At 41.5% G+C, this 54033-nt stretch carries 46 protein-coding genes and 1 pseudogene (1 of these 47 cut by a window edge); 41 read left to right on the forward strand and 6 right to left on the reverse strand.

The features are described 5' to 3' along the window. The 6 genes from rpsL to DWW86_RS14340 form a co-directional block, all read left to right on the forward strand. On the forward strand, positions 1 to 87 hold the final stretch of the coding sequence (gene rpsL / locus DWW86_RS14315) for a 30S ribosomal protein S12 (protein WP_005423305.1). 330 nt of this gene lie to the left of the window's left edge; 87 of the gene's 417 nt are visible here — the last part of the coding sequence; its start codon lies off the left edge, out of view; its stop codon occupies positions 85 to 87. Between the two features lie 169 nt (positions 88 to 256). Next, entirely contained in the window at positions 257 to 727 is a 471-nt protein-coding gene (gene rpsG / locus DWW86_RS14320; RefSeq protein ID WP_044925146.1) for a 30S ribosomal protein S7, read from the forward strand. A gap of 18 nt (positions 728 to 745) precedes the next feature. Next, a complete protein-coding gene (gene fusA, locus DWW86_RS14325) occupies positions 746 to 2869 on the forward strand; it encodes an elongation factor G (RefSeq protein ID WP_255367462.1) in 2124 nt (707 codons plus the stop codon). Between the two features lie 117 nt (positions 2870 to 2986). Continuing rightward, entirely contained in the window at positions 2987 to 4180 is a 1194-nt protein-coding gene (tuf, locus tag DWW86_RS14330) for an elongation factor Tu (RefSeq protein ID WP_005423313.1), read from the forward strand. Between the two features lie 348 nt (positions 4181 to 4528). Further along, positions 4529 to 4897 carry a hypothetical protein gene (locus DWW86_RS14335; protein WP_117943776.1) on the forward strand — a complete coding sequence of 123 codons (369 nt, stop codon included), beginning with the start codon at positions 4529 to 4531 and terminating at the stop codon, positions 4895 to 4897. Then, the gene (locus DWW86_RS14340; protein WP_161283414.1) at positions 4891 to 6507 is read left to right on the forward strand and encodes an HD domain-containing protein; all 1617 of its coding nucleotides are present in this window, start codon (positions 4891 to 4893) and stop codon (positions 6505 to 6507) included. The genes DWW86_RS14335 and DWW86_RS14340 overlap by 7 nt, the downstream gene beginning before the upstream one ends. Positions 6508 to 6624: 117 nt before the next feature. Here DWW86_RS14340 and DWW86_RS14345 read toward each other — a convergent pair whose 3' ends face one another. After that, positions 6625 to 7173, reverse strand: coding sequence for a helix-turn-helix domain-containing protein (locus DWW86_RS14345; RefSeq protein WP_117943778.1), 549 nt, complete (start codon positions 7171 to 7173; stop codon positions 6625 to 6627). Positions 7174 to 7384: 211 nt separating this feature from the next. Here DWW86_RS14345 and DWW86_RS14350 point away from each other — a divergent pair, with 211 nt between their 5' ends. The 8 genes from DWW86_RS14350 (at position 7385) to DWW86_RS14385 (ending at position 14881) form a co-directional block, all read left to right on the forward strand. Then, complete coding sequence (locus DWW86_RS14350; RefSeq protein WP_117943779.1) at positions 7385 to 7579, forward strand: DNA-binding protein; 195 nt, start codon at positions 7385 to 7387, stop codon at positions 7577 to 7579. 14 nt (positions 7580 to 7593) lie between these two features. Next, positions 7594 to 8697, forward strand: coding sequence for a site-specific integrase (locus DWW86_RS14355; protein WP_117943780.1), 1104 nt, complete (start codon positions 7594 to 7596; stop codon positions 8695 to 8697). 101 nt (positions 8698 to 8798) lie between these two features. Continuing rightward, the gene (locus tag DWW86_RS14360) at positions 8799 to 9464 is read left to right on the forward strand and encodes a CHC2 zinc finger domain-containing protein (RefSeq protein WP_117943781.1); all 666 of its coding nucleotides are present in this window, start codon (positions 8799 to 8801) and stop codon (positions 9462 to 9464) included. Beyond that, positions 9448 to 10758 carry a virulence-associated E family protein gene (locus DWW86_RS14365; protein ID WP_117943782.1) on the forward strand — a complete coding sequence of 437 codons (1311 nt, stop codon included), beginning with the start codon at positions 9448 to 9450 and terminating at the stop codon, positions 10756 to 10758. Before DWW86_RS14360 ends, DWW86_RS14365 begins: the two co-directional genes overlap by 17 nt. Before the next feature lie 442 nt (positions 10759 to 11200). Then, positions 11201 to 12616 (forward strand): plasmid recombination protein, encoded by a 1416-nt coding sequence (locus DWW86_RS14370; RefSeq protein ID WP_286187737.1) that lies wholly within the window; start codon positions 11201 to 11203, stop codon positions 12614 to 12616. A gap of 4 nt (positions 12617 to 12620) precedes the next feature. After that, positions 12621 to 12995 (forward strand): TnpV protein, encoded by a 375-nt coding sequence (locus DWW86_RS14375; protein WP_075671337.1) that lies wholly within the window; start codon positions 12621 to 12623, stop codon positions 12993 to 12995. Between the two features lie 88 nt (positions 12996 to 13083). Continuing rightward, positions 13084 to 13533, forward strand: a complete 450-nt coding sequence (locus DWW86_RS14380) for a MarR family winged helix-turn-helix transcriptional regulator (protein ID WP_055056235.1) — start codon at positions 13084 to 13086, stop codon at positions 13531 to 13533. Further along, positions 13526 to 14881, forward strand: a complete 1356-nt coding sequence (locus tag DWW86_RS14385; protein WP_330385184.1) for an MATE family efflux transporter — start codon at positions 13526 to 13528, stop codon at positions 14879 to 14881. The genes DWW86_RS14380 and DWW86_RS14385 overlap by 8 nt, the downstream gene beginning before the upstream one ends. Before the next feature lie 94 nt (positions 14882 to 14975). Here DWW86_RS14385 and DWW86_RS14390 read toward each other — a convergent pair. Next, positions 14976 to 15823 (reverse strand): annotated as a pseudogene (locus tag DWW86_RS14390) (recombinase family protein); the annotation flags it as partial. 271 nt (positions 15824 to 16094) lie between these two features. After that, positions 16095 to 16910, reverse strand: a complete 816-nt coding sequence (locus tag DWW86_RS14395) for an alpha/beta fold hydrolase (RefSeq protein WP_117943784.1) — start codon at positions 16908 to 16910, stop codon at positions 16095 to 16097. 540 nt (positions 16911 to 17450) lie between these two features. Here DWW86_RS14395 and DWW86_RS14400 point away from each other — a divergent pair. Beyond that, entirely contained in the window at positions 17451 to 19748 is a 2298-nt protein-coding gene (locus DWW86_RS14400; protein WP_117943785.1) for a glycoside hydrolase family 3 C-terminal domain-containing protein, read from the forward strand. Positions 19749 to 19859: 111 nt separating this feature from the next. On the opposite strand, the gene DWW86_RS14405 is transcribed toward DWW86_RS14400, so the two are convergent. Continuing rightward, positions 19860 to 21227: an MATE family efflux transporter gene (locus tag DWW86_RS14405; RefSeq protein WP_117943786.1), complete on the reverse strand. Its 1368-nt coding sequence runs from the start codon at positions 21225 to 21227 to the stop codon at positions 19860 to 19862. A 21-nt stretch (positions 21228 to 21248) separates the two neighbouring features. Next, positions 21249 to 21704, reverse strand: coding sequence for a MarR family winged helix-turn-helix transcriptional regulator (locus DWW86_RS14410; protein WP_180201242.1), 456 nt, complete (start codon positions 21702 to 21704; stop codon positions 21249 to 21251). Between the two features lie 257 nt (positions 21705 to 21961). On the opposite strand from DWW86_RS14410, the gene DWW86_RS14415 reads away from it, so the two are divergent. Next, positions 21962 to 24439: a glycoside hydrolase family 2 protein gene (locus DWW86_RS14415; protein ID WP_117943788.1), complete on the forward strand. Its 2478-nt coding sequence runs from the start codon at positions 21962 to 21964 to the stop codon at positions 24437 to 24439. A 21-nt stretch (positions 24440 to 24460) separates the two neighbouring features. On the opposite strand, the gene DWW86_RS14420 is transcribed toward DWW86_RS14415, so the two are convergent. After that, a complete protein-coding gene (locus DWW86_RS14420) occupies positions 24461 to 25660 on the reverse strand; it encodes a helix-turn-helix domain-containing protein (RefSeq protein ID WP_117943789.1) in 1200 nt (399 codons plus the stop codon). 225 nt (positions 25661 to 25885) lie between these two features. On the opposite strand from DWW86_RS14420, the gene DWW86_RS14425 reads away from it, so the two are divergent. From DWW86_RS14425 to DWW86_RS14540, 25 genes are all read left to right on the forward strand, one after another. Continuing rightward, complete coding sequence (locus tag DWW86_RS14425; protein WP_117943790.1) at positions 25886 to 28525, forward strand: glycoside hydrolase family 3 protein; 2640 nt, start codon at positions 25886 to 25888, stop codon at positions 28523 to 28525. 77 nt (positions 28526 to 28602) lie between these two features. Next, positions 28603 to 31350: an alpha-L-rhamnosidase gene (locus DWW86_RS14430; protein WP_117943809.1), complete on the forward strand. Its 2748-nt coding sequence runs from the start codon at positions 28603 to 28605 to the stop codon at positions 31348 to 31350. Positions 31351 to 31447: 97 nt separating this feature from the next. Then, a complete protein-coding gene (locus tag DWW86_RS14435; protein ID WP_117943791.1) occupies positions 31448 to 32848 on the forward strand; it encodes an MFS transporter in 1401 nt (466 codons plus the stop codon). 925 nt (positions 32849 to 33773) lie between these two features. Further along, on the forward strand, positions 33774 to 34130 hold the full coding sequence (locus DWW86_RS14440) for a TnpV protein (protein WP_117943792.1): 357 nt from the start codon (positions 33774 to 33776) through the stop codon (positions 34128 to 34130). Between the two features lie 136 nt (positions 34131 to 34266). Then, entirely contained in the window at positions 34267 to 34590 is a 324-nt protein-coding gene (locus tag DWW86_RS14445; protein ID WP_004613237.1) for a hypothetical protein, read from the forward strand. Positions 34591 to 34737: 147 nt separating this feature from the next. Next, entirely contained in the window at positions 34738 to 35343 is a 606-nt protein-coding gene (locus DWW86_RS14450) for a helix-turn-helix domain-containing protein (protein WP_286187738.1), read from the forward strand. Positions 35344 to 36160: 817 nt separating this feature from the next. Beyond that, entirely contained in the window at positions 36161 to 36742 is a 582-nt protein-coding gene (locus DWW86_RS17610; protein ID WP_353652722.1) for an FAD-dependent oxidoreductase, read from the forward strand. Beyond that, a complete protein-coding gene (locus tag DWW86_RS17615; protein WP_353652723.1) occupies positions 36739 to 37296 on the forward strand; it encodes a hypothetical protein in 558 nt (185 codons plus the stop codon). Before DWW86_RS17610 ends, DWW86_RS17615 begins: the two co-directional genes overlap by 4 nt. Beyond that, complete coding sequence (locus tag DWW86_RS14460; protein ID WP_117943794.1) at positions 37286 to 38224, forward strand: glycosyltransferase; 939 nt, start codon at positions 37286 to 37288, stop codon at positions 38222 to 38224. The genes DWW86_RS17615 and DWW86_RS14460 overlap by 11 nt, the downstream gene beginning before the upstream one ends. A gap of 13 nt (positions 38225 to 38237) precedes the next feature. Then, positions 38238 to 39167, forward strand: a complete 930-nt coding sequence (locus DWW86_RS14465) for a sugar nucleotide-binding protein (RefSeq protein WP_117943795.1) — start codon at positions 38238 to 38240, stop codon at positions 39165 to 39167. A gap of 64 nt (positions 39168 to 39231) precedes the next feature. Next, positions 39232 to 41286 carry a hypothetical protein gene (locus DWW86_RS14470; protein ID WP_147338119.1) on the forward strand — a complete coding sequence of 685 codons (2055 nt, stop codon included), beginning with the start codon at positions 39232 to 39234 and terminating at the stop codon, positions 41284 to 41286. Continuing rightward, positions 41283 to 42071, forward strand: coding sequence for a sugar phosphate isomerase/epimerase family protein (locus DWW86_RS14475; RefSeq protein ID WP_117943797.1), 789 nt, complete (start codon positions 41283 to 41285; stop codon positions 42069 to 42071). The genes DWW86_RS14470 and DWW86_RS14475 overlap by 4 nt, the downstream gene beginning before the upstream one ends. Further along, positions 42068 to 42868 (forward strand): glycosyltransferase family 2 protein, encoded by an 801-nt coding sequence (locus DWW86_RS14480; protein ID WP_072522232.1) that lies wholly within the window; start codon positions 42068 to 42070, stop codon positions 42866 to 42868. The genes DWW86_RS14475 and DWW86_RS14480 overlap by 4 nt, the downstream gene beginning before the upstream one ends. A 9-nt stretch (positions 42869 to 42877) precedes the next feature. Next, a complete protein-coding gene (locus DWW86_RS14485) occupies positions 42878 to 43219 on the forward strand; it encodes an EamA family transporter (protein WP_072522231.1) in 342 nt (113 codons plus the stop codon). Beyond that, a complete protein-coding gene (locus DWW86_RS14490) occupies positions 43216 to 43554 on the forward strand; it encodes an EamA family transporter (protein ID WP_181985368.1) in 339 nt (112 codons plus the stop codon). The genes DWW86_RS14485 and DWW86_RS14490 overlap by 4 nt, the downstream gene beginning before the upstream one ends. A gap of 50 nt (positions 43555 to 43604) precedes the next feature. Then, positions 43605 to 44927 (forward strand): Na+/H+ antiporter NhaC family protein, encoded by a 1323-nt coding sequence (locus tag DWW86_RS14495; protein WP_117943798.1) that lies wholly within the window; start codon positions 43605 to 43607, stop codon positions 44925 to 44927. A 135-nt stretch (positions 44928 to 45062) separates the two neighbouring features. Beyond that, positions 45063 to 45704, forward strand: coding sequence for a MerR family transcriptional regulator (locus tag DWW86_RS14500; RefSeq protein ID WP_117943799.1), 642 nt, complete (start codon positions 45063 to 45065; stop codon positions 45702 to 45704). After that, positions 45685 to 45996, forward strand: coding sequence for a YbjQ family protein (locus DWW86_RS14505; RefSeq protein WP_072522228.1), 312 nt, complete (start codon positions 45685 to 45687; stop codon positions 45994 to 45996). The genes DWW86_RS14500 and DWW86_RS14505 overlap by 20 nt, the downstream gene beginning before the upstream one ends. A gap of 243 nt (positions 45997 to 46239) precedes the next feature. Next, a complete protein-coding gene (locus DWW86_RS14510; RefSeq protein ID WP_117943800.1) occupies positions 46240 to 47577 on the forward strand; it encodes an MATE family efflux transporter in 1338 nt (445 codons plus the stop codon). A gap of 4 nt (positions 47578 to 47581) precedes the next feature. Beyond that, positions 47582 to 48667, forward strand: a complete 1086-nt coding sequence (locus DWW86_RS14515) for an endonuclease/exonuclease/phosphatase family protein (protein ID WP_117943801.1) — start codon at positions 47582 to 47584, stop codon at positions 48665 to 48667. Positions 48668 to 48678: 11 nt separating this feature from the next. Continuing rightward, positions 48679 to 49806 carry a CdaR family transcriptional regulator gene (locus tag DWW86_RS14520; RefSeq protein WP_117943802.1) on the forward strand — a complete coding sequence of 376 codons (1128 nt, stop codon included), beginning with the start codon at positions 48679 to 48681 and terminating at the stop codon, positions 49804 to 49806. A 144-nt stretch (positions 49807 to 49950) separates the two neighbouring features. Further along, entirely contained in the window at positions 49951 to 51339 is a 1389-nt protein-coding gene (locus DWW86_RS14525) for a GntP family permease (RefSeq protein ID WP_117943803.1), read from the forward strand. A gap of 39 nt (positions 51340 to 51378) precedes the next feature. Then, complete coding sequence (locus tag DWW86_RS14530; RefSeq protein WP_117943804.1) at positions 51379 to 52518, forward strand: glycerate kinase family protein; 1140 nt, start codon at positions 51379 to 51381, stop codon at positions 52516 to 52518. A gap of 186 nt (positions 52519 to 52704) precedes the next feature. Beyond that, entirely contained in the window at positions 52705 to 53496 is a 792-nt protein-coding gene (gene udp / locus DWW86_RS14535) for a uridine phosphorylase (RefSeq protein ID WP_117943805.1), read from the forward strand. A 41-nt stretch (positions 53497 to 53537) separates the two neighbouring features. After that, positions 53538 to 53957, forward strand: coding sequence for a cytidine deaminase (locus DWW86_RS14540; RefSeq protein WP_117943806.1), 420 nt, complete (start codon positions 53538 to 53540; stop codon positions 53955 to 53957). The last annotated feature ends 76 nt before the right edge of the window (positions 53958 to 54033 follow it).

A 54033-nucleotide genomic window follows, 5' to 3' on the forward strand; every position in this document is an offset into this window, starting at 1 on the left:
ATCAGAGGTACACTGGATACCGCAGGTGTAGCAAACAGAAAACAGGCCCGCTCCAAATATGGTGCTAAGAGACCTAAGAAAAAATAAAGTAGAAAAAAGTAATCAATCGAAGATTCACTTATAACTATAAATATTGTACGGTATTCCATATACCCTGTCGGTTGCGGGTTAAATATAGGACTTTACCAGTGCGAACACCTTAGTTTTAATAGTGAGTACCGATGATTTAATCATTTTGATTAAGGAGGGAAGTAACGTGCCACGTAAAGGACATACTCAGAAAAGAGACGTTCTGGCAGACCCGATGTACAACAACAAAGTGGTTACCAAACTTATCAACAACATCATGTTAGACGGTAAGAAGGGTGTCGCTCAGAAGATTGTATACGGCGCATTCGCCAGAATCGAAGAAAAAGCTGGCAAACCAGCTATCGAAGTTTTTGAAGAGGCTATGAACAACATCATGCCACTTCTCGAAGTAAAAGCAAGACGTATCGGTGGTGCTACTTATCAGGTTCCGATCGAGGTAAGAGCAGACAGACGTCAGGCACTGGCTCTTCGCTGGCTCACCACATATTCTCGTAAAAGAGGCGAGAAGACTATGGAGGAGAGACTTGCAAACGAGCTTCTGGATGCAATGAACAACACAGGCGCATCTGTTAAGAAGAAAGAAGATATGCACAAGATGGCTGAAGCAAATAAAGCATTTGCTCACTATCGTTTCTAATCAAGGAGGAAAATCCAATTGGCTGGAAAAGAAGGTAGAGAATACCCGCTTGAGCGTACCAGAAACATTGGTATCATGGCTCATATCGATGCAGGTAAGACAACTCTTACAGAACGTATCCTTTATTATACAGGTGTCAACTACAAAATCGGTGATACTCATGAAGGTACCGCAACAATGGACTGGATGGAGCAGGAGCAGGAGAGAGGTATCACAATTACTTCCGCCGCTACAACATGTCACTGGACTCTGCAGGATCACTGCAAGAAGAAACCAGGTGCTCTGGAACATCGTATCAACATCATTGATACTCCAGGACACGTAGACTTCACCGTAGAGGTTGAGCGTTCACTCCGTGTACTTGACGGCGCTGTCGGCGTCTTCTGTGCAAAGGGTGGTGTAGAACCTCAGTCAGAAAACGTATGGCGTCAGGCTGACACTTACAATGTACCGCGTATGGCATTCATCAACAAGATGGATATCCTCGGTGCAAACTTCTACAATGCTGTAGATCAGATCAAGACTCGTCTTGGTAAAAACGCTATCTGCTTACAGCTTCCAATCGGAAAAGAAGATGAATTCAAAGGTATCATCGACCTTTTCGAAATGCAGGCTTATATCTACAATGATGAGAAAGGTGAAGACATTTCTATCACAGATATTCCGGAAGATATGCAGGAAGAAGCAGAACTTTATCATACAGAACTCGTAGAAAAAATCTGCGAACTGGATGACGATTTAATGATGGAATATCTGGAAGGTGAAGAACCGTCTAATGAAAAATTAAAAGCAGTTCTTCGTAAAGCTACTTGTGAATGTACAGCTGTACCGGTATGCTGCGGTACTGCATACAGAAACAAGGGTGTTCAGAAACTTCTGGATGCAATCATTGAATACATGCCTGCTCCAACAGACATTCCTCCAATCGAGGGTGTTGACCTGGATGGCAACCCGATCGTGAGACATTCTTCTGATGAAGAGCCGTTCTCCGCTCTGGCATTCAAGATTATGACAGACCCATTTGTTGGTAAACTGGCATACTTCCGTGTATACTCCGGTACTATGAATTCTGGTTCTTATGTACTCAACGCTACTAAGGACAAGAAAGAACGTGTTGGCCGTATCCTTCAGATGCACGCTAATAAACGTATGGAACTGGATAAAGTATATTCAGGAGATATCGCTGCAGCAATCGGTTTCAAATTCACCACAACTGGTGATACAATCTGTGATGACCAGCATCCGGTAATCCTTGAGTCCATGGAATTCCCGGAACCGGTTATCGAGCTTGCAATCGAGCCTAAGACAAAAGCTGGACAGGGTAAACTTGGTGAAGCTCTTGCAAAACTGGCAGAAGAAGACCCGACATTCCGTGCACATACAAATCAGGAAACAGGTCAGACAATCATCGCTGGTATGGGTGAGCTGCATCTGGAAATCATCGTTGACCGTCTGCTTCGTGAATTCAAAGTAGAGGCTAACGTTGGTGCACCTCAGGTTGCATACAAAGAGACTATTACTAAATCAGTAGACGTTGACAGCAAATATGCTAAACAGTCTGGTGGTCGTGGACAGTATGGTCACTGTAAAGTTAAATTCGAGCCTATGGATGCCAACGGAGAAGAACTGTACAAGTTCGAATCCACAGTTGTTGGTGGTGCTATTCCGAAGGAATACATCCCGGCAGTTGGTGAAGGTATTGAAGAAGCTATGAAAGCTGGTATTCTGGGTGGATTCCCGGTAGTCGGCGTTCATGCAAACGTATACGACGGTTCTTATCATGAAGTCGATTCCTCTGAAATGGCATTCCACATTGCAGGTTCCCTTGCATTCAAGGATGCTATGCAGAAAGCAGCTCCGATTCTTCTTGAGCCTATCATGAGAGTCGAAGTTACTACTCCGGAAGATTACATGGGTGATGTTATCGGTGATATCAACTCCCGTCGTGGTCGTATCGAAGGTATGGATGATATCGGCGGCGGTAAGATGATCCGTGGATTCGTTCCGCTTTCTGAAATGTTCGGATATGCAACAGACCTTCGTTCCAGAACTCAGGGACGTGGTAACTACTCCATGTTCTTCGAGAAATACGAACAGGTTCCGAAGTCCGTTCAGGAAAAGATTCTTTCTAAGAAAGACTGATGATATAAAAAAGCTTGCAAATATCCTTGATTTGCAATATAATCAAGGATAGCAAGTCAAAAACTGATAAAAACGCTCTGAAAGAAAGAGCATAGTTTTTAAGGAGGACATTTTAAAATGGCAAAGGCTAAGTTTGAGAGAACAAAACCGCATTGTAACATTGGTACCATCGGACACGTTGACCATGGTAAAACAACTTTAACAGCAGCTATCACAAAAGTTCTGGCTGAAAGAGTTCCAGGAAACACAGTTGAAAACTTCGAAGATATCGATAAAGCTCCAGAAGAAAGAGAGCGTGGTATCACAATTTCTACAGCACATGTTGAGTATCAGACAGAGCATAGACATTATGCACACGTTGACTGCCCAGGACATGCTGACTACGTTAAGAACATGATCACAGGTGCAGCTCAGATGGATGGTGCTATCCTCGTAGTTGCTGCTACAGATGGTGTTATGGCTCAGACAAAAGAGCACGTTCTTCTTGCTCGTCAGGTTGGTGTTCCGTACATCGTTGTATTCATGAACAAATGTGATATGGTAGATGATGACGAACTTCTTGAACTGGTTGAGATGGAAATTCGTGAACTTCTTTCCGAGTATGACTTCCCAGGAGATGACATTCCGGTTATCCAGGGATCTGCTCTTAAAGCTCTTGAAGATCCGGCTGGCCCATGGGGAGACAAGATCATGGAACTCATGAACGCAGTTGATGAGTACATTCCGGACCCACAGCGTGACACAGACAAACCGTTCGTTATGCCTGTAGAGGATGTATTCTCTATCACAGGACGTGGAACAGTTGCTACTGGTAGAGTAGAAGCTGGTGTTCTTCATGTATCTGAAGAAGTTGAAATCGTTGGTATCAAAGAAGAAACACGTAAAGTTGTTGTTACAGGAATCGAAATGTTCCGTAAACTTCTTGACGAAGCTCAGGCTGGTGATAACATCGGTGCTCTTCTTCGTGGTGTTCAGAGAAACGAAATCGAGCGTGGACAGGTTCTTGCTAAACCAGGAACACTTACATGCCATACAAAATTCACAGCTCAGGTTTACGTTCTGACAAAAGACGAAGGTGGCCGTCATACACCATTCTTCAACAACTATCGTCCACAGTTCTACTTCAGAACAACAGACGTAACAGGTGTTTGCAACCTTCCAGAAGGAACAGAAATGTGCATGCCTGGAGATAACATCGAAATGACAATCGAACTGATCCACCCAATCGCTATGAGCCAGGGTCTTACTTTCGCTATCCGTGAAGGTGGACGTACTGTAGGATCAGGACGTGTTGCTACAATCATCGAGTAATCACTGACTACAGATAAAATTATATAAACTGGTATCACAGAATACCATTGTGTCCAAGCGTAAGATGCCCGTAGAACCTAGGTTCTACGGGTTTTTCTCTCGGGGAAAAAGTGGAAAAGTCGAGAAAAAGAATTGCGAACAGTGGAAAAGGTAGCTACAGAAGAAATGTTTCTGTGCGCTGCCTTTGATAACAGATTGATAACAATTTAATATAATAGTAAGTAGGAATAGGCATATAAATCGTTAAAGATGTATACTCTATAAAATATTGTGAACTTTTGATTTTACGGTTGTTCTGTTGCGGTATTGGTGGTAAAATGTAAAAACTAACATAAATGGAGGGTGAATATGTGCATATATATTGGAATTGAAGATTTGGTGGCAAATGCTTTAATTGAACTGGTAGAAAATACTGAAAAACGTGAAGTTATGTTTAAAGAACTTGATGAGTATGGGGCATTAGTCGTAAAGTATTTGAACGATAAAGCAGAGCAGGCTGTTTTGATATTGTCCAAAGAAAGAACGAATGAGTTTTTACATGACTATTCGGAGTATTTTGAGTTATTTACAAGAGGAATTGAAGAGGGTATTAGGTTAAAAGAAGACGTTTCTGTAGAAAAATTATGGGAGCAGTTTAGAGGATATCTTTCTGTGGATGTTATGTTGGCATTTATAGATAAAGTATCTGTTGGTGCACTGGGGGTTTCAGCTTGTTAAATTGTAAACGTTTCAAAGATCCAATATATGGTTACATTGACATAGAACAGAAAATTATTTCTGAAATAGTGGACACAGCGGGATTTCAGAGATTGAGAAATATTATTCAAACTAGTTATGCACCATTATATTCATCTGCTGTTCATAATCGTTTTGTTCACTCTTTGGGAGTGTATCATTTGGGTTGCATTGTTACCCAAACAGTTGATGAAGATAGGGATAGTTTTTCAGAAATAGAGGCTTTTCAAAGGTATTTATATATCTTTCGACTAGCCTGCTTGTTACATGATTTGGGGCATGCACCGTTTTCACATACTGGAGAAGGATATTACTTAGAAAAAGGTGATAGAACTTTATTGCATAATTCTATTATAGAATTAAGTAATGATAGTGATCTACAAGAAGAAATTAAAAATAGAAATTATAACGCAGCACCCCATGAGTTGATGAGTGTAATTGTTTCATTAAAACAATTTGATAATTTATTCCAGAGTGAAGCGGAAAAAAGCTTTTTTGCTAGATGCATTACGGGATATCAATATGTAAAAAAGACAGATGCGTTACATGCCTTTTTGAATTGTATGATATCACTACTTAATTCATCTGTGATAGATGTAGACAAGTTAGATTATTTGATTAGAGATGCTTATATAACAGGATTTGAAACCGTATCAATTGACTATGAGCGCTTATTAAGAAGTATACGAATAAGGAAGTTAGATGATAAATATGAAATCGTATATCTTAAAGGTGCTATAAGTGTCATAGAAAATGTTGTATATGCACATGATGCGGAAAGAAAATGGATTCAAAATCATCCGGTTGTACAGTATGAAGCATATTTGTTACAAAGCGCAATAGAAGCAATTAAAGAAAAATATGGTGATACAAATATATTTTCATATGATGCACTTACCTCTACTGGAGTAAAGGTAAGTGATGAATATAAAGTATCATTGCTATGTGATGCAGACATTATTTTTCTGATGAAAAATTTAGATAACGAATCTATTGACGAATACTATGAGAGAAAGAATAGGCGTCATCCATTATGGAAGTCAGAGTCAGAATATAAAGCGATTTTCAATGTTGGGTTTACGGATAATCTTTTTGAAATAGTTGAAAAATCATTAGAGGAATTATGTAAGTATTTGAACTTTGTCAATAAGTCTCAAGAAATAAATGAAAAAGCACTACAGGCTTGTAAAGATGATTTACAGAAGTATCTGAAATTAGCTGAAAGTGATACGAAAAACAAAAGCAAACATGATGCTGCGATAGAAAAAAAGAAAAAATGTTTGCAATGGCTTAATGTATTGAAGAGTTTTGCAGATAGTCAAAAGATTCCTTTTGATTTTGTTATAATAAGAGCGAACCAATTCACAAGTGGATTTGCAAAAGAAGCATTTGCAAAAATAAAAATAGAATTCGATATGTTAAAAAAGCCTTGTTATTTTGAGAAGGTAACAAATGTCTTACGTGCAGAAAAAAGTGTAAGAGATAAATTTTATTATTTGTATTATAGACGTTCAGAAGATAATCATAGTATTGATTTGAAGGAGTTTGCTATTTTATTGGGACAAACAGCAATGAAGGAGGTTTTTGAGTAAATTCCGATAAGGGCGAAAATATAATAAAGTCAAAAGAGTTGATTAAGGGGAAGTTGTTCCGAATAATCAACTCTTTTTTTGTATATCGACCAGCGGGAGTATATACAAAAAAATAAATCATGTTAAGTCCGTAATTTTGACTGTAATTCCCTCAGTTCCTTTCTTTACTACGGTGTGGCAGCCAATTGTGGTTCCCATTGCACGCAGTTTCCATTCTTCATGGACAGCTTCCAGTTTGTCCAATTCTTCCTGGCGTTTTGTTTCGTCTTCGATAGCCAGAATTTCCTTTTTTTCTTTTTCATAAACATTTTTAAACTGACACCATTTTTTAATAAAATCCTGCAAAGTGTGATTTTTGAAAGTAAATGCAATAGCAGTGGATGATTTATCTTCCGGATTTGGTTCGGATAAAGAAAGGTCAACGGAATCATCAATTGCGAACAAAAGTGACAGTACGTCTCCAACAGTTTCAATATTAAAATCAAGAAAAATGCTGACATTAAGCCCAAGAGCTGAAGCAATTCTTTCAAGCTGTTCTGGCTTTGGATTTCGTAGCCCAAGCTCATATTTGCGGATAGTACCTACGTTTATGCCGGACAGTTCTGCAAGCTGTATCTGATTTAATCCTCTGAATTCACGATATGCACGAATTTTCTTTCCTACCATTTTCATTCACCTCGAATCTTGTTTGTGTATATAGTTTAGCACAAAAGTGAATGAATGAAAAGACAGTAGTTTTCATGTATTTTTAAATTTATTTCGGAACAAAAAAATGAGAAATATAAAATTCGCAAAAGCAGCTTGACAAATTGCCTGATGTGAATTAGTATTAATACACAGAACAAATTCACAAATGTTAATTCAAAGGAGAACAAATATGAATAATAAGTATTATATGAATGCACAAGATGTGCGGGATGTCCTTGGTGTTTCGAGAAGCAAGGCGTATGACATCTTAAGAAAGCTGAATGCAGAGCTTGAAAAAGAAGGTTATGCAGTCGTGCCGGGTAAAATACCGAGGCCGTATTGGAACACAAAGTTTTATGGTTATTCACACATGCAATATGATTAAGGAGGGAGAACAGAATGTCAGTTTACAAAGATGGGAAACAGGGGACATGGTATGCTTCTTTCCGTTATACAGACTGGATGGGACAGCGCAAACAGAAAATGAAACGAGGCTTCAGAACAAAAAAGGAAGCGGTGAAGTTTGAAATGGAATTTATTGCCAGTGTCTCCGGTGATATGGATATGACCTTTGCCAGTTTTATTGAAGTTTATTTTCAGGATAAATCCGGCGAACTGAAACAAAATTCGGTCAGAAATAAGCGTGATATGATGAACGCTCATATTCTTCCCTATTTTGGTGAGAAAAAGATGAATGAAGTTACTCCGGCAGATATTATTGCATGGCAGAATGAAATTCGTACAAAAGGTTATAAACCAACCTATGAGCGGATGATTCAGAATCAGCTTACTGCTCTCTATACACACGCAGTTAAAATCTATAATCTGGCGAACAATCCATGCAAAAAAGTAAAGAAGATGGGAAAACCGGATGCGGAAAAACTGGATTTCTGGACGCAGGAAGAATATGAAACTTTTATCCGAACAGTGGAGGAAGGTTCGGATGATTATATCATGTTTGAAATTCTTTTCTGGACGGGGATAAGAGAAGGAGAACTTCTTGCCTTGAATAAAAGCGATTTTGATTTCAGAAATAATTTGCTCCATATCACAAAAACCTACAATCGGATTGATAAACAGGATGTGATTACAGTTCCGAAGACGGAAAATTCTGTTCGTACAATCAATATTCCCAATTTTCTAAAAGAGAAAGTGCAGAGGTATATTGATATGCATTACGGTATCCCGGACGATGCAAGACTGTTTCCGATTGTTTCCCGGACTTTACAGAAGCGCATGAAAAGATATGCAGAAAAAGCCGGGGTAAAAGAAATCCGGGTTCATGATTTGAGACATTCTCACGCCGCATACCTGATTTTTCAGGGCATACAGCCGTTGATGGTGAAAGAACGTCTGGGGCATAAGGATATTAAGATTACGTTGAACACCTATGGACATTTATATCCGACAGAGCAGAAAGCGCTGGCAGATATGTTGGATGAGAAAAGAAAAATGCCCAGATCAGAAGACCTGAGCAAATTCCCTGATAATCAGAAATTCTGATATACCATAGTCGCAAACAAAGTATATCATGAATAAGTTTGGAAAACAATTCCCCAAAACCTGAACAGGGATTTTGTTCAACTGGGTAGGTGGAGGTGCGAATGAATATTTTTGAACAGGTTAAGGGATATGTGACTGCCGGACAGGCGGCAGAACAGTATGGAATCAAGATAAACAGAAATAAAATGGCTTGTTGTCCGTTTCATAATGACCGACATCCCAGCATGAAAGTAGATAAGACGTATCATTGTTTTGCCTGCAATGCAGGCGGTGATGCTATCGATTTCACAGCGAGAATGTTTGGTCTGTCACAGTTTGAGGCGGCAAAGAAATTAATTGACGATTTTGGATTACCCATACAGATTTACAAAAAGGAAAGTAAAACGATACAGGAATATAGAAAGCCGGAGTTTACACAGGAGCAAAAAGTCATTCGTCTGGAAAAGAAATTCGGGCAATGGTTGGATAAGACGTATCGGCTACTGATTCATTATAGAAGCTGGCTGCGTACATGGAAAGTCGTATACGCACCAAATTCGGAAGATGAGAAATGGCATCCGCTGTTTACAGAAGCTCTTGAAAAAGAAGCAGTAGTTGAATATTACCTTGATATTTTATGGAGTGCGGAAGCAGAGGAACTGAAGGATTTTTTTATGGAAAAACGGGAGGTGATGTCTAATCTTGAGAAAAGACTTAATGAATACGAGCGGACTCTTTACAGGGAGTTTTGCGGAAGCACTGGAGGAAGAGATGCTGACAGTGGATGAGATTAAAGAAAAGCTGATTCGGACGGAAAAAGGAAAAGTAAAACAGACAATTTCTAATTGTATGCTCGTTCTGCGTTATGATCCGATACTCAAAAAATCAATCTGTCGGAATGAGCTTACCTGTAAAACAGATATTATTGGAAATATGCCGTGGAAAAGACGGGGAATCAATCTTACAAATACAGATGAAAATAATGTGAAATATTATCTGGAAAAGAATTATGAGCTGACCAGTGAACGGAATATCCGGACAGCATTGGATATTATTGCAAATGAAAACAGTTATCATCCAATCCGCTCATATCTGGAAAAACTGAAATGGGATGGAGAAGAACGGATTCGATTTGCATTGAACAGGTTTCTGGGAGCAGAGATGAACGAATACACTTATGAGGTATTGAAACTGGTTATGCTTGCGGCAATCCGCAGAATTATGCAGCCGGGCTGTAAATTTGAAATCATGCTATGTCTGGTTGGCGGACAGGGTGCCGGGAAATCAACATTCTTTCGATTTTTGGCACTAAAAGATGAATGGTTTACAGATGATTTAAGGCGGCTGGATGATGATAATGTGTATCGAAAATTACAAGGGCACTGGATTGTTGAAATGGCAGAAATGCTTGCACAGGCGAATGCAAAAAGTATAGAGGAAATCAAATCGTTCCTGAGCAGGCAAAAGGAAACCTATAAAATTCCTTATGAAACACATCCGGAAGACAGACCGAGACAATGTATCTTCTGTGGTACGTCCAACAATCTGAAATTTCTTCCGATGGACAGGACTGGAAACAGACGGTTTGCCCCGGTGCTGATTCATCCCGAAGCTGCAGCAACACATATTTTGGCAAATGAAAAGGAATCCAGAGCTTATTTTGGACAGATGTGGGCGGAGGCGATGGAGATTTACCGGAGCGGTAATTGGGAACTTAAACTCTCGGATGAAATGGAAAAGTACGTGAAAGAACTGCAGAAAGATTTCATGCCGGAGGATACAAAAGCAGGTCAGATAGAAGCTTTTCTTGAAAAATATGAGGGAACGCATGTCTGTACGAAAATGTTATTCTGCGAAGCTCTGGAACATGCAGCGTTTGAAGATATTCCGACATGGGTGTCCAGAGAAATTGGGGAGATTATGGACGGCATGGATGGCTGGACTTCCGGAAAAACACACCGTTTTGAAAAGTACGGGCGGCAGCGTTCATGGGTACGGATTGAAGAATGTCAACAGAGTTTGTCAACGGATAGGGAGGGCTTCCTTGAAATACCGGAGCAAATGGAAATACCCTTTGATTGATGTCAACAAAGAGACAGAGTACAGAAATGCTGTTGACAGTATAAATACTGCAAAATCAAGGGTTTCAGGAAACTGTCAACAATGTCAACGGAGATTTTGAAAAAGACTTAAAAAGTAATGAATGAGAGAAATTAATCAGTTAAAGTTTTTTGACTTCTGTTGACAAAATGCGTTGACAGCGGAAATTAAAGCGGCTGGAACAGCCGAACGCCCGCAGAGCGAAATAGCCCCCGGCACACCGACCGTAGGGAGGCGTACCCCCGGTAGGGCGCAAAGGTACTTTTGATAGACGCAGGCTGTCGAAAGTGCTTTTGCGTTACTTTTGACAAAAGTAACAAAACCGCCGTATCCGGCGAAAGTTTCTTTAATATCGCCATATCTGGCGTAAATAAAAATTATGTGCCATATCTGGCACTCAAACAGAGAAGAGGTGAGAAAACATATGATAAAACGAACAATCAGTGGCATGATCGGAGCCGGCTCACTGGCTCATAACAGACGAGATTTTGTAGCAGAGAATGTAGATCCGGACAGAGTACAATTGAACATTTGCTATAAGAATGAGAATCTGAAAGAAGTTTATAAAGAACTGTTTGACGATGCTGTGGAGAGATACAATATCGGGAAAAGAAAGGACCGGCAGATTGCAAATTATTATGAAAAAATCCGACAGAGCAAACAGGAAAAGTTGTTCCATGAAGTGATATTCCAGATAGGAAATCGTGAGGATATGGCGGTGGGAACGTCAGAAGGAAATCTGGCTGTAAAGGTACTGGACGAATATGTGAAAGACTTCCAGAAGCGGAATCCGACACTTCGGGTCTTTAGCTGCTATCTGCATCAGGATGAAGCTACTCCGCATTTGCATATTGACTTTGTGCCTTATGTGATTAACTGGAAGGGAAAAGGAATGGATACCAGAGTTTCACTGAAGCAGGCATTGAAAAGTCTTGGATTTCAAGGTGGAAATAAGCATGATACAGAACTGAATCAGTGGATAAATCATGAAAAAGAAGTGCTGGCAGAAATCGCAAAGCAACATGGAATTGAATGGGAACAGAAAGGTACACATGAAGAGCATCTGGATGTTTACAATTTCAAGAAGAAAGAGCGTAAGAAGGAAGTGCAGGAACTGGAACAGAAAAAGGAATATCTGACAGCGGAGAATGAAGGATTGACTTCTCAGATTGCGGACGCAAGGGCAGATATTAAATTACTGGAAGAAGAAAAAATTCAGTTCCAGAAAGATAAAGAAACAGCGGAAAGACGTGCTGAGAAAGCAGAAACGGAATTGAAAAAACTGGAGGACAGAAGAGAATTCCTGCAACCGGTGATGGATAATGTCAGTAAGGAAATAAAAGAATATGGAATGATCAAAACATTTTTGCCGGAAGCTACAGCATTGGAACGTGCGGTAACTTATCGGGATAAGAAAATAAAACCCTTGTTCATTGAAATGAAGAATAAAATTGGTGCGATGGCTGCACAGGTTAAAGAACTTACCAGAGAAAGAGATAAGTGGAAAAGTAAGTTTCAGAAGAAAAAGCAGGAGCACGAGAACACTAAAAAGGAACTGGCAGAAGTTCAGAAGGATTATCAGAAATTATCCGGTGAGAAAGAAATTCTGCAGGGAATTGCAGACAGATATAACCGACTTTTACGCATGTTGGGGAAAGATATGGTAGAACGACTGGTGCAGGACGATATCCGGATGCAGGCGGAACTTGAAGCGAAAAAGCAGAAAGAACAAATGCCGAAAAAAATAAGTGATCGCATACCATGGGCGAAAGAACAAAGTGAAGAATACAATGCACAGATAAAAAAGAACAAAGCAAAATACAGAGGAATGGAGTTGTAAGAATATGAAGAAACAGATTTATGATGAAAAGAACGGACTGAGCTACACATTGCATGGAGATTATTATCTGCCGGATCTGGAAATCAATGAGGAAGAACCTACATATGGGAAATATGGAATAATGCGAAAACAGTTTCTGAAGGAACACAGGAGTGCCAGGTATCAGTATCTGGTACTTACCGGGAAATTGACGGAGCATTTGAATCAGGTCGATAAAGAAGCGAGAGAAAAAGTTGAAATGCTGGTGGAACAGATGGCTGAGCAGTGGGGCGTGACAGAAAAACTGAAGATGCAGGATCAGATGGAATGGGTTAGGAAAATGAATAATATTCGTAGCAGAGCAGTAGAGATTATAGATGTAGAATTGATTTGTGTTTAGGAGGACAAAGCGGCAGATATAATGTTAAAAGTAGTTGCGTGCGCACGCATATTGTATTATAATACTGGTGGTTAGGAGGAATATATCTATGAAACTATTAAAATGGCTTTCAGTAACAGACCGATTTTACAAAATCTATTTGGATAAACAGCTTGCCCCCTTTGGAATCAACAACAGCCAATATATGTTTTTGATTAAAATCTGTCGTTCGCCTGGCATTTTACAGGATTCTTTAATGGATATGTTTTATGTTCATCCGAGCAATATTGTACGGACAGTTGCGGCATTAGAAAAGCAGGGAATGATTATGCGTTCCCCAAATGATAAGGATAAGCGGACGTGTAAGCTGTATCCTACGGAACGTGCGCTGTCTGTAATTGATGAGATACAGACGGTATGTGAAAAGACAGAAGCTCTTTTATTGCAAGGCTTCAGGGAATCCGATAAAAACCTCTTTATTGATTTGCTGATTCAGGCAGGTGAAAATATTACAGCGGAACTCCGTATAGAAAGAAAGGGGGATGAATTTAATGACTGAGAATCCCCTAGGATATGAAAAAATTTCAAAACTGTTGAAAGATTTTGCCATTCCCAGTATTATGGCGTCTCTTGTCGGCTCAATCTACAATATTGTGGATCAGATTTTTATTGGTCAAGGGGTCGGTTATCTGGGAAATGCAGCAACCAATGTTGCCTACCCGTTCTCTACCATCTGCCTTGCTATTGCACTGCTGGTTGGAATTGGCAGTGCTTCCCGTGTTTCCCTCTGTCTTGGACGCAAAGAGCCGAAAGCTGCCGCCAAAGCAGCGGGAAATGGTATTGTTCTGATGGGGATTTTCGGAATTATTTATTTATTGGTTGGTGAAGCTTTTCTGTCTTTGCTCCTAAAGGCATTTGGGGCAACGACAGATGTATTTCCATATGCAAAGCAGTATGCTAGCATAACATTGATTGGAATGCCGTTTCTTATTGTAACGAATGGTATGAGCAATTTGATTCGAGCAGATGGAAAACCAAAGTATTCAATGGTTTGCATGGTTATGGGAGCTATTATCAATACCATTCTTGACCCTATTTTTATTTTTGCTTGCGATTGGGGGATTGCCGGCGCAGCTTGGGCAACAGTTATTGGGCAAATTTTTTCCTTCATACTCGCACTCCGTTATCTATGGCGTTTCCAAACAATCCATTTTGAAAAAGAGTCGTTTTTATTGGACATCAAAGAAAGTATGAAAATTTGCAGCATGGGAATCAGCAGCAGCTCAAACCAGATTGCAGTTACCGTGATTCAAATCATTCAGTACAATTCGTTGACTTATTACGGCGCATTAACAAAATATGGAACAGATATTCCCTTAGCTGCTTGCGGAATCGTTATGAAAACAAATGCCATAATCCTTGCGATTGTTGTAGGAATCTCGCAGGGAACACAGCCGATTATCGGCTTCAACTATGGGGCAAGGCAATACCATCGTGTACGGGAGGCTTACCTGCTTGCGGTAAAATGGAACCTTGTTGTTTCCACAATTGCTTTCATCGCATTTCAATTTTTCCCGCAATCTATCATTTCGCTATTCGGAGATGGGAACGAGCTGTATTTTGAATTTGCTGTTTTGTTCATGCGTACCTATCTTTTCATGGTGTTGGTAAATGGTGTGCAGTTGCTTTCTTCCAGTTTTTTTACCGCAATAGGAAAATCGTTAAAAGGTGCTCTGTTGGCATTAACAAGGCAGACCTTTGTGTTGATTCCGCTTACCCTGCTGCTCCCGCTTCGTTTCGGAATTATGGGAGTATTGCTTGCGGGACCTGTTGCTGATTTTTCAGCGTTTATGCTATCTGTTGTACTGGTGGGTATAGAATTAAAAAAACAAAAAAATGACATGTAAACAACAGCCCTATGTGAAAACATTCTTTTTCCGCCGTTAAGTAATCAAGAAGCAAAAACTTAAAAACCGTTGCGATAAATTTTATAAATTCACCACCACAATCTGCGCAAAACATGAGTCCGGTTAACGGATTTGCTTTGCCCTGTGCTATTGGGCGGTGCTTGGTCTCTCTGATTTTCTGAACCACATACCAGGTGTCTTCATCAACAATAGCTTCCTGCGTATCTCTGAATATCATCCAGTCCTCCGGATTAGTATATTGGGAATGCTTGTCTTCGCAAGATAGTAGGATGGACGCTCAACCTTTTCGTTTGTGAGTATTCTGGCAACCTGCATCGGTCCATTCCCTTCAATAATTAACTGGAAAATACGTCTTACCACAGCAGCGGCTTCTTCATCAACAAGCCAGTGGTTGTTATCTTCCGGGTCTTTTTTGTATCCGTAGATGGCATTAGAAGTCAGATGTTTGCCTTCCATACCCTTGTTGCGAAGTACAGACTTGATTTTTCTGCTGGTATCACGCACATACCATTCATTCATAATGTTTAAGAATGGTGCAAATTCATTGGATTCAGAATGTGTGCTGTCAACACCATTGGAAATGGCAATAAAGCGGACGCCTTTTTCTCGGAATAAAACCTCCGTATAAAAGCCTACTTCCAGATAATTTCTGCCGATTCGACTCATATCCTTGACGATAACACATCCGATTTTTCCTTCTTCAATGTCGGCAGTCAACCGCTTCCAATCCGGTCTGTCAAAGTTAGTACCGCTATATCCATCGTCGGTATAGTGTGCAAGGTTCGTAAACCCCTGTTCTTTGGCATACTTTTCAAGCATTTTCTTCTGGTTTACAATGCTGTTGCTGTCCCCATTCAGTTCATTATCTCGTGACAGTCTTTCGTAAAGTGCTGTTATTTTGTTGTTGTCCGGTCTCTTCATAAAATCTCCTTTCCGAGGTAGCAATACCTCTGTGACCGGGCATCTATGGATGAATTTATTCTATCATACAGGGTCACTGCTATATAATCTTGTGATTCGGGAACAGATTTTCTAAAAATGACCATAAAAATGACAGGGCATGTAACCCTGTCATAAAGTTAGAAATTGTTCCTTCACTTATAGGAGAAATTCGAGGGGATAAACGGAACTGTTTTTTTCTAAACAATAGTATGTAAATGTTTACGACAAACTGCGATTTTCCTACGATTCATCATATCTTATTTATCAGTTTTTCTATTAACGAATTCACTTCCTCCGGTGCATCGGTATTTGAATTATGTCCTGCATTTTTAATCCATGCAATAGGAATTCCAGTATTTTTATGCCATGCATTATTGTAACGAATACAAGAACCGGCATGATCTTTTTCTCCACATATCAGTTGAGCCGGACAGTTTATCCTGTATGGAAGATTAGTTTCCATTGCTTCTGCCAATATTCTAAAACCATGACCTGCGATTTTGGCATATCTTTTTTGGTCACCATCGTAGATCATCATAATATCATGCATTAATTTTCTACCATATTCGGATGTAGCCACACCATTTGTTCCCGTTTTCAATAATGATTTCCAAGGATAGTATCTATATACTGGCTCCATTTTTTTCAGAAGCCACAGCTCGATTCCTGTTACATATTTTCTTTGTAAAGGAGCAGAATCAATAGAAATAAATCCTTTCAGCTTGTTGGGAAATAATTCTGCATACGCTTGACCAACATAACCTCCCATGGATTGTCCTATAATCACTGGATACCGAATGTTTTCCAAGCTCAAAATATCATCAAGCCATTTCGCTTTATCCGACAAAGAAAAATTAAATTCAAACGGCCAGGATTTTGCATGACCAGGTGCATCCCATACAAAAACATTATATATGCCTTCAAAGAATTCAATTTGTTTATCAAATAGTCTATGGTCGGCAGTTAAACCTGGAAGGAAAATCAAGGTTGCTTTTTCTGGATCTTGTCCCAGATTTATCCAATAATGAATACATCCACTTTGCGTTTTATATATCTTTTCATTCATTGCAAACACTCTTTCAAATTCAAGTTTTCTTTATTATAGTACTGATTAAAACGTGATACAACATATAAGAAGGACGGGACTAAATAAATGTCCTGTCCATATCATTATGCTATGAATATATCAGTTGTCAGGGCTCCAGCCTATCCGCAAATACAGTTCATAATCACGCTTATCATCAGAAGCTCCATGCGGAAGCGAAACGGCATTTATTATTATGTATATCCGTGTGTGTACCGGGATAAAAAACTGACCTGCCTTGCCTATGCAACGTCGAAAAGTCCGTTAGGGCCATTTACTTATCAGGGGATAATTATTGATAATGCCAAATGCGACCCGAAATCCTGGAATATACACGGAAGCAGAGCCGGGAACCTATGAAATCAAAGTAACCTGTAAAGGAGATGTGGTACTGCATTCCGTGACCATTCAGTAAAGGAAATGCAAACCTATTTTTACAATAAATAACTCAAAACTATAATACGAAAAGAAAAATATATGCTATCTTTATCCAAAAGAGAAAGATTGGCAGGAGGATGAAACATGGAAACAGCAAAAATAAAAGAATTGGTCTCCAGAATGACTCTGGAGGAGAAAGCATCTTTGTGTTCCGGGCTTGATTTCTGGCACACAAAAGGAGTGGAACGTCTCGGAATCCCTTCGGAAATGGTCTCAGACGGACCTCACGGACTCCGCAAGCAGGACGATAAAGCAGACCATTTGGGAATCAACGACAGCATTCAGGCTGTTTGCTTTCCAGCGGGATGTGCAACCGCATCCAGCTTTAACCGTGAGCTGGTGACAAAACTTGGAGAAACACTGGGGGAAGAGTGTCAGGCAGAAAATGTAAGCACAATCTTAGGCCCGGCTATGAACATTAAGCGTTCCCCGCTGTGCGGACGTAATTTTGAATACTATTCAGAGGACCCACTTGTGTCAACGGAAATGGCAGGTGCGCTTGTCCACGGCGTCCAGAGCAAACATATCGGAACAAGTCCGAAGCATTTTATGGCAAATAACCAGGAATATCACCGCTTAACAAGCTCTTCAGAAATGGATGAACGCACCATGCGTGAAATTTACCTTGCTTCTTTTGAAGGAATGGTAAAGAAGGAAAAGCCGTGGACCATTATGAACGCATACAACAAGCTGAACGGCACATACCTTTGTGAAAATAAAGAAATGCTCACAGATGTGCTCCGCAAGGAATGGGGATTTGACGGCTATGTAATGACAGACTGGGGTGCGATGAATGACCGTGTGGAAGCTCTGAAAGCAGGCTGCAATCTGGAAATGCCGTCCTGTGAAGGCGCTACGGATGTGGAAATTGTTGCCGCAGTACAGGACGGAACACTGGATGAATCTGTACTGGACAAGTCCTGTGAAGAATATTTGAATGTTATTTTCAAATATGAGGAAAACAGAGACAAAAACGCGGTATTTCAGCATGAAAAAGACCATGAGACAGCCCGGGAAATCGAAGAGGAGTGTATTGTGCTTCTGAAAAATGAGGATGCGCTTCTCCCGTTGTCCGCAGACAAAAAGGTGGCTTTTATCGGCAAATACGCCGAGGAACCACGCTATCAGGGCGGCGGAAGTTCCCACATCAACAGCTTTAAAACAGAATCTGCAATGGACGCCGTAGAATTTCTCGCAACTGTAAAAAAGGAAAACATCACATTTGCCAAAGGCTTTGATGATGTTGAGGATAAAGTGGATGAAGCATTGGCTGCAAAAGCCGTAGAGGCTGCTGCTAATGCGGATGTGGCGGTAATCTTTGCCGGACTGCCGGACAGCTTTGAATCCGAAGGGTATGACCGGAAGCATCTTGGGATGCCGAACTGCCAGAACGCACTGATTGAAGCGGTGGCGGAAGCACAGCCGAACACCATAGTTGTGCTTCACAACGGCGCTCCGATAGAAATGCCGTGGCTCGGAAAAGTAAAAGCCGTGCTGGAAGCCTACCTGGGCGGACAGGCTGTGGGCGGCGCAGTGGTCAATGTGCTTTACGGAAATGCAAATCCAAGCGGACGATTGGCGGAAACATTCCCACTTCGGATACAGGATACGCCGTGCTATTTGAATTACGGCGGAGAACATGACAAATCGGTTTATTCAGAGGGCGTATTTGTGGGATACCGCTATTACACATCCAAAGAAATGGAAGTCCTGTTCCCGTTCGGATACGGATTGTCTTATACGACCTTTTCTTACGGCAATCTTACGGTGGACAAAAAGGAGTTTAAGGAAAGTGAAAAACTGCTGGTATCCGTAGACGTAACAAATACAGGCGCATGTACAGGAAAGGAAGTCGTACAGCTTTACGTAGCGCCGAAGGGCGGAACAATCATCCGCCCGGTACGGGAGTTAAAAGCATTTGAAAAAACAGAACTTGCACCGGGTGAGACAAAAACCGTCACCTTTGAACTTGACAGCAGAGCCTATGCATACTGGAATACGGAAATCCATGACTGGCATGTGGAGACCGGAGCCTATGAAATCCAGATTTGCCGGAATGCACAGGAAGTGCTTCTGTCAGAGGAAGTACAGGTAGAATCAGAAACCGTCCTGCCGAAAGTGTATACCCTCAATTCCACAATGGGAGAAATCATGGCAGACCCGAAAGGAAAAGCCATATTGGAACAGGCAATGGGTGAAATGGAAGGAATGGACGGCGAGAGTACAGAGGAACAGATGCAGGATGATTCCGGAGTGATCAACGACGAAATGATGGCGGCAATGATGGAAGCCATGCCGCTCAGACAGATGCTGAGTTTTGTACCGGGAGTGACAAAGGAAGCACTGAACCAGCTTGTTGCAGCGCTAAACGCAGCAGAATAAACATACAGATCTACAAAAAAATACCGGAACAGGGGATTCAAGTTTCCTCTGTCCCGGTATTTTTCTAGGACCACCAGGTGTCAGGCATTATTAAATTTCCTAACTCAAAAATTATTTAACAAACAACTCCCGCAGTGCTTTTCGGAATTCGAAGAAGAACAGTACTGCAGTGAATGTGACCGCCAAGAAGTCTGCAATCGGCTCAGCCATATACACAGCCATTGTCTGGTTGCTATGTAAGATTGCCGGCATGATGTAGATCAACGGAATGAGAAGGATGAATTTTCTCATAACTGCAACGATGATCGATGCTTTAGCTCTTCCGATAGATGTAAATGTCATCTGGCAGGCAATCTGGATACCGAACATAAACAGACATGCCAGATAGATGCGCAGCGCTTTTGCAGTAAATGCAAGCAATGTGGCATCGGAGGTGAACATTCCTGCAAATACCTGCGGGAAGATCATGACGCAGAGCCACAGGAAAACGGAGTATGTCAGACTGACCTTCAAAAGAAGTTTAAAGGCAGATTTGACACGATCCACATTTTTGGCTCCGTAGTTGTAGCTGATGATCGGCTGTGAACCTTGTCCGACTCCCTGCAGCGGAAGCATGGCAAACTGCATAACACTTGTCAGGATTGTCATTGCACCAACTGCGATATCTCCACCGTATTTCAAAAGAGAAGAGTTGAAACAAACGGAGATGATACTTTCACTTGCCTGCATCACAAAGATGGAAGAACCGAGAGCGAGTGAAGGCAGGATAATCTTAGACTGAAGTTTCATATTGCAAACTTTCAGTTTCAATGTTGTCTTTTTTCCAAACAGGAACGTCAGAACCCAGATGCAGGAGCAGGCCTGAGAAATAACAGTGGCAAGGGCAGCACCGCGGACTCCGAGTCCAAATCCAAAGATGAAGATCGGATCCAGGATAATATTGGTAACAGCACCGATCAATACGGAGAGCATACCGGTTTTGGCAAATCCCTGAGCTGTGATAAACGCGTTCATTCCAAGTGTGAGTTGTACAAAAAGCGTTCCGATAGCGTAAATGTTCATATAGGAAACAGCATATTCAATCGTGTTCTCACTTGCTCCAAAAGAAAGCAGGAAAGTCCGGTTTCCAATCAGAAGCACGATAGTAAGGATCGCAGATATGATGAGCTGTGTGAGAAAACAGTTGCCGAGGGTTTTCTCAGCAGACTCTGTATCTCTCTGTCCCATGAAAATAGATGCGCGCGGGGCCCCACCGTTTCCGACAAGGGCAGCGAATGCCGCTACGATCATGATCAGTGGCATACAAACACCTACGCCGGTCAGTGCAAGAGCACCTACATTTGGAATGTGACCAATGTAGATACGGTCTACGATATTGTAAAGCATGTTGATCATCTGTGCTGCAACGGTAGGCAGTGCCAGACGCAATAACAATTTACCGATAGGTTCGGTTCCTAAAAAATTCTTGTTCTCGTTCATTTCTCATTCTTCCTTTACAAATTATTTGTCTGAGTTCTGTTGCTGCATTTTGAATGCATTTTTTGCATTTTCCATCAGTTTCCGGTTCAAAAATTCCAGCTGCTCTTCCTCTTCTTTGGAAAAACCATGGAAAAGCTCTGTACGGAATGTCTCCTTTATCGTATCAATCTCATTCGTGATTGGAATTGCATCCGGAAGCAGCTCAAGATGAATCCTTCGCCGGTCATTTTCATCCGGAATCCGTTTCAGTAAAGATTTTTGAATCAGCAGTTCTACAGCCTGAGAGACATTTCCCTTGGAAAGCATCCGTAGTTCTACGATGTCAGCAGCTGTGTCACGACCCGGATTATTATAGAGAAAACTGATGATCGTTGTCTCAATCAATGTCAGCTTATGCCGTCTGCATATTTCTTTCAGCATACATTCGTACAGTTTGTTCAGTTGCCGGAATTGTACAAGAAAATGGGTTGAATTCATTATCCAAAACTCCTTTTGTGTTCAGATACAGAATGATTCGATTGAGTTCAACCAAAATGTATCACAGAACAGTTTTAAATAAAACAGTTCTAAAAAGAACTTTTAATTGTAATCATACGCACAAAAAGAGATTTGTCAAGAATAATTTGAAAAATTGTGTTACAAAATTATAATAATAAATTTATATTTATAATACGGAATACTCTTCAACTGTTAGAATAGTAAAAAAATGAACAAGCTGCATTAGGGAGGTCCGAATGAAAAAAATATCTTTAAACAAGAATTGGCAGTTTGCCAAAGGAACCATAACAATGATGGAGTTAATGATGGGAGACGCAGGAAATATAGAAAATATTGATTTGCCCCATGATGCCATGATTTATCAGGAAAGAACTCCGGCAACTGCGAATGCACATCAGACAGGATTTTATCCGGGCGGTGAATATACATACATGAAAAAGTGGGAGATTCCGGAAGCGTGGAGGGGATATACAGTTGTTTTGGAATTTGAAGGTGTTGCAGATACCTGCCGTATTTATATGAACGGGGATCTTGTAACAGAGCATGTGAATCCATATACAGGTATTTTTGCAGACGTCAGCGGTTATCTGAAGTATGGCCAGGAAAATGAACTGAAAGTAGAAGTATGCAGTATAGAGCAGTCCAGCCGTTGGTATAGTGGTGCGGGGTTATACCGTTCTGTGTATGCATGGGTGGGAAAGACTGTGCATATTCCTGCCCAGGGGGTGCGTGTTACAACAAGAGAAGCTGACTGTGAGGCGGCAGTCGTGGAAGTAGAGGTTCCAATCTGTAATCGGGGAATGGTTTCCGAAACGGTACAGGTGGAAATTACATTGACCGGACCGAATGGGGCAGAAGCAGCCGCAGAGCACATACCGGTAACTGTTTTTGGAGAAAGCACGCAGATGTGCTGTCAGTGTTTGCTTGTAGAGCATCCTGCATTGTGGAGTGATGAAACACCAAATCTATACTCCTGCCGGATTACAATTTCTGAGGATGAAAATCCGATAGACAGTGTAAATATTTCAACAGGAATCCGTACACTTCGGCTGAATGCAAAACATGGTCTGTTGGTGAACGGTAAACCAACGAAACTGAGGGGGACTTGTATTCACCATGATAATGGGATTATCGGAGCGGCAACATTTCCAGATGCGGAGTATCGGCGTTGCCGCCAGATGAAGGAAGCCGGATTTAACGCTCTTCGAAGTGCACATCATCCGATGAGTAAGGCAATGCTGGATGCCTGTGATAAGCTGGGCGTGTTGGTGATGGATGAACTGAGTGATATGTGGACTCGGACAAAGAATCCCCATGACTATGCAAATTATTTTCCGACACATTGGAAGCAGGATGTGTGGGACATGGTGGAAAAAGACTATAATCATCCATGCGTGATTTTGTACTCGACCGGAAATGAGATTCCGGAGGCGGGCACTCAAAAAGGGGCAGAATGGAATCGGAGGATTCATGCAGAAATGAAACGGCTGGATGCCACACGCTATACGACGAACGGAATCAATGGTCTGATGGCAGGAAATGACCGAATGGGCGAAATTATGTGCCAGGCTACAGGGATGACTCCGGAGCAGCTTGAAGCGATGCAGCAGCCGGATGAGCAGAAGCGTGGAGGCGCAGATGAAATCAATGGGATGGCTGAGGTTATGGTGGGACCGCTGGCAGATGCGATTGCCACCAGTCCGATTCTGGAAGAAATGATAGGAGAATTTGCTGCGGCAAATGACATTGCCGGATATAATTATCTGACGGCATTACATGAAGAAGATCACATACGTCATCCGAATCGGGTTGTGCTTGGCACAGAGACTTTTCCGGCGGACATTGTTCATTTGTGGGATATCGTAAAGCGCAATCCACATGTGTTAGGAGACTTTACATGGACCGGATATGATTATCTGGGAGAGGCCGGATGCGGTATATTCCATTATAATGGAGGAGTGAATTTTTCAGCGCATTGGCCGGACAGACTGGCAGGTATCGGTGACATTGATATTCTTGGTGATCGTAAACCAATCAGTTATCTACGGCAGGCAGTATTTGGAATTGGCCATGCACCATCTATCGGTGTACTTCGGATGGATAAGGCAGGAATTGAAGTCGGAAAAACACCGTGGATGTGGAAGGATAACCTTGCAAGCTGGACATGGCCGGGATATGAAGGGGAAACAGCAAGTGTGGATGTTTATGCCAATGCAGATGAGGCAGAACTGTTCTTGAATGGGGAAAGTCTGGGACGAAAGTCGATTGGCGGAGTATATGTTGTGACGTATGAGGTACCTTATCATCCGGGAAAGCTAGAGGCAGTCAGTTATCTGAACGGAGTGGAGGCAGGCCGGGCTGTCTTACAGACAGCAGGGAAAGCGGTGAAGCTTAAGGTTGAAGCCGACCGGAATGAACTTCCTGCTGACGGAGAAAGTCTTACTTTCGTAAAAATCAGACTGGAAGACGCAGCAGGAAATTTCAATCGTCGGGAAAGTGCAGCAGTTACAATTAAAGTAGAGGGATGTGCTGCATTGCAGGGATTCGGAAGTGCAGACCCGAGCTGCGAAGGAAGTTACCAGTCTCATACATGGAATACCTATGACGGCAGTGTAATGGCAGTAATCCGGGCTGCAAAATGTTCGGGGAAGGCAGTCGTAACCATTTCAGCGGTAAATTTTGCAGAAGAAAAACTCGTTCTGAACATCAAATAGAAAGATGCCCCGCCTGGTATATTAGTAGATTTTGTGGGTCTGATTCCGATACTGTGTCGGAGTCAGACCATATTTTTTCTTAAATACAGTCTGAAAGTAAGACTGACTGGAAAAACAAAGATAGTTACTGATTTCGCTTAATGTCTTATCCGAATATGTCAGGAGACTTTTTGCCTCTTCCAGCTTACACCGCATAATGAAGCTGCAGACATCGAAGCCGAGCTCTTTTTTGAACTTGTTTGTCAAATAAGAGCGGCTTCTTCCGATATGCTCAGCTACATCGCCAACCTGAATGGATTCGTTGATGTGGTGAGTAATAAACTGAATACACTCAAATATTTCCAGAGACATTCCCTGAGGAATTTTATTTTGCGAAACCCGTTCCGTAAAATCAATCAGCATAGAATAAGACAAGGTTTCAATGTGGGAAATATTCTGCAGCTTTTCACATTCACGGATATATACATCGGCAAGCTGGTAAGCCTGTTCCATATCCATTCCTCCGGCAATGGCACTTCTTGTAACAATTGCAACAGTTGTAATGAAAACATTCTTTTCCTGCCGGAGGGAGTTGTCAGCCATAAGACCACCCGATAATTCGGAGGGGGTGTTTAACAATGTTTTCATTTTTTCGACGTCTCCATTTTGAATATACTGCAGAAGTTTCTGTTCAAACTGGTAGGTATTATGAAAATGCTGTTCTTCCTTTGCATTCATCACCTGATTGGAATGTACATTGGAAAACTCGCTGATGCTGCTTGTGTTTTCCAGATTAAAATGCTGTCCAACAGAAATATATTCATCGTTGAAACACAGGTGAAGCCAGGCAAGTGTCTGGAGAAACTGGTTAAAGGAAATCTGAGGAATATTGACCAGAAATTGGAGTATATCCGGTTTGTGTTCCTGACTGATTGCCCATTCCTGCATGAAAGTGCGAAGTGTAAGATCTGAAATAGGTGTGCTGAATACAGGGCCAATGATGATTACGCAATCAGCATGCTCCGGCTTTATATAACCATAATAGCCGAAGGACTGCGAGATAAAATAGTCCGGGTTTTTTGTGAAATGTCGGAAACCGGACAGGATGCCTTTAAAAACAGACGGATCTTCCAAAATCGAAGGAAAGGAACAGTCATTGTCGGGTGAAGCGTGGTAATAGCCAATCGGTATGGAGGTTGATGCATAAAATAATTCACAAAATGCCTTTAAATCAGTAATCATGGAAGACTCCTCCAGGTAAAACCGTACTTTTAAACTCTCTTTGAAATGGATGTAATACTAATTATAAGGTGTTCTATTTATAAAAACAAGGACAAAATTGAAATATTGTAATCAATATTGTAATACAAAAATTATATGGTTTGATATTTTATAGATAACTCGTAACTGTGAGGGTACTGAACAGTTACGATAACTCAATGAAAGTATTTAAAAGGAGAACTCAACATGGGAATGGAAGATTTTTGGGAACAGCTTCCGACAGGAAAAGAAGATAAACCATTGCTTTTTGAAATGGGACCGCTGGAGTACGATTTTCATGATATTGACGGATTGTATTTTATGCTGGATCGTCGACTATCCGGCTGTCTGCTTATGATGTGGGCAAAGCCGATGAATCCGGATATTCAGGGAACCGTCACCTTAGATAGCAGGGTGGTATCCGGCTGTATCAACCAATATATGGAAGTTATGGGAAATATGTGGGTGCTTGGAATTCCGCTTCGGGGACTTGTGACAGAGTACGGTCGGGAATATCAACTTCACGTGGAAGGTTTTGTGGACATGGATGGGAATGAGATGAATCCGCAGGATTTTACGGTCAGAGGTGTGGAAAAAGTGAAACCGAAGCCGGAAGATGCAGCACATGAACAGATTGCACTGGAAGCCGCCAGGGAGGGAATCGTTCTTTTGAAAAATGAGGCGGAAGTTCTTCCACTGAAGAAGGGAACGGTATTGAATCTGTTTGGCAGAGGTATTCACGAATTTCGTATCGGAGCAGTGGGGGCAGGCAAAATCAATCCTCGCTACAGTGTTAATTTTGTGGAGGCTGTCAGGGAAGGAGAAGCTTATTCACTGAATGAAGAACTGGTTGAATTTTACGGCTGTGACAGGGATGAGATACCGGAGGACGAGATGTTGATGCGTGCAAAGAAATTGTCCGATACGGCAATCGTGTTCCTGACACGTGCAGCAGGAGAAAACCAGGATGCTTCCACGGCGAAAGGGGAATACTATCTGAGCGAGGCTGAAGAAGCACTTATTGCAAAAGTAACGGATACATTTGCAAAGACAATTGTGGTTTTAAATGTCGGATATCCGATTGATGTGACATTTGCAGAAAAGTATGCAGTTGCAGGACTTATATATTCGGGATTTGGTGGAATGCTTGCAGGACCGGCACTTTCGGATATCCTGAGTGGGGCTGTAAATCCGTCAGGGAAGCTGCCGGATACATGGGCAAAGGATTATTTTGATATTCCGTCGTCGAAAAATTTCTATGACTGTGTAGATAAAACACGTCTGACAGCAGATGAAAATATATATGTGGATACTTGTTACGAGGAAGACATTTATGTGGGATATCGTTATTTTACAACATTCAGGAAAAAAGTGGCGTATCCGTTTGGCTACGGATTAAGTTATACAGAGTTTTGTATCAGGCAGGAGAATATTCGATTTGACGGGGAAGTACTGGAACTGGATGTATATGTGAAGAATGTCGGGGAAAAAGCCGGAAAAGAAGTTGTTCAGGTTTATGTAGGCAAACCGGAATCAGAACTGGAGCAGCCGGAAAAAGAACTGGTATTCTTTGAAAAAACAAAGGAACTGCTTCCGGGAGAGGAACAGAAGATTCCTGTTCATGTTCCGGTGAAAGTATTGACTTCATATTCGGAAGAAAAAGCGGCGTATATTTTATCAAAAGGATATTACCGTATTTATGTGGGAAACAGTATTGAAGCAGCGGAATGCGGCGGATTCGACGAAGAAGAAACAAGAATAATCAAACAGGTAACCAATCTGCTTTGCTGCGATTACAAATTTACAAGATTATCCAAAACAAATCCGGATGATACATGGCCGACAGGAGCGCATTCCGGAGTGGTCAAAAATAAGTTGACATTTTTGCCTTATGAGAAGAGGAAACATTATCCTGCAAAGTTTGATATGGAGAAACCGGAAGAGAAGGTAACATTTGATGCTGTAAGAAAAAATCCGTCACGTGCGGCTGAGTTTGTGGCACAGATGTCACCGGAGGAACTTGCCCGCATCAGCATCTGTGCCTCGGCAGGGTGGGGAATGGAAGGTATCGGTGAGGCAGGTCGTGTATTTCAGACAGAAGGATATGATTTGCCGGACTTTCCGGTGAGCGATGGAAACAGCGGAGTCAATCTGAACATCAAAAATATTGGAATGCCGTCAGGCGTTACAATCTGTGCTTCGTTCAATAAAGAATTATCGGAAGCAATCGGGTGTGTAATCGGGGAAGAAGCGAAGGCATTGGGCATGCCGCTGGTTCTTGCACCAGCATTTAATATTCACAGAAATCCGCTAAATGGACGACAGCCGGAATATTTTTCGGAAGATCCGTATTTGTCCGGTGTCATGGCCGGATTTTATGCAAAAGGATTGGAAGGAGCCGGGATCGGAAGCTGCTATAAACATTTTATCGGGAACAACTGTGAATCTTCCAGAAAGCGAAATCAGAGTCTGATTTCCGAACGTGCAATCCGGGAAATTTATTTCCGAACTTTTGAATATGCGATGGATGTTCATATGCCAGCCAGCTTTATGACGGCGTATAATGCGGTAAACGGCTGCCCGACAGCAGCGGATGAAGAACTTCTACAGGGGCTTCTCAGAGAAGAAAATGGGTTTGCCGGTTTTGTAATGACGGATTGGACAACCTATGACAGTGTAGATGTGGCAGCAATGGTACAGGCGGGAAACTGCTGGATTACGCCGGGCTCTAATGATGATACATATACCGGTCAGATAAAGAAAGGATTGGAGAACGGTACCATAGACATGGCAAGACTTCAGGAGAATGTTACCGCTCTGATTCGTACAATGGCAAAATTTTCGTAACTGTTCAGTACCCTCACAGTTACAAATTTTCATAGAATAGAAAGAATCAGAAAAACAAAAAGAGAGAGGAAATGCATATGATTCGTGATTTGACAATAGAATACAGAAAAAATCCGATAGGAATCGATGAGAAACCACGTTTCTCATGGAAGTTGGAGAGTGAAAAGCAGGATGTTGTGCAGACAAACTACCAGATTCAGGTTGTCAGCGGAGGCCGGCTTATGTGGGACAGCGGCCGGGTGAAAAGCGACCAATCCGTTCTGGTGCCATATAAGGGTGCTGCATTGAAAGAGATGACTGTTTATCAGGTGCAGGTCAGTGTATGGGATAATTACGGAGAGCTGGGACAGGTGACAGGAAACTTTGAAACCGGTTTGATGAGAGAAGAAAACTGGAATGCAAAATGGATTACCCATACACTTCCGGCTGAAGAGACTGCATGTCCGGTATTTGTCCGCAGCTTTTCTCTGGACAGACCAGTGAAGAGAGCAAGGCTGTATGCGACTGCCTGTGGTGTATATGAGGCATTTATTAACGGAAGGAAAACAGGAGACTTGTTCCTGGCTCCGGGCTGGACATCTTATCATCACCGACTGCAGTATCAGACTTATGATATTACGGAACTCCTGGAAAAAGATAATGAGATTACGGTTACTGTAGGAAACGGGTGGTATAAGGGAGAACTCGGGTTTGATGCAAGACCAAATCTTTACGGCGACAGAACGGCTTTGCTGGCAATGGTGCGTATCGAGTACGAAGACGGGGAAATTATCTGCATCGGCACTGATACGGACTGGCATGTGGAAACAGGAGAAATTCTGTTTTCCGAGATTTATCACGGTGAGATACAGGATTATACAAAAGAAAGAAGGCAGGTAGGAAAGGCAGTTCTGTTTGAACATACGGATGATATCGGGCAGATTGTGGCGCAGGAATCCGAGCCGGTCCGGGTAACGAAACGGTTTGATGTAAAGGAAAGGATCGTGACTCCAAAAGGAGAATTGGTGTTTGATTTCGGACAGAATATGGCAGGACTGGTAGAAATACGACTTCCAAAACTTATTGGAGACAGATTAGTTATTCGATATGCAGAAACACTGGATAAAGATGGAAACTTCTATACAGAGAATCTGCGGACGGCAAGATGTACAGATACATTCGTATACGGAGAAAAGCAGGTGGGAATGCTTGTGATGCCGCACTTCACTTTCCACGGATTCCGTTATATTTGTGTGGAAGGCGCAGGAACGGAAACAGAGGCATCGGATTTTACGGCATGTGCAATGCACACAGACATGCAGCCGACAGGAACATTCACATCCGACAACACGTTGGTTAACCAACTGCAGAGTAATATACAGTGGGGACAGAGAGGCAACTTCCTCGATGTTCCGACAGACTGCCCACAGAGAGATGAACGGTTGGGCTGGACCGGAGATGCACAGGTATTCTGTGGCACAGCCTCCTATAATTTCCACACGGCATTATTTTTCCGAAAATGGCTGCGGGATATGGCAGCAGAGACCACTCCGGAGTGGGGCGTACCTCATGTTGTTCCGAATATTCTCGGAAATCAGGCGGGAGCAGCGGCATGGAGCGATGCTGCGACAATCATTCCGTGGACGATTTATAAGGTTTACGGGGATAAAGAGATGCTTGCGGAGCAATTCCCGATGATGAAGAACTGGGTGGATTATATACATGCGAGAGTCTCGAAAAACGGATTGTGGCAGAGTGGATTCCAGTATGGAGACTGGCTGGCGCTGGACATAGAATCCGGAAGCACCGACCGGACAGGCGGAACGGACAAATATCTGGTGGCAAATGCTTATTACGCATATTCGACCAGGATTGTGCGGGATGCTGCGGATGCATTGGGGTATGCAGAGGAAGCAAAAGCATACGGTGACTTATATGAAAAAATAGTAGAAGCCATTCATGTGGAATACGTGACAAGAAGCGGACGAATGGTCAGTGAGACACAGACAGCCTGTGTGCTGATGCTGTACTTTGACTTGATAAAACCGGAATTTCGCAATCGGATTTTGGAGACATTGGAGTTAAATATCGGGGCACACCATAATCATCTGACGACAGGTTTTGTGGGTACACCGTATCTGTGTCATTGTTTGTCAGAAAACGGTCTTCACGGGTTGGCGGATGAAATCTTTATGAAAGAGGATTTTCCGGGCTGGCTCTATGCAGTAAAGAAAGGCGCAACGACAATCTGGGAGCGTTGGAATTCCATTCTGCCAAATGGGGATTTTGACGAATCAGGTATGAACTCCCTGAACCATTATGCGTACGGTTCGATTGGAAGCTGGTTGTACGAAAAAGTTGCAGGAATACGCTGTATGGAACCGGGATATAAGAAAATACGGATTCAGCCGACGCTGACAAAGGGAATGACAGAGGTGTCCGCAGCTTATGAATCCATATATGGAACAATCGTAAGTGCATGGAGCTGTAGAGAAGGAAAAATCTGTGTGGATGTGCAGATTCCGGTGAATACAACGGCTGTTATCCAGCTTCCGGAGAAAGAAGCGGAATTTACGGTTGGTTCCGGCAGATATCATTACGAGTACAAAACGGATACAAATCTGAAATTCGAGAAATATTCGTTGGAGTCAACACTCGGAGAGTTGGTCGCCGAAGAACTTGGCCGCAATATGTTTGAAGAAATGATGCCGGGAATGCTGGAAGACCCGCTGATTCAGTTTGCATTGTCCATGACCATATCCGATCTGCTTGTGCAAGATGCGCAGGCAAAGCCAATGTATCTGGCAGTCATTGATGCGCTGAACGCTACAAATTCAAAATTATAAAAATTAAGCTAAAATTAAAATACAGACAAATAGGAATGTGATATTTTAAGCTTACAAGATATCAAGGAAATGTGATACGAAATGAAGGAGGGACACAATGAGTAAAAAACCATTAGGAAAGGACAAATTTGGCGTTCAGAAAGTAATGCGCGTGAAGGATTACTTCGGAGATGCTACGGGACAGTTCGCATTGAATGCGATGTCCACACTGGTAGGACAGCTTACATACTTCTATACGGATAAGGTTGGCATGGCTGCTGGGGCGATTGCAACAATGTTTATTGTCTGTAAGATTATTGACGCATTTACAGACCTGATTATGGGAAATATCATTGACCATACAAAACCGGGAAAAGAAAAATATCGTCCGTGGCTTTTGAAAGCGGGAATTCCGGCAGGTATTGTAATGGTTCTGATGTTTACGGTGCCGAAAATAGGAGATATGGGACAGATTATTTACGTGACAATAACGAACATTCTTCTGACAGCAGTATTATATACGGCAATGGCAATCCCTTATAACTCGCTTATGACCGTTCGTACGAACAGCCAGGAAGAACGAGGCATCATGGGAACATGGAGAGCGGCGACCGGTTATGTGGCAGGTATGATATTTGCAATCTGTATGATTCCGATTACGAATGCACTGGGCGGAAACCAAAACGCATGGATTAAATTTGGCTTTATCATGGGAATTATTGTAATACTGGCAGCCTTGATTTGTTATGCAACAAGCCGTGAGACAGCAACAGAGGCAGGAGCGGTAGTAGAAGCGAAAGAAGAGGATGAAGAAGTGATTCCGTTTAAGGAAGCGCTTGGAAAGCTGTTCCACAACAAATACTGGGTGATTGTTCTTGTGGTGAATCTGCTCTCATGCATTATATATGGTCTTACAGCGGGTGCGGGAGTATATTACTGTAAATGGATTTTCGGCAATGACAACCTGGTCGGCGTTCTCGGAGGAATCGGAATGATTCCGACCCTGTTAGGATTCATATTTGTAGGACCGATGATTAAGAAACTTGGTGTTGTGAAAACGCTGCTGGTGAGCTTTGCAATGGGTGCAGGAGCAAATATACTGCTTCTCTTCACAAAAGACATCTTTTTCTGCTACGCATTATTCGGAAGTATTACAACATTTGCAACCATTCCGATGATGTGTCTGGTTGGAGTTATGACGGCAATGTCAATTGATTATAATGAATATAAATATGGTGTAAGAATGGTAGCAACCTCCAACAGTGCATCCAGCTTTGGCGGTAAAGTGGGAAGCGGGCTCGGAACATCTATTATCGGCTGGTTCCTTGCGGCAGTCGGCTATGATGCTGCACTGACTGCAGCGCCGGCAGCTACAAAAATGGCAATTTACGGATTCACTATTGTAACACCGTTAGTGATATTTGTTATTATGTTTATTCTTGTAAGCAAGTTTGATCTGGAAAAAACACTTCCTGCGATGAAAGAAGAAATTGCAAAAAGAAAAGCACAGAATGCCTAAAAAAACGCCAAAAAGCTTCCTGTATAATTTAAATAGGTCAAGAGATTGACAAAAAAATACCTCAAGTAAAATTAGATTATTACTGACCGGCAAGTTGGTAAAATCTAACGAATACAAGAGGTATCTACAATGAATATTAAAGGTTCAAAGAAGAAAAATCAAGTTTTATCAGTAAATAAGAGATTCAACAGTAACGGATTTTATTCAGTGTATTGAGTGTGAATATAGCAAAAATTGCCGCTTAGTTTAGCAGACTGGGGCGGCTATTTTTGTGTCTTATTGCTTCCTATTGTGTATCCGAGACTGAAAGCTGTCAAGTATAGGCTAATAACAGCAATCAGACCTTCAAGCGTCAACATTGGCATCCCCTCCTTTAGCAAGATTTCCGTCAGCCGAGCTGGGGATTTCTATGTAATCGGAGGGGTGCTGAGTGCCGGTGGCACTCGTTTAGCACCGACCGTAACGGAGTGTAGACCACAGTCCCTCCGTAGAAGGACTAACCGCCTACCGTGTAGGTAGCACCCGTAGAACGATCATAACAACCTGTGAGTGTATATGCAATCCTAAATTTGTTTTTATTGAGTGTTCACCAAAGAAGTTGTGATAACAGTATGATAACAAAATAATTCAAAATCAGAAAAACGCTCCGGATTTCCGGCTGAAAATGATAATAAAAAGACAGAAATATACGAAAAAAACGTCTTAATATGCAAGACCGATACCGTGAAGGTGGACGTACTGTAGGATCAGGACGTGTTGCTACAATCATCGAGTAATACAATCTGAATATAGATTTGTTATCGCAAGATAACGTTGTGTCCAAACGTAAGATACCCCGGAACCGCAAGGTTTCCGGGGTTTTTCTGTTACATGAAAGATTTGAATACAGCTATAAAGAATAGCGAACAAATTAAGACAGGCAGGTATGGGAAGCAATGGATTAAGTTACACACTGCATGGAGACTATTACCTGTCGGATCTGGTAGTGAATGAGGAAGAACCGACCTATGGTAAATATGGAATGCTGCGGAAACAGTTCCTGAAAGAGCATAGATCGGCACGATACCAGTATTTATTTATGACTGGGGAACTGACGGCACATCTGAACCGAGTCGACCAGGAGGCTAGAGAGCAGGTGGAAATCTTGGTAAAGCAGATGGTGGAAAAACAGGGTGTGACGGAACAACTGAAAGTGCAGGATCTGATGAAATGGGTTGGATTGATAAATAATATAAAGGCATATGCGGAGGAAATTGTGTTGAAAGAGAGCGTGTATATGTGAGCAGAAAGGGCAGTCGGAAGGCTGCTCTTTGGCCATCTAAGAATAGAGTTATGGGATAGAATATGATAAAATGTAAGAGATAAATCGGAATTTATCAGAAAATGAGGAATAGTTGAAATGGAGGCGGTATAATAACATGAAGATTGAAGGGAACCAGAAAGAACTGGATGCAATGGTAGAATTTCATAAGGGAAACCGTGTCGAGGGACTGAGACTGCAAGAAGAATTTGCAGCGGAATTTCGTAAGGAGTATAAAGACAAAGATCACTGTCCTTGCCTGAAAGCCTGTCGTTATCACGGAAACTGTAAGGAATGTGTAGCAATCCACAGAGCGCATCAGGAACATGTTCCTAATTGTATGCGACCATTGATTAATAAAAAATTGAAATTGATGTCAGAATTAACAGAGCATACCTTGGCAAATGAAATAGAAGCTCCACATGAGATTTTAAGAAAATAGGCAAGTCAAATTTCAGTTTGTATAATTGAAAAAATGAAAAACGCGTAGACAACTGTGTCTATTAGTGAAAATACGACATTTCTCGCTTTGTGTCGTGTTATTTGCAGATAACAGATTCTATATTTGATGATGAAAGGAGGAGTTGAGGTGGACCAAGTAAAAATCGGAAATTTTTTAAAAAAACTTCGCAAAGAAAAAGGCATTACACAGGAGCAGTTGGCAGAAATATTAAATGTCTCTGGAAGGACCGTATCCAGATGGGAAACCGGAAACAATATGCCGGATATCAGTATTCTTGTGGATATTGCAGATTATTATGATATCAGCATTCCTGAGATTATCAGTGGAGAAAGGAAAAGCGAGATGATGAACGAAGAAGAAAGAAAAATTGCTAAAACAATGTCAGATTATGCAACTACAGAGAAAGAGAAGATTTTTAAGGAAATGAAGCTCCAAAGTGTCATGGGAGTTTGTGCATTGGTTCTATACTGGATCCTGCATGAAACAGGTGCATATATGTATAATGATGTGTTGGGAAAGCTTGCCGGCTATTGTGAGACCTTGGTATCTGTGTCAGTCATAATGATGGCAGTATTTACGACAGGATCTTTAAGCAAGGTGCGGAGCAAGAGTAGGAAAGTTTTTGTGTTCGATAATTTCCCAAAACCTATGCAATTAGTTGTAACTGCAGTTGTTGCTTTTGGTGGAGCTGCTGTGATCAAGCTGGTACTAGTGCATTTTTTCGGCTTATAAGTATTTTCAAAGTTGCCGTGAACGGAGTGAACAGTAACTTTCCAAATTCGTATTACAGACTATGGAAAAAGAACTTTTTGACATTTTCACACATGCGTGCTAATATGATTATAGAAAAAGAGTGCTACCGATAGACGGTTAGTCCGTTTTACTATTTAGAATATCTATCAAAGATAACCGCTTAGTTTACCAGACCAGGGCGGTTATTTTTGTGGTTTATGATTATCTTTGCCTAATGTATATCCGATACTAAAGCAGGTTAAGCCGAAGCTCACCACAGCTATGAAGTCAACAATACTCATTGGCTTAGCCCTCCTTTCCAGTGGATTCTCTTTCGAGTTTCTATGTAATCAGAGGGTCACAGGTCTCCGTTTCACTTCGGTCGTTGCAAAACGAGTGCCACTGGCACTCTGCAACCCTCTGGTGAAGGACTAACCGCCTACCGTTATGGTAGCACCCATGTTTCGATTATAACAGTCAGGACAGGAATCCACAACCGGAAAGTTGCCAGTGCATAAAAATGGAGCTGTGATACCATTTTGATACTAAAATGTAAAGAGAATAAAAATATAACTCGGAAAATCGGCAATACAGGACAATATGGACACGAAAATCACAGAAAATAATGAGATTTTAAGAACCTCACAAACGTAAGATACCCCGGAACCGTAAGGTTTCCGGGGTTTTTCTGTTGGATGAAATAATATCACAAAATCTGGTAAATACTTGAAAAGTCAGGGGTTATATTATATTATAGGATAAGATTCTTATGTCTTGAAAAAGAAATAAAAAGCATAGATTTAATGAAGGGATGAAAATGAGAAAATACGATAAAATCATCATTGGGGCTGGACTTTATGGCTTATATTCAGCGTTATTTTGCTGTAGAAGAGGACAGAATGTAATTGTTTTGGAATGTGATTCGACCCCGTTCAGAAGAGCAACATACATTAATCAGGCGCGAGTTCACCAGGGTTATCATTATCCGAGATCTATATCTACAGCTATGAAATCAGCAGGATATTTTGAACGATTTAATAAAGATTATGCCTTTTGCGTGAATAAGCAATTCGATCAGATATATGCCACGTCAGCAGAGTATTCATGGTCAAATGGAAAGCAGTTTAAAGAGTTCTGCAAGGCAGCAAACATTCCGTGTGAAGAGTTACATCCCGGAAATTATTTTAAAGATGGCATGTGCGATGGGGTATTCCGAACAAGGGAATACACATATGACGCAATGATATTGAAAGACTATTTCATGGAAGAACTGGCGAAATATCCGAATTCTGTTGAAATTAAGTATGGAGTTGACATCAGGAGTATAGATAAGGATACAGACGCATTTGTCGTACATACCGCAGACGGGGGGGGGCATATCAGTCAGGATTTGTATTGAATGCAACTTATGCGGGAACAAATCAGATTTTGGATATGGTAGGATATGAGAAGTTTGGTATCAAATATGAACTTTGTGAAATCATTCTCTGCGATGTGAATGAAAAACTGAAAAATATTGGATTTACGGTCATGGATGGCCCGTTTTTTTCAATTATGCCATTTGGTAAAACTGGTTATCATTCATTAACATCAGTTACATTTACACCGCATACAACAAGCTATGATGGTGTACCTACATTTGCCTGTCAGGAAAAAAGCAATGGTTTCTGTTCGACATTCCATCTCGGAAACTGTAATGATTGTCCAGCGAAGCCGGCAACAGCATTTCCATACATGGCAAATCTGGCAAGAAAATATATGTTGGACGATTATGGATTTGAATATGTAAAATCACTTTTCTCTATGAAACCAATACTTATGAGTTCTGAGATAGATGATTCGAGACCAACAGTAATAAGAAAATTTTCGGATAAACCAACGTTTGTTGCGGTTTTATCAGGAAAAATTAATACAGTATATGATTTGGATGAGGTGTTAAGTGATGGCGAATAAAGAGAAGAATTTTGTATCTGCGGTAATATATGTACATAATGCAGAGAACAGGATAGCCCGTTTTTTAAGTACCATTATTGAGATAATGGAAAATAACTTTGAACATTCTGAAATTATCTGTGTAAATGATTCATCAGATGACAGTTCACTGCAAAAAATAAAGGAAACAAGTGAGAAAGCAAGTATTACGAGTGTTTCTGTTGTAAATATGAGCTATTTTCATGGACTTGAACTGTCCATGAATGCAGGAATTGATATGTCAATCGGAGATTTTGTTTTTGAGTTTGATAATACAATTCTTGATTTTAATCCAGATATGATAATGGAAATTTACAGAAAATCACTTACAGGATTTGATATTGTAAGTGCTTCCGCAGACCGAAAAGAAAAGTTTTCTTCTAAGATTTTTTATAAGGTCTTTGACCGGTATACAAATCTTTCATACAAGATGACGACAGAAAGCTTCAGAGTGCTGAGCCGCAGGGTCTTAAACCGTGTTGATGCAATGAATAAGACGATTCCTTACAGGAAAGCTGTGTATGCAAACTGCGGACTGAAGACTGCAAATGTGAAATATACAGTTGTGAATACAGTTGATCGCGAAACAGACAGAAAAGAAGAAAACTTCCGAACAGATCTTGCAGTTGATTCACTTCTTTTGTTTACAGAAGTGGGATATTCTTTTTCAAAATTAATGACAGTACTTATGATGATCATGTCTGTATTTATGATCATATATTCTATTACAATTTATGCAACTTCGACTCCTGTCGCTGGATGGACAACCACGATCCTGTTTCTTTCGGTTGCTTTCTTTGCGCTGTTTGGAATTTTAACAGTAATTATCAAATATTTACAACTTTTAGTAGACCTCGTATTCAAAAGAAAACAGTACAATTTTGAAAGCATAGAAAAATTAACAAAGTAAAAGGGGAATTATAATGAAAACGGCACTTGTTGGTTATACAGGGTTTGTTGGAAGTAATATATATGCAGCAGGCTCTTTTGATGGAGCATATAACTCAAAGAATATAGAGGAAGCATACGGGACAAATCCTGATCTGTTGATATATGCCGGACTCAGAGCGGAAAAATATCTGGCAAACAATGCACCTGAAAAGGATATGGAGCTGATAAAACAGGCTGAGGATAATATTACAAAGATAAACCCAAAGAAGCTTGTATTGATTTCTACAATCGATGTGTTTAAGACACCGGTAGGTGTGGACGAAAATTCAGAGATTGATACGGAAGATCTTCATGCGTACGGTTTTAACCGCTATCAACTGGAGTTATGGGTAAGAGAAAAATATCCGGATGCATTGATTATCCGACTTCCGGGACTTTTTGGAAAGAACATAAAAAAGAACTTCATCTATGATTACATAAATGTAATTCCGTTTATGCTTAAAGAGTCCAAATTCAGAGAGCTATCAGAAAAGGATTCGGATTTAAAAAAATATTATAGTCTGCAGGATAATGGTTTCTATAAAGTCGCAGTTTCAGAGCATGACAGAGAATTATTAAAAGAGAAGTTCAGAAAACTTGGCTTTTCAGCACTCAATTTTACAGACAGCCGGAGTATCTATCAGTTTTATAATCTTGGAAGGCTTTGGAATGATATTCAGATTGCACTTAAGAATAACATTACACTGTGGCATCCGGCAACGGAACCGCTTTCCGCAGGAGAACTATATCAGTATCTGACCGGAGAAGAATTCAAAAATGAACTCAATCCTGTACCTGCGAATTATGATTACAGAACTGTTCATGCAGAGGCGTTTGGTGGAAATGGTCATTATATTGAAACAAAAGAAACTGAATTAGAAGAGATAAAGGAATTTATAAACGCAGATGAAAAAGATAAATAAGAAAAAAACATTTTTTTGGCTTGCCTCAGTAATAATAATTATGTATATGATACTGATGGGACCAATGGACATATTCAGAACCGGCTATTTCAGAGAAGAAGTAGATTTAAGCCAGATTTTAGAAAGCGATTATCAGGGAGAAATAGATCTTGCAGATCAAGATTATGATATGGTTTTTTCACCGAAAAAACCGTATATGACCGGAATTGAATTATATTTTAAAAACCAGCCGTCTAAAAATTCAGGAGAGATCAAGGTAAATATTGCAGATGAGAAGGGGAATACAAAAGACACCGTTCTTATTGATCTGAGTACTGTGAGAGGAGATTCCTGGTACAAAGTTTATACATCGGCAGATCTTAAGCAGGGGCAAAAATACAAACTGACTGTTTCAGCAAAAAACTGTGAGGTAACTCCGCATTTACAGAAAGTGAAAAAGTCATATCTGCCGGCGGAAAATGTCGAGGGTGACGCACTCATATCATTTGCATATAAGCACTCCACATTTACATTTCAAAATAAAGCTCTGATCTGTATGTTTTTGATAGCTTTATGGCTGTTTTTAGCATACAAAACATTTGATATTAAAGGGAAGAAATGTTTTGGAATTGCAGCTGTTATATTGTTTATGACTACTGTTCTTGCATGGAATTACGAGTATAATTCTATAGATAGTGAAAACAAGAAATACGAAGGATTCCAGGCGAACAGTGAATCACTGGTATTGGGAATGATATATGCAGATAAAGATGGAGAATATTTCAGAAATGAATCCGACGCAGGATTTGGATTAGGAGGATATTGCAATTTAAAAGGCTGGCTGAGAAATTCTCGAACAGATAACTATATAACAGATGATGACTGGTATAATGGTTATTCGCGGACAGAGTGCGCGATAAAAGTGACTATGAATCCGTATAGTCTGGAAGTTGCAACAGCCGGAAACTGGATACAGTTTGCGGACGGCTCTAAAAGAGAAATTATTGATATTTCAGATGACGGAACCAATATCATAATGAAATTAGATGGCGAAGGAATATCCTATGGAAAGAATGGTTCGTTAGACAATGCCATTTTCTTAAATGCCAAAGGAGAGCAGTTCCACAAAAGTCTGCTTCAGGCATATAGAAGCCAGTATGGACTTCAGGGAAAAGTGTTTAAACATTTGGCTCGCCTGATCGGAAACAGAGGAATAGTTTCAAATCTGAACCTGTTATGTTGTGTCATTACAGCATTTGTTTTTTCTGTGATGGTTGTATTACTTGCAAAAAAATATAATGAAATATTGGCAGCTTGTTTCTTTGTAACGTTCTGGCTGTCGCCGTGGATCATAAATTTTGCGAGAAATTTGTATTGGGTAGAGTTTACCTGGTTCATTCCTATGGCAGTCGGAATATTCTGTGCATGGAAGATTTCAAGCAGAAAATGCAGAATCGCAAGCTACGTCATGGCATATATTGCAATTACCGCAAAGTGCCTTTGTGGATATGAATATATTTCTGCGATCATGATGGGGCTTATTGCATTTTTACTTGCTGATCTTGTAAAGGCAGTAGCAGATAAAGACAAAGATAAAATTAAACTGGAAGTACGGACGATTTTAATAATTGGAATCGTTGCTGTGTGTGGTTTTGCGACAGCTATATGTATGCATGCTCCATTAAGAGGAAATGGTGATCTGATTGCAGGAATCAAAAGCATTTTTGAGCAAGATGTCCTCAGAAGAACCGTAGGAGGAGATTTAAATGAATTTTTCACATCTTACTGGGATTCATTTAATGCTTCAGTCTGGACTGTATTTTGTCAGTATTTCCATTTCTCTACAGAAGTAATTACAGGAATTGGAGGTAATCTGTTCCCGATACTTTGCGTAATCCCACTTTGTATATTTGGGGCAGAGGCAAGGAATAAACATCTGAATGTTGAGTTATTTGCGATGTATATTATCTTTTTCCTGACTGCAGAATCATGGTTTATTCTTGCTAAGTCACATTCATATATACATACACATATGAATTATGTTTTATGGTATTTTGGATTTATCCAGATTTGTTTTTATATTATTGTAAACAAAATGGTACAGGCATTCAAATCGGCAAAGGAAAGAAATTATAAATGAGACTTTCAATTTCAAATATCGGATGGGTCAGTGAGTCTGACGAACAGATTTATAAAATAATGAAGAAACTGGATTTTCGGGGATTGGAGATAGCGCCGACCAGAATATTCCCTGAAAGTCCGTATGACAAATTAGAAGATGCAAAAAAGTGGAGCGAAAGCCTGAAAAATGAGTATGGTTTTTGCGTTCCATCCATGCAGTCTATCTGGTATGGCAGACAGGAAAAAATCTTCCATTCACCGGAGGATAGAGAGGCACTGACAGAATATACAAAAAAAGCAATCGATTTTGCAGCAGCAATCGGCTGTGGTAATCTGGTGTTTGGCTGTCCGAGAAACAGAAATATTGAGGGAGAGTATGATCCTGACGTAGCAACTGATTTTTTCAGAACTATTGGAGATTATGCAGCCAGCAGGGGAACAACAATTGGTATGGAGGCAAATCCGCCAATATACAATACCAATTTTATTAATGACACAGTATCTGCGATAGAGTTGATTGAACAGGTCGGATCTGATGGATTTAAGTTGAATTTAGATCTGGGAACAGTTATTCAGAATGGGGAGAACCTGTCAGAACTGATAGGAAAAGTTTCTGTCATTAACCATGTACATATCAGTGAGCCGGGCTTAAAACCGGTCGAAGAAAGAAAGCTTCATTCTGAATTAAGAGATATTTTAGTGAAAGAGAATTATCAGGGTTTTGTTTCCATTGAGATGGGAAAAGTAGATGACATATATTTATTAGAAGAAAAAATGAAATATGTGAAGGAGATTTTTTCATGATTTATGAAAAACAGCCAGGGGTGCCTAAATTTGAGTGCTTCGAATATGAAAAAAGAAAAAAAGATTATGTTGTCTTAATACCGATCATCAACGAAGGTGAACGTATAAAAAAAGAACTGCAGCGTGCTGCAAAGTATAAAGTTTCTGAATATGCAGATATCGTAATATGTGATGGAGGTTCTTCTGATGGTTGTACAGAAGAATCTAAACTTAAGAGTCTGCAGGTAAATACTCTTCTGGTCAAACAGGATGTCGGCAAACAGGGCGCTCAGCTTCGAATGGGCATATGGTGGGCTTTGCAGCGTGGGTATGAAGGTATTATTACAATTGATGGTAATAATAAGGATAGTATTGAAGATGTACCCAATTTCATTGAAAAGCTGAAAGAAGGCTATGATCTGATTCAGGGTTCTCGTTTTATTAAAGGCGGAAAAGCAATTAATACCCCGTTTATCAGAACGGTATCGGTCAAACTGATTCATGCTCCGATCATTTCACTGACAGCGCATCAGCGCTTTACAGATACAACAAATGCGTACAGAGCATATTCAAGAAGATATTTAACAGATGAGAGAGTGCAGCCATTACGTGATGTTTTTATGACTTATGAACTTTTGGCATATCTTTCTGTCAGAGCAACCCAGATTGGATACAAAGCCTGTGAGATTCCGGTAAAAAGGGCATATCCGAAAACCGGAAAAACACCTACAAAAATCAGCTTTTTTAAAGGCAATTCAGAATTGATGTCAATTTTGCTTAAGAATGCCAGAGGGGCATATAATCCGAAACAGAGGTAGATGAGATAAATGTTGGAATCATTTCAAAAAAATAAAAAAGGCATCTTATTGATGCTGGTTTCTTCTATATGTGTCTGTGTTGGACAGTTATTATGGAAGCTTTCCGCTGCGCAGGGAATCATAGTAATGCTGGCTGGCTTCTGCTTCTATGGAGTGGGAGCACTGGTTATGATCATTGCCTATAAATATGGAAAACTTTCCGTACTTCAGCCGATGTTAAGTCTGAATTATGTACTCAGTATATTTCTGGCAGCGGCAGTTCTGAAAGAACAAATTACATTATTAAAGAGTATAGGTGTCCTGATTATTATTGCGGGTGTCATACTGATAGCAGGAGGTGACGAGGAATGATGATTTATTTTGGAGAACTTCTTGTTATGACGCTGCTTGGATCTGTCGCTTCTTTATTTTTAAAAAGAGCTTCAGGAGAAGCAGGCATTATAGCTATGCTTAAAAATATAAACCTTTATGTGGGCGGTTTCTTATATCTTCTGTCAGCGGTGATCAATATCTGGGTACTCAAATGGCTGGATTATTCAGTGGTTTTGCCATTAACTTCGCTGACATATATATGGACGATGGTACTGGCATATTTAATCCTGAAAGAAAAAATCACAAAAAAGAAAATAGCGGGTGTGATTTTAATATTGATTGGTGCGGTTTGTGTTTCTATGTGGGAAGCTTAGCCTTCCCGTTTTTTTTACTATATTTAATAAATGGAGAAGGGATTTTGATAATGAAGAAAGAAAAAGGCAATGCCATTGCACTTCTGCCGATCGGGATATTTCTTGTATTGTATCTTGGACTGGGTATTTTATTTGAATATGTAATGAAAATTCCGATGGGATTTTATAATGTACCGATCGTTGTTGCGTTTCTTGCGGCAATTCTGGCCGCATGTCTGCAGAATCGAAAAGTAGATTTTGATAAAAAACTGGAACTCATGGCGCGTGGTGTCGGGGACAAAAATATCATCACAATGCTTCTGATTTTTCTTGCAGCCGGCTCTTTTGTCGGTGTAGTAGGAAGAAGCAGTGCGGAAAGTGTGGCATACTGCATGTTGACACTGATTCCGGCAAGATTCTCCGTGGCGGTATTATTTGTCGTGGCTTGTTTTGTCTCTGTGGCAATGGGAACTTCCGTAGGAACGATCACTTTGCTTGTACCGATTGCGGCAGCAGTCTCAAAAGCATCCGGTTTTGATCTTGCATTTTGTGTGGCATCGGTCATAGGCGGAGCAATGTTTGGAGATAACCTGTCGTTTATCTCGGATACGACGATTGCGGCATGCAACGGACAGGGATGTGAGATGAAAGATAAATTCCGGGAGAATTTCTGGATCGCATTTCCTGCGGCAGTCGTAACCCTGGCCGTGATTCTCATTCTTTCCTTTCAGACGGAAATTAAAGGACATGTTACACAGTCTTATCATCTGCTTCAGGTGCTTCCGTATGTACTGGTGCTGATCGGGGGAATTGTCGGAATCAATGTGTTTGTGGTTCTTTTGACCGGTATTGTGTCGGGTGCAGTCATTATGCTTGCCGGAGGCCATATCACACCGGTGGAACTTCTGACAAACATGGGTTCTGGTGTATCCGGAATGTTCGAGACATGTATGGTGGCAATTTTGGTTGCGGCTATGTGTGCTCTGATTCGTGAATATGGTGGATTTGATGCGCTGCTTGGATGGATTCACAAGATTTTTCGAGGCAAAAAAGGCGGGCAGCTTGGCATGGGACTTCTGGTTGGTGCGATGGATATTGCGACGGCAAACAACACGGTTGCAATTGTGATGGCAAATCCAATCGCGAAAGAAATGGCACAGGAGTATGACATTACACCACGAAAGACAGCATCAATCCTTGACACATTTTCCTGTATCTTTCAGGGAATCATTCCATATGGAGCACAGATGCTCGTGGCAATCTCAGCGGTCAATGAGCTGGGCGGCGAAATTTCCGCTTTCCAGATCATGCCGAAGCTTTATTATCCGATGTTTCTTCTGCTGGCATCCATTGTTACGATATTAAAGAGTGACAGACAGCAGGGTTCTTTGTAAAAGCGGCATGGACATATAAAAGTAAAGAAATTTGAAAAAATACTTGACCTTCCACCTTATGGAAGCTGTATAAAACAGATACAGACAGCGATGTGAATGGTTTCCGGGGCTGTCAGGAAAGTAAGAGGTAGCAGTATGAAAATCAAACAGGTGGAAGAGCTGGTAGGAATCACAAGAAAAAATATCCGTTTTTATGAAGATCAGAGATTACTCAATGTAGCCCGTGCAGAGAACGGATACAGGGAATATCATCAGGCAGATGTCGATCGGCTTATGGAAATTAAACTGTTCCGCAAGATGGATATTTCCATAGAAGAAATGAAAGCTCTCTTCGAAAAAAAGAAAAGCCTGCAGATCTGCCTCGAACAGCATCTGAAGGAACTGGAACACCGTAAGGAAGGTCTTTCGAAGATGCAGGATATCTGCGAACGCCTGATACTGGAACACCGGTCACTGGATTCTCTTAATGCAGAGGACTGTCTGGAAGAAATTGAGCAGATGGAGAAAGAAGGTGCAAAGTTTATGGATATAAACAAAATGGATATCCATAAGAAAAAAAGAAACGGGGCGATCATTGGTGCGGCAGTTATGGTATTGCTTATGCTGATTACGATCGTAATCGTATTCTGGGCAAACACACAGGATCCGATTCCGCTGGGAATGCTTCTGCTTATAGCAGGGATTCCGGCAGTAATTATTGTGGGAACGCTCGTAGCACTTGCAGGAAGAATGAAAGAGATCGAAGGAGGAGAAGAGGATGAAGCTTCTAAGTATTGAATATATTCCGGGTGTGGAGTTTGAGCCGCTTGGAATCGTAAAAGGAACAGTTGTACAGACAAAAAACGTCGGCAGAGATTTTATGGCAGGCATGAAAACACTGGTTGGCGGTGAAATCGTCGGTTATACGGAAATGCTGAACGAGGCAAGACAGATTGCCACGAAGCGTATGGTTGATGAGGCAAAAGAGATGGATGCCGATGCAGTGATCGGTGTGAAATATGGTTCTTCTCAGGTCATGGCAGGGGCGGCAGAGGTGATTGCCTACGGAACAGCGGTAAAATATAAATAAACATTAAAAATGAAATGCAGGGAAGTATAGTTCTAATATACTATCCTGCATTTTGTGATTCCAACGACTAAGAAGACGATTGCTATAGCACGGGTCAACCAATTTATGAGTGGTAAATTGGTGTGATTTGGAAATATGCTTATAACTATTGCTTATAACTATGAATTTTTCTGATGAAAATATAGATTAAACCATGTATAATAGGACTAATGGGTGAAGAATAAAACGGATGAGGGAAAGAGAATGGAAGGGAATTTAACAAAAGGTCCTATTTTGAAAACACTGACGAAACTTGCCATCCCAATCATGGCATCTTCGTTTCTTGGGACTTTATATAATATCACAGATATGGCATGGATCGGACTGCTGGGATCAAAAGCAGTTGCAGGAGTTGGAGTCGGCGGTATGTTTACATGGCTTTCGCAGGGACTTGCGGCTATGGCGAGGATGGGCGGACAGGTGCAGGTGGCACAGTGCATTGGACGCGGCGAACGTGACAGAGCCCATGGTTTTGCACAGGCAGCAGTGCAGCTTGCGACACTTATGGGAATGGCATACGCGGTCATTTCGCTTTTGTTTACACGGCAGATGGTTGCATTTTTTCAGTTGACGGATCCGGAGGCACAGACCGCAGCCCTATCCTACACCAAGATTGCATGCGGACTGATTGTATTTTCATTTCTGACGCTGACAATGACAGGGTTGTATACGGCACAGGGTGATTCGAAGACACCGTTTCTGGCCAACCTGATCGGACTTATTACAAATATGATTCTTGATCCGGTGCTGATCCTTGGACCGGGACCGTTTCCGAAGCTTGGAGTAGTCGGTGCTGCAATCGCAACAGTGACAGCTCAGGCGATTGTTATGACGATGATGATCCTTGGTGTGATCATACAAAAGAAAGAAAATGTATTAAAGGGAATCCGGTTGACGGCAAAGATACCGAAAGAATATCTTGGCGGACTCTGCAGGATTGGCATTCCAACTGCAATTCAGGGTATGGCTTACTGTGCGATTTCCATGGTACTGACGCGAATGGTATCTGCCTACGGTGCCGAAGCCGTTGCCACGCAGAGAGTCGGCGGACAGATCGAATCTATTTCATGGAATACGGCGGATGGTTTTGCGGCAGCGCTGAATGCCTTTATTGCCCAAAACTATGGTGCAGGAAAGATGGACCGTGTCCGTAAGGGATATCGCGCGTCTCTGTGGACGGTAGGTATCTGGGGACTGCTGATCAGCTTCGTATTTATCTGTTTTCCTCAGGCAATTGCAGATATCTTTTTTCATGAACCGAAAGCAGTCGCAACGGCTGTCGGCTATCTGGTGATCATTGGTTTCAGTGAGGCTTTTATGTGCGTGGAACTGACGACCGTCGGGGCCTTGTCCGGACTTGGCAGGACGAGACTTTGCAGTATCATCAGTATTACCTTTACCAGCGCAAGAATTCCACTTGCAATCATACTGGGTGGTCTGATCGGACTCAGCGGAATCTGGTGGGCACTTTCCGTGACATCAATCATAAAAGGAATCATATTTACCTGTACATTTTTGTGGATAACGAAGAAACGAGGATAAAACCATGAAAACAGTGAAAAAAATTTTTAAGATCATTGGTATCATCATTGGCATTCTTGTAATTGCGCTTCTTGCATATCTTATTTATCTTTATGCGAGCTATCATCGAATCGAAGACAATCTGCCGCTTGAGGTGGAGTCCCGCGTGGAGCAGGCAGATGCGAAACTTACAACAGGCAAAGAGTATTCTGCACTTACATACAATATCGGTTTTGGGGCATATACTCCGGATTTCAGCTTCTTTATGGATGGCGGGAAATCTTCCTGGGCAAAGAGTAAAGACAGCGTTCTTGAGACAGTTCAGGGAGCCGGAGAACTGGTGGCATCCTATGATCCGGATTTTGCATTGATCGAAGAAGTAGATCTGGATTCTACAAGAAGCTATCATGTGAATGAATATTCTGTTCTGAAAGACTGTATGTCAGATTATGACTGCGTATTTGCACAGAATTATGATTCTGCGTTTCTGTTTTATCCATTTACACAGCCGCATGGCAGCAGTAAATCCGGGCTTGCGCTGTTTTCCAGATATCCGGTGACGGATTCTCTGCGAAGGAGTTTCCCGGTATCCACTTCTTTCAGCAAGTTTTTTGATCTGGACCGCTGCTACAGCATCTCTCGTGTTCCGGTTGACAACGGAAAAGAACTGGTGATTTTTGAACTTCATATGTCTGCGTATGGAAATAGTGACGAGATCCGGGAAGGCCAGATCCGGATGCTTACGGCAGATATGAAGAAAGAATACGATGCAGGTAATTATGTGCTTTGTGGAGGTGATTTTAACCATGATCTGAAGGCGGCTGAGGACGATTCCGCAGAGCGAGAATCATGGGCATATCCGTTTCCGAGAGCAGAACTTCCGGATCATTTTTCTTTCTGTATTGACCAGTTGAGTGATGAAGAGTGTGCTTCCCTGTGGGACAGTGCACGTAATGCAGATATGGAATATATTCCGGGCGAGACATATACAGTTACACTGGATGGATTTATTGTTTCTGACAATATTGAATGTCTGAAATATGAAAATATCAATACCGGTTATTCTTACTCAGACCATGATCCGGTATATGTACAGTTTAAATTAAAGTAAGGTGACATGACATGTTAGAAGAGACACTTGCAAAGAAACTGATTGAAAGAGTCAGTGAGTACACCAGTTATAATGTCAACATCATGAACGAGGACGGAATCATCATTGCCAGTGTTGATCCGAAGAGAGTCGGCACTTTTCATGAGGCAGCTTACGTGATCACGCATAATGACCGTGATGTTATCATGGTGGAGGATTCCGAAGAATATGAGGGAACTGCACCGGGAATTAACATGGTCATCCAGATCGATGGAAAAAGAATTGGCGTGGTCGGGGTTTCGGGGAAGCCCGAAGAAATCCGGCCGGTCGCAAATATCACGAAGATGGCGATCGAGGTACTGATTAAATACGAGAGGCAGAAATTACAGTCTATCCGCAGACAGACGAAGAAAGAACGCTTTATTGAGATGATCACTTCCGAAGACCATGCAGATCCGAAAGGGCTCCGTCGCCTTGCAGAGGAACTGCAGTACCGCGAAGACATTATCCGTATCCCAATTCTCTGCTGTCTGGAGCAGCCACAGTATCAGAAGGATTTTCTGGAATCTGTCAAAAAAGGCAGGCTCCATAAAAGCGAGGATATCAGTTTTGCACTCGATGAAAAATATATACTGATTTTTAAGACCATGGATTCCACAGAAAAAAGAATGTTCGCGGAGTATAAGTACATTCTGGCGGAATATCTGCAGGGTACGCTTCAGTGGATGCAGAGAGAGGGAATCGTGTGCCGGTTTTATATCGGTACGTTTCAGGACAGCTTTTTAAAATATCATTATGCGTACCGGCATTGCAGGTGGCTTGAAAAGAATACAAAAAGCAGGCACAACAGTGTTTATTTTTACGATCATATCTGTGATTTCGTTCAGTCGATCGTACCAGAGGATGAACTGGATCATATCTTTAATGTATATAGAAAGATTTTGCCGGAAGATATGCAGAACAGCTGTAAAGAACTGATCAACACGCTGGTAGATACAAACTTTAACACGGCGAAGGCATCCGAAGCTTTGTATATGCACAAAAATACTTTCCTTTATCAGTATAATAAAATCCGTGATGTACTGAATGTCAATCCACAGAGTTCATATGAGGATAAGTGGTTTTTGATCTTTTTACAGCTCTTCTTGCGAAAAAAATAATACAAACATCTGTTTTGGTATCAGAGAACAAAAATTGCGCAATGATTTGTGTCAGAATACTTTGAAATCCTTTTCTTAGTTTGCTAAAATTCATGTCATTAATGAAAAACCTGATGTAAACAAATGAGAAAAGGGGGAGTTAGTATGACAGGTTTTCCACTTATCATCGCGTTTGTTATCGCGATAATATTAATGATTGTAGCAATTTCAAAGTTCAAGATTCATCCGTTTATTTCCATCATGACCGTATCATTGTTACTCGGTCTGGTTGCCGGAATTCCGCTTGTGAATCAGACAGCAGATGACGGAACTGTAACGCTTGGTCTTGCAAATGTTATCGGACAGGGCTTTTCCGGAACATTCACCAGTATCGGTATCGTAATCATTCTCGGTGCACTCATCGGTACAATTCTTGAAAAAACCGGTGCCGCACTGAAACTGGCAGATATAGTTATCCATATCGTTGGTAAAAACCATCCGGAACTGGCCATGGAACTGATGGGCTGGGTTGTATCTATCCCGGTATTCTGTGACTCCGGTTTCGTTATCCTGAACCCGATCAGAAAAGCACTTGTAAACCGTACCGGTGCATCTTCCGTTGCAATGACAATCGGACTTTCTTCCGGTCTGTACATCGCGCATGTATTTATCCCGCCGACACCTGGCCCGATTGCAGCAGCATCTACTATGGGCGTTGGTGATAACCTTCTTCTGGTTATGGGACTTGGTGCTCTTTGCTCCATCCTTCCGCTGATTGCAGGTTATTTCTTTGCAAAATATATCGGAAAAAAAGTACAGGCAGATGATGAAGCAAATGCAAATGATGTGAAGAAAACATATGAAGAACTTGTTGCTGAATACGGTAAACTTCCGGGAAGCTTTAATGCGGTCGCTCCGATCCTTGTACCGATTATCCTGATGGCACTTGGTTCTATCGCAAGCATGGCAGGACTTACGGGAACAGCAAATGACATTCTTCAGTTCTTTGGAACACCGATCATCGCTCTGGCAGTTGGTACGATCTTTGCAATTGTTCAGCTTTCCGGTGCAGGCAAGATGGCAGATTTTTATGATATTACAAATGAAACACTGAAAACTGTAGGACCAATCCTGTTTGTAACAGCAGCAGGTGGTGTACTTGGTAAAGTAATATCTTCTACAGATATGATCAACTACATTACACAGAATGCAGCACTGCTTGAGAAGATTGGTATCTTCTTCCCATTCATTCTTGCAGCAATCCTGAAAACAGCACAGGGATCTTCTACAGTTGCAATCACAACAACTGCAGGTATTGTAGCTCCGATCCTTACTGTTCTCGGACTTGGAACACCGGTTCGTACCGCTCTGGCAGTTATGGCTATCGGCGCAGGAGCAATGACCGTATCCCATGCAAACGATTCCTATTTCTGGGTTGTTACAAACTTTGGTGGAATGACACCAGAAAAAGGTTATAAAACGCAGACCGTTGCTACCCTGATTCTTGGTATCAGTTCAATGGTTGAAATCTTTATATTATCTCTGTTCTTATAATCAGAGAACCAAAAATTGTATCTTGAGAGGAGACATCCAATGAAGTTTTTATTTGCGTCAGATTCTTTTAAAGGAACCCTGTCTTCTCCGAAAACAGCAGAATTACTCACATGTGCAGCCCGGGAGATTTTTCCGGACTGCATATGTGACAGCATAGAAGTTGCGGATGGCGGAGAAGGTACGACAGATGCAGTTCTTTCGGCAGTAAACGGCAAAAGCAGTTCACTGAAAGTGCATGGACCATTGTGGGAAGAACTTACCTGCAGTTACGGAATGCTGGATGAAAAAAGAGCAGTCATGGAAATGGCAGCAGCATCCGGACTTCCACTGGTACCGGATGAAAAAAGAGATCCACGATATACAACTTCCTATGGAACCGGCGAAATGATCCTGGACGCTTTAAATAAAGGCTTCCGTGATATTTCCATAGCAATCGGCGGTTCTGCAACAAACGATGGCGGAATCGGCTGCATCCGCGCACTGGGTGTACGTTTCCTTGATGAAAACGGGGAAGAGCTGAAAGGTTGTGGCGAAGATCTGATCAAAATCCGCAAGATTGATGTATCCGATATGAATCCGCTTGTAAAAGAATGCAATTTCACGGTAATGTGTGACGTGACCAATCCTCTGTGCGGAAAAGACGGTGCGACTTATACATTCGGAAAACAAAAAGGTGCAACACCTGAGATTCAGGATGAGCTGGAAAAAGGAATGCAGAACTATCGTGATATCCTGAAAGCACAGTTTGGTGTCGATATGGACCAGATAGAAGGTGCCGGAGCAGCAGGCGGACTTGGAGCAGCACTGATGGTTTTCCTGAAGGGAATGTTGAAATCAGGAATTGAAACAGTACTTGATCTGGTTGATTTTGACAAACGTCTGGAAGGCGTTGATATAGTTGTCACCGGTGAGGGTGCGACCGACTGGCAGTCTGTATTCGGCAAAGTCATGCAGGGCGTCGGCATGCACTGCAAGGCACATAACATTCCGGCAGTGGCAATCGTAGGCAGCATGGGAAAAGGTGCTGAAGACATTTTCGATTATGGAATTGAATCGATGATCACAACGATCAACGGAGTGATGACACTTCCCGAGGCACTGGAAAATGCGGAGGAACTTTACCTTTGCGCAGCAAGAAGAATGTTCCGTATGCTGCGCGCAGGAAGCAGACTTGCATAAAGAATAACATATGGTTTTATAAGAAAGAATGCTGTACGAGAGAAAATCGTACAGCTTTTTTTCTTTCCGGCAGGCGGAAATAGGAACACAGCGCAGAAATGGATGGTTGAAAAAGCTTTCAATGGCATTTATACTTAATATAGATTAAATGATTGTTCTTATCAACCGGAAAAGGAGAAAGCGAACATGAAAAATTATTCTGAAGATGCAAGCAAACAGTATCATATTCAGGTAGGTCAGGGTGAGGTTGGCCGTTACGTAATTTTGCCGGGAGACCCGAAACGCTGCAAAAAGATCGCGGAGTATTTTGATGATCCGGTTTTTGTAGCAGACAACAGAGAATATGTAACTTATACAGGAACACTGGACGGCGTAAAAGTAAGTGTAACTTCTACCGGTATCGGCGGCCCGTCAGCTTCAATCGCAATGGAAGAGCTTTATCGCTGCGGAGCAGACACCTTTGTCCGCATCGGAACCTGTGGTGGTATGCAGCTGGAAGTAAAGAGCGGTGATGTGGTTGTTGCAACAGGCGCTATCCGTATGGAAGGTACCAGTAAGGAGTATGCTCCGATCGAATTTCCGGCAGTGGCCAATCTGGAAGTGATCAACGCACTTGTGGAAGGTGCAAAGAGAGAACACTGTGAATTTCATACAGGCGTAGTACAGTCTAAAGATTCATTTTACGGCCAGCATGAACCGGAAGTAAAACCGGTCAGCTATGAACTGATGAATAAATGGGAAGCATGGAAACGTCTTGGCTGTCTTGCTTCTGAGATGGAATCTGCGGCACTGTTTGTTGTGGCAAATTATTTAAGGGTACGTGCAGGAGCCTGCTTTCTTGTGATTGCCAATCAGGAAAGAGAAAAATCAGGACTGGAAAACCCGGTAGTGCATGACACGGACAAAGCAATCAAAGTTGCAGTAGAGGCAGTCCGTGAACTCATTCGTGCAGATAAAGAACAGGAAAAAAGAAAATAAAACCTGATGGTTCAGAGAGACTCAGAAAGGCAGGCAGAATTATGGACAAAAAACAGATTGAAGAAATGATCGATTTGGCGATTAAGCAGTTGGATTATTCTTATGTACCGTATTCCCATTTTCATGTGGGAGCGGCACTTCTGGCAAAGAATGGAACATATTATACAGGGTGCAATATTGAAAATGCAGCTTATACGCCAACAAACTGTGCTGAAAGAACAGCTTTTTTTAAGGCAGTCAGCGAAGGGGTAAAAGAATTTGAAGCTATCTGTATTGTGGGTGGTAAGGATGGAATCCTGACAGAGTATGCAGCACCGTGTGGTGTGTGCAGACAGGTAATGATGGAGTTTTGTGATCCGAAAACATTTAAGATTATTCTGGCAGTCAGCAAAGATAAATATGATGTCTTTACCTTAAATGAACTTTTTCCACTTGGATTTGGACCGGATGATCTGGCATAGATTATAATAGCATAAAAGAGGTGACAAACTATAAATAGTCAATAGTTTTTGGAAGAAAAATTATGATTAAAAAAGG

The organism is Ruminococcus sp. AF17-22AC, assembly GCF_003460065.1.
Lineage (GTDB): Bacteria > Bacillota > Clostridia > Lachnospirales > Lachnospiraceae > Blautia_A.

Bases quoted from the DNA above. Each gene is read 5' to 3' on its own strand.
- DWW86_RS14380 (WP_055056235.1), top strand. From the start codon at position 13,084: ATGAAACTATTAAAATGGCTTTCAGTAACAGACCGATTTTACAAAATC.
- DWW86_RS14490 (WP_181985368.1), top strand. From the start codon at position 43,216: ATGATGATTTATTTTGGAGAACTTCTTGTTATGACGCTGCTTGGATCT.
- DWW86_RS14530 (WP_117943804.1), top strand. From the start codon at position 51,379: ATGAAGTTTTTATTTGCGTCAGATTCTTTTAAAGGAACCCTGTCTTCT.
- DWW86_RS14475 (WP_117943797.1), top strand. From the start codon at position 41,283: ATGAGACTTTCAATTTCAAATATCGGATGGGTCAGTGAGTCTGACGAA.
- DWW86_RS14415 (WP_117943788.1), top strand. From the start codon at position 21,962: ATGAAAAAAATATCTTTAAACAAGAATTGGCAGTTTGCCAAAGGAACC.
- DWW86_RS14425 (WP_117943790.1), top strand. From the start codon at position 25,886: ATGGGAATGGAAGATTTTTGGGAACAGCTTCCGACAGGAAAAGAAGAT.
- DWW86_RS14525 (WP_117943803.1), top strand. From the start codon at position 49,951: ATGACAGGTTTTCCACTTATCATCGCGTTTGTTATCGCGATAATATTA.
- DWW86_RS14435 (WP_117943791.1), top strand. From the start codon at position 31,448: ATGAGTAAAAAACCATTAGGAAAGGACAAATTTGGCGTTCAGAAAGTA.
- udp (WP_117943805.1), top strand. From the start codon at position 52,705: ATGAAAAATTATTCTGAAGATGCAAGCAAACAGTATCATATTCAGGTA.
- DWW86_RS14495 (WP_117943798.1), top strand. From the start codon at position 43,605: ATGAAGAAAGAAAAAGGCAATGCCATTGCACTTCTGCCGATCGGGATA.
- DWW86_RS14420 (WP_117943789.1), bottom strand. From the start codon at position 25,660: ATGATTACTGATTTAAAGGCATTTTGTGAATTATTTTATGCATCAACC.
- DWW86_RS14345 (WP_117943778.1), bottom strand. From the start codon at position 7,173: ATGGTAGGAAAGAAAATTCGTGCATATCGTGAATTCAGAGGATTAAAT.
- DWW86_RS14405 (WP_117943786.1), bottom strand. From the start codon at position 21,227: ATGAACGAGAACAAGAATTTTTTAGGAACCGAACCTATCGGTAAATTG.
- DWW86_RS14410 (WP_180201242.1), bottom strand. From the start codon at position 21,704: ATGAATTCAACCCATTTTCTTGTACAATTCCGGCAACTGAACAAACTG.
- DWW86_RS14445 (WP_004613237.1), top strand. From the start codon at position 34,267: ATGAAGATTGAAGGGAACCAGAAAGAACTGGATGCAATGGTAGAATTT.
- DWW86_RS14510 (WP_117943800.1), top strand. From the start codon at position 46,240: ATGGAAGGGAATTTAACAAAAGGTCCTATTTTGAAAACACTGACGAAA.
- DWW86_RS14430 (WP_117943809.1), top strand. From the start codon at position 28,603: ATGATTCGTGATTTGACAATAGAATACAGAAAAAATCCGATAGGAATC.
- tuf (WP_005423313.1), top strand. From the start codon at position 2,987: ATGGCAAAGGCTAAGTTTGAGAGAACAAAACCGCATTGTAACATTGGT.
- DWW86_RS14480 (WP_072522232.1), top strand. From the start codon at position 42,068: ATGATTTATGAAAAACAGCCAGGGGTGCCTAAATTTGAGTGCTTCGAA.
- DWW86_RS14400 (WP_117943785.1), top strand. From the start codon at position 17,451: ATGGAAACAGCAAAAATAAAAGAATTGGTCTCCAGAATGACTCTGGAG.
- DWW86_RS14365 (WP_117943782.1), top strand. From the start codon at position 9,448: ATGCTGACAGTGGATGAGATTAAAGAAAAGCTGATTCGGACGGAAAAA.
- DWW86_RS14335 (WP_117943776.1), top strand. From the start codon at position 4,529: ATGTGCATATATATTGGAATTGAAGATTTGGTGGCAAATGCTTTAATT.
- DWW86_RS14360 (WP_117943781.1), top strand. From the start codon at position 8,799: ATGAATATTTTTGAACAGGTTAAGGGATATGTGACTGCCGGACAGGCG.
- DWW86_RS17610 (WP_353652722.1), top strand. From the start codon at position 36,161: ATGAGAAAATACGATAAAATCATCATTGGGGCTGGACTTTATGGCTTA.
- DWW86_RS14460 (WP_117943794.1), top strand. From the start codon at position 37,286: ATGGCGAATAAAGAGAAGAATTTTGTATCTGCGGTAATATATGTACAT.
- DWW86_RS14440 (WP_117943792.1), top strand. From the start codon at position 33,774: ATGGGAAGCAATGGATTAAGTTACACACTGCATGGAGACTATTACCTG.
- DWW86_RS14350 (WP_117943779.1), top strand. From the start codon at position 7,385: ATGAATAATAAGTATTATATGAATGCACAAGATGTGCGGGATGTCCTT.
- DWW86_RS14470 (WP_147338119.1), top strand. From the start codon at position 39,232: ATGGACATATTCAGAACCGGCTATTTCAGAGAAGAAGTAGATTTAAGC.
- DWW86_RS14385 (WP_330385184.1), top strand. From the start codon at position 13,526: ATGACTGAGAATCCCCTAGGATATGAAAAAATTTCAAAACTGTTGAAA.
- DWW86_RS14465 (WP_117943795.1), top strand. From the start codon at position 38,238: ATGAAAACGGCACTTGTTGGTTATACAGGGTTTGTTGGAAGTAATATA.
- DWW86_RS14485 (WP_072522231.1), top strand. From the start codon at position 42,878: ATGTTGGAATCATTTCAAAAAAATAAAAAAGGCATCTTATTGATGCTG.
- DWW86_RS14370 (WP_286187737.1), top strand. From the start codon at position 11,201: ATGATAAAACGAACAATCAGTGGCATGATCGGAGCCGGCTCACTGGCT.
- DWW86_RS14355 (WP_117943780.1), top strand. From the start codon at position 7,594: ATGTCAGTTTACAAAGATGGGAAACAGGGGACATGGTATGCTTCTTTC.
- DWW86_RS14515 (WP_117943801.1), top strand. From the start codon at position 47,582: ATGAAAACAGTGAAAAAAATTTTTAAGATCATTGGTATCATCATTGGC.
- DWW86_RS14520 (WP_117943802.1), top strand. From the start codon at position 48,679: ATGTTAGAAGAGACACTTGCAAAGAAACTGATTGAAAGAGTCAGTGAG.
- DWW86_RS14500 (WP_117943799.1), top strand. From the start codon at position 45,063: ATGAAAATCAAACAGGTGGAAGAGCTGGTAGGAATCACAAGAAAAAAT.
- DWW86_RS14375 (WP_075671337.1), top strand. From the start codon at position 12,621: ATGAAGAAACAGATTTATGATGAAAAGAACGGACTGAGCTACACATTG.
- DWW86_RS14505 (WP_072522228.1), top strand. From the start codon at position 45,685: ATGAAGCTTCTAAGTATTGAATATATTCCGGGTGTGGAGTTTGAGCCG.
- DWW86_RS14540 (WP_117943806.1), top strand. From the start codon at position 53,538: ATGGACAAAAAACAGATTGAAGAAATGATCGATTTGGCGATTAAGCAG.
- DWW86_RS14395 (WP_117943784.1), bottom strand. From the start codon at position 16,910: ATGAATGAAAAGATATATAAAACGCAAAGTGGATGTATTCATTATTGG.